This is a genomic window from Acinetobacter sp. Swhac1, assembly GCF_013390985.1.
Lineage (GTDB): Bacteria > Pseudomonadota > Gammaproteobacteria > Pseudomonadales > Moraxellaceae > Acinetobacter > Acinetobacter towneri.
In genome coordinates this window covers 1-57,671 of the sequence record NZ_JACASN010000017.1, presented here as the reverse complement: position 1 = coordinate 57,671, position 57,671 = coordinate 1, and the positions used below count along the sequence as shown (strand labels likewise).

The window sequence follows — 57,671 nt, the reverse complement described above, 5'->3', positions numbered from 1 at the left end:
ACTCTTAAATTTTTTTAAATCCTGTGCAAGTTCTATTTGTTTTTCTTCATAGCTAAGAATATAAGGAAATACAATTTCCTTATAAAAATTAACCCATTCATATTTTTGAACGTCTGTAGCCACTTATATATCCCTCAACCGTTAAATTAATTTCTCAATGTATTTCGCTATTCATTTTGCATATGCCATTAATTGACAAAACACATTTACTAACTTCTGCTGTTTAATATTACTTGTATTACAATTTATTAAGTTTGGATTACCTACCACGATTGCTAAAGCCTGTGCTCTCGAATTTGCTACATTTAATCGGTTTTTATCAAATAAAAAATCCATTCCACGTGGTGAATCGTTCGCATCACTTGCGCATAAACTGAAAAATACAATAGGTGCTTCCTGGCCTTGGAACTTATCTACACTTCCCAATTTCGCATTTTCACCTAAAGCAGATTTAAGTTTAGTCACCTGGAAATTATACGGCGCTACAAACAACATATCCTCTAAAGTAATGGACTTTTTATTGCCTTCCTTGTCGGTATAAACTCGTCCAACAAGCTCATTCACAGCATGTTGAATAGCTTGGACCTCTTCATCACTCGCCTGAGTATTTCCGTCATGTTCAACGGGAATAAATACAACACCTGCTTCCTTGTTTAATACCCCCTTATAACCATCAGGGACTTGAATAACTTGCAGATCGTTAGACTTGTGTGAATTTAGCTTACCCTCATAAATGGCCTGACTGATAAACTCATTTACTTTTGAATGCATTCTGTAGGTAGTGTCGAGAAAGATGCCTCGATTAGGCTCAATTGTTGGATGATCTTTTAGCAAATAATCTAAAATAGACAAACCACTATCGCCAGGGTGCGTACCTTGTGCTGGTTGTCCTAGCTGCATTTGGTCACCCATTAAAACCAAGTTATGAGCTGATTGACTCATTGCAATTAAGTTTGCTACCGATACTTGCCCTGCTTCATCAATAAACAAATAATCAAACTGCTTACTTAATTCCTCACGAGAAAACCCCCATGCTGTGGTACCAATGACACATGCTCCATCAAGATATTCAACTATTTTGTCATTCTTAATTTCTGAAATTCCAAAGTTTTCAATCTCAGCATCTGTGTTTTTTGTACAACAGAAATGAGCTGGTATATTTTCATTTTGGCAATACTGTGCCACGCCAATCAAAAGATTATTAATCGCCTTGTGGGAATTTGAGCTAATGCCTACTTTTTTTCCTTGCTTAAGTAGTTCTGCAATAACATGCTTACCTGTAAAGGTTTTTCCTGCCCCAGGAGGTCCTTGAATCACAATATATGAGTTATCCAAATTACAAATTGCCAATTTTATTTGATCTAACTTTTCTAATTTTTTATGGCTCGAAACAATTATTTCTCCCTTTTCTATACCCTTGATGCGTGGATAATCCCGTCTTAAAAAATGGAGAATAGCATCATCATTGAGCTGGTTTTCATAATAGCTTCGGACTACTGTTTCTATTGCTTTTGGAATAGGCTTTGGATTCACATAATCATCTGGAATTAAGTGCACAACAGAAAGCGGTTCTTTAAGCTGTAAGCAAATTCTGCCTTTTAAAACTGATGAATGCTCTTTTAATAATGTTGCTTTAAGATTGTTCCCCTTTTCATCTTCCTCCCCAAGAATATAAAAGCTAGTGGTATTTGCCATTTTAAATTCTTGATGAGGATCAAATGAATACTCATATGCTAAGCTTCTTGCTTTAGGGGTTGGTTTAAATGGCTCTTTATCTGTACGAATACAATTTACTAGACAATCAAGGTCATCATAAAGTTCTTCAACTGTTAAGCCCATTCTTTCAAAAAGTCGCCAAAAAACTGGCTTAGCTTCTCTACGATGGAATTCCAGAGCCCAAGCCATGTTTTCACAAATTTGTGACTCAATTATATCTTGAGACTTAAGAGATTCTGCTTTACTCAATAATTGATCTCTTAAGTGAGTTATTGCCGTTATTTCCTCACTTACCTCTTTTTCTACAATGTCTTTTTTACCTACATACTGGATGCCAAATTCTTGCTGTTTCTGATGCAACCAAGCCACCAACTCTTGCGTACTATTACAATCATCAATATTGTAGTCTCGGATACTTTTCAGGACTTGTGATGTTTGCCAGGTTAAGCCATCTGGATTAACTCGCCAATTTTCATACACGACAACAGAGTCCCCCCCCGAACCCACTTCTGTCTCACGTTTACCACGGTATAGGTGTTCTACATTTTTAATAGAATATTTAGGTTCACCAATCAGTAATCCATTTTTAACGATCTTGTATAAATCAACAAAAACTTCATTTCTTAGTAATTGATCTACTTCAAATTCGCAAACACCATAGCGACACATAAGCTTCTTACACGCAGCAATTTCATAGTTTGCGTAATGGTAAATATGCATAGTAGGATCTTGTTGCCATCGTGCATAAACCCATTCGATAAATGATTTAAATACTATTTTTTCTTCATCTTCATTATGAGCCCAAAAGTCTATAAATTTACGGTCACCTTTTTCATCGAAATATGTACATCCCCACAAGTACTCAAGTCCCCCTTCAATTAAAGGAAACCCCTCGATATCAAAGTACACATCATTTTCAGAGTGCTGAGGTAATAGTGCCAATCCTAGTTTTTCATGAGTGTTAATGATTTCAAATAAAGGCGTTGTAAGCCCTTCACTTTGTCGCTGAATTTGGGCCTGTGCTTTTAATCTTTTGTATACATCTGTATTCAAGCTCTTAATGCTTGGTTTATCACTATCAATCAAGTCTTGCATCGTTTGAATACTATCAGCATTCAGCTTCTTGATTTGCGAGCGTGTAATTGTGGCGACTTGTGAAAGGTGATCTGCCTCTTTGAGCAATTGCTTCGCATAATTACTCCACCCTCCCCATGACTTAGAATCAGAAGGATTGGGGCGATTTTCCAAATCGAATTTTTCGTGCAATTTCAAAAAGGCATTTTTTACTGATTGATAGTAATAGTAAAATTCTTGTGTTCTCAATCGCTGTTGAGTTTGATCACCTAAAATAATGACAAAATCATCCGAATAACGACCTTGAATATCTGCAATCATTTCCTGATAGCAACACAATTGGATGGTGTAATATGGTTGTAGTGATTTTGAGAGCTTGGTGTCCCAAATTTCATAATGATAGTCCCCAAGTTGACTAGAACCTGGAACCTTAACTAAAAAATCAGCAAAGCCAGTAAATTTACCTTTACTCAAACAAGCCTGAAAAATAACATCTGCACCTTCTTTCATGGCCTGTATCGTTGCAGCCTTCTTATCTGAACTTAATCCTATATCTGTAATTGTTAAGCCTTGTCGCTTCAATCCTTCCAATACAGATGATTCGTGCTCTGCACCTTTATCCTGAAGCATGAGCATCATTGCATCATCTTGATCTTTTAAATCTAAAGCTTCAGGAGCAATAAGACTGAAATGTTCCATCCAAGAAGCAAAAGGACTTTCTAAAAACAGGATTAAGTCTGAGGGAGAAAAAATTAAATTATCATTGTGTAGTTTCATATTTACCCCAAATATTTTTATAAAGTACTAAAAAAACAAATACTACTATAAACATATGATAATTATTACTATTATTTAGTCTTATGAATTAGCCCCAGTACTTTTGTATTTTCCAGCATCTCTTATTTTCAGATGCAAAAGTGCGTCATTGATGATGCAAAAGTGTGCCATTACTGATGCAAAAGTGCGTCATTGATGATGCAAAAGTGTGCCATTACTGATGCAAAAGTGCGTCATTGATGATGCAAAAGTGTGCCATTTTCCATTAAAAAAAACTCAACACAAAATATTAAAATACAAGCAATATAATACCCAACCCCCAAAAATTATTTACAGGATCTTAGCTTATGATAATAAAATACTAAACATATCGTCTTAAAAATTAATATATAAACCACTTATATTTTTAAGCATCATTCTAATGACTTTAAAATACCTAAACTAATTACATTTTAATTTACAAATCAAGTTTAAAAAATTTTACTTTCAACAATAAAACTAAAAAAATCTAAATTCCATAAGATAGTCAGCTTAATTTTTACACTCTTTATGACGTAACACCGCTTATTTTTTAAACTATAAATTCTTTTTATGACGTAACACCGCTTATTTTTTAAACTACAAATGCTTTTTATGACGTAACACCGCTTAATTTTTATACTGCTTATGACGTAACACCGCCTATTTTTTATACTGCTTATGACGTAACAAAATTTTATGACTAGAAATCTACGGTGAGTAACAGTAGTCTTGAGTGAAATTTGATCAAATCTTTTTTTAAACTAATTTTTGTACCACTATGATCATGCAATGTAGGTTTTCCTTCCAGTTCTTAAATTTTTTTTAGAAAAAATAAACGGTAATTAAATAAATCCAAACTCAAATTTATAATTCAAAAATCATAAAAAACAAATAAACCACAATTAATAAGTATTTTCACAAAACATAATAAAACATCTCCCCACCAATTATTTAAAACAAATAGATAAAAAACCTATCAAAACCCATAAACATTCCAAAACTAAAATGTTAAAAATTTAATTTTATATTCATATTTATTCACTAGTATATTTTTTAAATTTGGTTAAATTAAGAACAATGGTGCGACACCATGACGCATATTAAAGCTAAAAAATAATGAACAATAACTAGGGCGTGTCATCAATTAACTTGAGAAAACTGCTTTAGTCCCATTATACTTTTATGACTAAACGCTATGCATTAAGAGATGATAAGTGGGAAAAGATTAAAAATCTGTTACCTGGACGAAAGGGTACTGTTGGAGTAACAACCAAAGACAACCGGCTATTTATTGAAGCGGTATTGTATCGGTATCGTTCAGGTATCCCGAGGCGAGACTTACCAGAACGCTTTGGTGATTTTAGAGTCGTGCATACTCGTTTCAGGCCGTTGGGCTAAAATAGGTGTGTGGCAGCGGGTCTTTGCGGCGCTGTCACATGATAGTGACAATGAATACACCATGTTAGGCTCTGAACCGTACCGGGTTTGTCGGAGACCAACTTTCTTTAGAGAATGTCCCAATGACAAAACCAAAATATACCCCTGAAATCAAAGAAAGAGCGGTTCGCTTAGTTCTTGAATCCGAAAAAGACTACCCTCTACTTGGGCTGCAATCACAGCAATTGCTTCTAAGATCGGCTGTACTCCTGAAACACTGCGTGCCTGGCATCAGAAGCATTTGAAGCAACAGAATCCAGTTAAACTCCAATCAGATCAGCAGCGCATCAAACAGCTGGAACGTGAGAATAAAGAGCTACAACGGGCCAATGAAATTCTACGTAAGGCAGCCGCTTTTTTCGCCCAGGCGTAGCTGGACCGCCCAGGCAAACAATGGTTGATTTCATTCAGAGCAACAAAGCGCTTTATGGTGTTGAAGCCATCTGTAAAATTTTACCGATTACACTATCGACCTATTACTGACAGCTCGATCTGACCGAGAATCCAGAAAAGCGTTCAAAACGTGATTTACATGATCAGCATTATACAATGGTGACCGGCGCTTGATCGGCATGCAGCACCTGCTGTTGCAGAACCACCTCTTTTAAAGCATTGGCCAAAGGTTCCAGTTCCACACCGCAGCGACCAATCCAGTCAGATAAGGTCTTTCTCTTGTTTCTAGAAAGACCATGCTATCAGACCATATTAGAACTTTACTAAGTCACCTTTTAATGCCACCCCTGCTAATGCCGTACCTTTCGCACATTGGTAAGTCGTGGTGCTACGTGTTTCATTGGACTTATAGAAACTCACCAGATTGGTCACCGCATTGGCGCCTTTGGCTTTGGCTGTATTTTGAAATTGAATCAATGCCGAACGAAGTACATGATCACATGAACTTTCCGCAGATTTGGCAAAACCATTGGTCTTTTTATTGGTCACTAAGCCTTTTTCAATCACCTTACCGCCCGACTTGGTTCCCGCCAAATAAAATTTTACTGAACCATCCAAAACCCCATCAGCAACAGCACGGCTTACAGCTTCTTGGAAATTGAAATCATGCATTTGGTCAGCTGCATGTGCTGATGTAAATGCAGCTAGCCCCAGAATAGCTGTGAAGCCAAATTGCTTAATATTCATAGTAATTGCTCTCTTATTTAATTTAACGTTTTTGAAAGTTGTGTAAATACCGAATTATCTAAACGTGCCTTCCATGCCATCGCATTTTTATGAATTTTATTACCACGTTGATCGAGATTACGGCTACCTGTAATTTGTGAACTGACTTGATTACCTGAGATGAGATAGGTTACTTGTAAATAATGGCTACGACGGGTTAAACCCGCAACTACCTTTGTCTGATCTGCCTGTTCAACTACCCAACCAGTGCGCGCATTTTGCCCAACACCAAGTCGAATATTGTTCACAATATCAGCCGCAGTCGCATATTTTGCTGTCATTAATTGCCGCTGCGGATAATCAGAAATTTTTACAGTACTACAAGCTGTTAATCCCAGCATACTCACTGCTGATAAGATATATAGTGTTTTTTTAAACCCCATTTTTTACCCTCTGTTTCAGTTATGGTCTATATTATTTTTGAAAATTAATGATGTATTAATGCCACCAAAGGCAAAATTATTCGTCATAATAATTTTTGCTGACATCGGGCGAATATCACCACAAATATAATCTAATTCCGCACACGCAGGGTCAATGTTATCTAAGTTTAAAGTTGGCACGAATTGATTACGTTGCATCATTTCAATGCTGAGCCATGCTTCAATTGCACCACATGCACCTAAAGTATGACCAAAATAGCTTTTTAATGAACTGATTGGCTTTTGACCCAATATACGCACAGTTGCTTGTGATTCAGCAATATCACCCTGATCAGTCGAAGTGCCATGTGCATTAACATAATCAATATCCGCAGCAGTAAGCTGTGCATCTTTCAGTGCCAATTGCATACAGCGTCCCATCATCTCAGAATCAGGTCGCGTCACATGCTGACCATCAGTATTGCTACCATAACCGATGATCTCAGCATAAATAGTCGCTCCACGTGCTTGAGCATGTTCATATTCTTCTAAAATCAAACAGCCTGCACCTTCACCAACAACCAAACCATCCCGATTTGCATCAAAGGGACGCGGAGTTTTCTCTGGATGATCATTTTGAACGCTGGTCGCTAACAGTACATCAAACACAGCTGAACCCGCAGCGCTGAGCTCTTCTGCTCCACCTGCAATCATCACAGTTTGCTTGCCGTATTTAATCGCTTCATAAGCTTGTCCAATGGCCATCGAACCGGAAGTACACGCACTTGAGGTCGGCAGCGTTAAACCTTTTAGCCCAAAATACACCGTCATATTGACCGCGCTGGTATGTGACATCATACGAATGTAGGTCGTGGCATTGAGTTGACTCATATTATGCTCAAGCAACATGGTACCAAACTCACGCACAGCATCCACACTGCCCGCAGAAGAACCAAAAGCCACGCCTGCATCGCCACTTCTTAAGATATCAGCATGGAGTAAACCTGCGTCTTCCAATGCTTTTTCAGCACATACCGTGGACATTAAGGCAACACGCCCCATACCACGAGTAACTTTACGGTTAAAATGCTTCGGTACAGTAAATGACTCAACTGGACCAGCTAATTTACTACGTAAATCAGGATAGATCTCCCAATCGGGCATATAGCGAATGCCACTTTTACCGAGTGTAAACTGCTCAAAAATTTGCTCTGCGGTTTCACCCAAAGAAGTAATCCCAGACATGCCTGTTACAACAACACGTTTCATTAGATCAGGCCTCCATTAATTGAAAGCACTTGGCGGGTGATATAACTGGCATCATCACTACATAAAAACTTTACCGCTTTAGCGACTTCTTCCACCTGCCCCATACGTTGCATCGGAATCATTTTCAAGGCATGTTCTTTGACTTCCTCTGTGACCATTTCGGTTTCTATCAAGCCCGGAGCCACACAGTTCACCGTAATTTTGCGTTTTGCCAACTCTAGTGCCAATGCTTTGGTCGCACCAATTAAGCCTGCTTTGGCAGCACTATAATTGACCTGACCACGGTTCCCCATAATTCCAGACACTGAAGATAATGTCACAATACGTCCACCCTTTTTCAAGCGGATCATTGGCATCATCAATGGTTTCAACACATTATAAAAACCGTTCAGAGAGGTCGAGACCACGTCATCCCAGTCTTCATCAGTCAGTGCGGGGAAAGCACCATCACGGGTTAATCCTGCATTCAGCACTGCACCGTAAAAAGGGCCATGCTGTGCTATATCTTGCTCTAAAATAGCGGCAATTTTTTCACGCTCATTCACATCGAACATCAGTACATGACTGGCCTGTCCAAGCGCTTGAATTTCCTGAGCCACCGCTTCGGCCTCAGACTGTCTTGAACGGGCATGGACCGTGACATCAAAGCCTGCCTTTGCCAACTCCAAAGCAATCGCTTTACCTATCCCACGACTCGAACCCGTGACTAAAATTCTTCTGTTCACACTAATTTTCCGATGATTTCATTCATATTTTCAGGCTCAAATACGCTCAACATGGCGCTGAACCGATGTTCTTGATATTCAATTTCACAATGAAACTGCCCCAAACCCTCGTGCAGATAACTTTGTTCTACTCGAATCCGCACGGTTGTGCCCAAACTAAAATAGGCACAAGGCAACTGCATTTTACGCGTTCCCAATAAAAAGCCAATTTTCGGTGGCAAGCCCTGAGTTTTTCCTTTATAACCGGCATAGACGCTAATGGTCTGCGCCATCAACTCAATGCTGCTCCAGGTGGGCAAGCCTTCTGGCTCACAAAACATCAAATCAGGTGTGATGTGAAGTTCTGCAATAGCAAATTCATCATTGGCTTCAATCAAATGGCTCACGAAAACCATCGGTTTTGCATGTGGAATAAACTGTACTGCATCCATCATGGTAAAGCCTTCCCAAAAATTAAACTGATATTACTGCCACCAAAAGCAAAAGAATTACTCATCGCATAGCGAATCGGTGCAGCTAAATGCGGTGTAAGCACATAGTTTTGCCCAGCCAAAGCATCGTCCAATTCACCTGCATGATGTAGCGGTAACCAGGATTGATCTAATAAAACCTGTTGGCAAATAAAAGCTTCGATTGCACCCGCGGCCCCTAGACAATGTCCTGTTTTATGTTTGGTGCTGCTTACGGCCACAACTGTATCTGAGAAAACGGTCTGTACCGCTTTAATTTCCATCGCATCATTTTGCGGTGTAGAAGTCCCATGTAAGTTCAAATATCCAATATCGCCTGCTTCAAGCTGTGCTGCGTCTAAAGCTTTTTGCATCGCCTCCGCAGCCCCTATTCCTTCTGGATGCGGTGCTGAAATATGCCATGCATCCATTGACTCGCCACTCGACAACAACATCACGGGGGCAGGCGCATTGGACAGTAAAAACAATCCTGCCGCTTCACCAATATTAATGCCGTCACGGTTGGCTCCACAGGGCTGACAAATTCCGTTCGATAAGCTTTCTAAACTATCAAAACCATTTAAGGTTAGCTTGCATAAGGTGTCAACTCCACCTACTAAGACAGCATCAGCCAGATCTGCATTCAGCAGACGTTGCCCCGCCGCCAGTGCTTTAGCTGCCGAGGAGCAAGCGGTAGATATGGTATAGGCTGGCCCTTCCCAGCCCAAATACTGTTGTAAGGCTTCCGCTAAACTGCCCATTTCTTGTTTTTGGTGCTGTACAGACTGCGGTACAGACTGTTGAAACTGGACTTTTAAGACAGACTCATTATCCGCGATGCCTGAGGTTGAAGTACCGACAATCACAGCAAGACGTTGTTTAGCAAACTGTGCTGTATAAGCATGAATTTCAGTTTCAATTTGCGCCAGAGCCGTCAGCGCAAAGCGTAGATTCCGTGAGTCTACACCGTTCAAGCTTTCAGGCACTGTTTGAACTAAGGTTTGATCACATGCGCCGACCCAGACCGAACGCCCCGCAATCAGATCTCCTCGTTGCGATAGGGTATTTTCAGGGTTGGTCAAGGCATGTTGAAGCTCAGCGGCATTTTGTCCCAAAGCCGACAGCGCCGCACTGAACTGAATACCCACGGCTGAAACATGCTGTAGATTTTTAGTCATGATGGTCACCTTGATCATCTTCTAAAGTATTGCTCACCGTGCTGATCATCATTTGATAAGGCACTTGCAAATTATCCAGTTTAATTGCTCCTTCATTTTGCTGAATTTTCAACACGGGTTGCTGCTGTATATAAATGGTATCGTCTTTCTGCACGACCGCATTTTGAGCTGTATGTAAGGCAGCAAAATTTGGATATGTGGCATAGAGAATATCACGCACTACATAATCAAAAGGTAATCTTTTCATTGGATCAATGCGCTGTTCAGCTTCGACCTTTTGACCATCAAAACTGAGCTTAAACAACTGCTGTCCTGTGAGGCTAAGCGCTAACATATCAAGCGACTGCCCCCGTTGTTGCTGATACAGTAAAAAGCTGAAACTCTGGGTTTTCCACTGTACTTCGATTTGATCTTGACGTTGATAATTTTGCGCAACCCACTGTGGGGTCGCGAGCCCCTGCGCCTTGGGAATCAAGCTTTGGCAGGCATTACAAAGCAGAGCACTGGCTAAAACCCAACTGACAGTTTTAAAACGCAGCTCAAGTTTCATCAGTTAGCGACTCTTTTTGCGGTTGTTCTTCTCGGCAATATTCGGCCAAAGTGCTCAAGCGTTGCTTGGCATTACGATGGATCGGGTTGCTTGCATCCCACGCATAACCTGCTAGCAAGGAAGCAATCATACGGCGGATTTTTTCATCCTGTTGAGTCGAAAATACCACATCCTGAAACTCACCTGAATACCATGATTCGACATAGGCACGGAACACTTGAATGCCTTTACGTAGCGGTTTTTCATATTGCTCCATCCAGTCTACCTTCTGACCTTGCAACACTTGCTCGACCAATGGCACAGCTAGACTAGACGATTTTAAGGCAATAGTTACCCCTGAAGAAAAGACAGGATCGAGGAACTCACCGGCATTGCCCAGTAACGCGTAGTTTTCAGATGCCAAATGTTTAACATCGGCAGAGTAGCCCACCAAAGTACGTACAGGAGTATCATGCTTAGCGTGGCGCAATAAATGCGACAAACTGACATCATCGGCCAAAATACGTTTTTGCAAGGCTTCTAAATCATAATCTGCGCTGCCGTCATATCCATATCTTTCAAAGAAATCTTGCTCCGCAACGACGCCAAATGAAGACCGCCCGTCGGCAAAAGGAATTAGCCAATACCACGCACGATGGTCTTTTTCATGCACGGTAATTAAGATTTTCTCACGGTCAAACTCAGGGTCATCCAACAAACCATCTTCAATATGGGTAAAGACCGCACGGCGTACTGGAAAGTCCGATGGACTTTCTAAGTCGAGAAACTTCGGCAAAATTCGGCCAAAACCACTGGCATCCAATAGAAATTTGCCTTGAATTTGGTAGTTGTTGCCTTGCTCACCTTTCACCGTCAAAATCGGTTGTGTAGATGCCACATCGACCGCCAAAACTTCATGACCAAAACGGATATCTGCGCCCATTTTTTCGGCTTGCTGTGCCAAAAGCTGGTCAAAGTTGGCACGTCTTACCTGCCATGTAGTGCCTGGACCTTCGCTAAACTTTTGAGTAAAGTCATAAAAACTGCGCTGCGTACCTCTTAAAAAAGCCGCGCCATTTTTAAACTGAAAGGCATATTCATCGGCATGTGCGCGAACGGTCTCCAACAAACCCGCTTCTTCCAAAAACACCATACACTGCGGCAATAAAGATTCACCAATGGAAAACCTCGGAAAATATTGCTTTTCGATGACCGTGACGTGGTAACCTTTTTGACGCAGCAAAGCTGCAGCCGAGCTGCCTGATGGTCCCGCCCCAATAATTAAAACATCTGTCTGTTGCATGGTGCTCATTGCACTGTACCCTTTGACTCAGCTCTTTGGCTGATATTGTTGAACCACCACATGTTTCGCATCGGAGGATGTAAAAATTGTGGCATAAATAAATGAAAAAATAACGCCCAGCAACACTGTTAGGCCAAAACTGTGAATGGCATAAGTATGACTAAAGGACAGCAAACCAAAACCAAAGAACGTCGACATCATGCACAGAAACAAAGCCATACCCACCACTTGTGGATGATCATGTCCATGGCGGTAGAAAATAGCATAATCCACCCCAATTCCAATGATCAGGAAGGTACCCATAATGCTGAATAAATTAATCTCGACACCCAGCCATGCTTGAATCGCAAACGTGGTCATTAAGGCCATGCTGACAGGCAACACCAAAGGCAGAATGGATTTTTTGCCATACAGTGCCCCTAAGCCAATGGCTAAAATCAGCAAAGCGCTGAGTAATAGCCACTGTGCCTGCTCACGGTGTTGTTTAAACAATTCAGACAGTTGATGAACGGGGCGTAACAGTTGTACATCCGCATTTTCAAGCTGTTGCACGGCTTTGACGTCATGCACATTTTGCAGCATCACCAAACGTTGTGTCGGACTCATCTGCAAAAAATGCAGAGGATGATCTTTAAAGACCGCTTCGGTCAATAACGGTTGGTCTTTTAAATGCGCTTGCCAGTTTAAAATATCCGCTGCGTTGAGCTGCAACGCTTGCGCATATTCCACTAAAGCCGGCTGAGGAATCGCCTGTAACATTTCAACATTCTTTTTTTGCTGCTCAAGCGATGGAATCCACTGCCCTAAAGCTTGAACAGCATCCAACTTGCCAGCCTGTTGCAAGGACGCAAGCTCTGCCAGTAGTTGCTGTTCGCGCTGCTCCAACTCTGCTGAGCTTCTGCCCCGTACCACAAAGTATTCGCTGCTTTGCTGCTGCATAAAACGAGAACGAATATATTGATCTTCCTGCTTTAAAGTGGCATCCATACTTTGTAAATTACGGATGTCATCATTGCTTTTCAGCAAGGTGAGACTACTACCCGTCACCAGTACAATCAATGCAATCATGCCATAACGTAGCTTGTTGTGGCTCTGCACATAACTACGCGCTTTGCCAATAAAGCCCAGTGCACGTATCGCAGGTTCCGCATTCAGCGCAGGCAAACGTGGCAGCAATAAAATACTGGTCACCCATGCGGCACTCAGTCCAACCATAGAAAAGACTGCAATCTGTTTAAAGCCCGGAAATGGGGTAAAACTAAGCACCACATAGGCCAATAGCGTGGTCATTAACCCCACAAATAGACTCGGCAATAACGGCTTTAGAACAGTAAATCCATCGATCTGTCGGTGCTGAGACTGCATGGCCATGAAGTAAAATGAAAAATCGACACAGACCCCAATCAGACTGGCCCCAAAGACCAGTGTCATCAGGTGAATTTCGCCAAAAACCCAATAGGTCACAGCAAAGGCCACCAAGCTGCCTGTGCCGACTGCAACCATTTCCGTCAGCATGGGTCGTATCGAACGGAAGCCAAACCAGACTAGAAGCAAAATCCCGATGGTCGAACCCACTCCAATGGTGGAAATTTCCTCTTTGGCAGAGTTAGTGCCGAACTGTGCAAACAGCAGCGTACCTGTCCAGTGCGGTTTGACCTGCAACTGGTTGAGTTGCTGATTGATATTTTGGATAAATGCAGCGGTCTGCTCTTGGTAGGCAATGTTATAGGGGCTATTATTGAGCTGAAGTACCATCAGGCGCGAGATGCCCTGCTCATCACGAATCGTGGCAAAGCCCTGCTCTAAATTGATATCGGCATTGCTTTGTAAAGCACCTAACCCCACTGCATAGCGCGGAAACAACAGCAAAGGATCTTGCTTGAGCATTTCAGCCGTGATTGGCATGCCCGGACTCATCAGTTGTAATAAGCCCTGCTCTGTCAGTGCGGTATGATCCTGCCCTTGCAAAATCTGCTGATCTGACTTGGATAATAGCCCTGCTTTGTGCTGATACAGTGCTTGGGCAAATTGATCGGGGTCAAGCTGTGGACGAACAGGTAAAAACAGTTGACTTTGATTAGCTTGGGTTTTAAGTGCTCGTGTTGCCTGTTCTAATTGCTGATCCGTTTTGGCATCCAACACCACAAAAATTTTATCATTTAACTGCTGACTCACATATTGCTGTGCTTGTTCCAGATGAGCATCTTGATGAGCCTCAGGCAGCAAAGCAAAGATATTGGTTTCAATCTTAATGCCTTTATTCAGCCAAGCCGCGCCCAGTGCCAAAGCAATGACACACAGCACCAACAACCACAGAGCGCTAAATTTATTTTGCCAATTGGAAAAGCGCATTTTCCGCAGCCGTTAAAGTTTGAGGTTGAGCCGTTTGCTGGCTAAAACGAATGATGGTGCGGTTATTGGCTTGTTCCAAAATGGTAATACGGTCCACATAACGCTGACCTTGCGCATCGACTTGGACAAAAAGCTTTTTAAATAGACTGCTTTTCGGCGTTAAGCTGACATTCCACTGCGTTGGGCTATAGTTGGCGGACACCACATTAAAGTTCTTAGCGAGTGCTGCTTCGTTACCCGACATAAATTGTAAAAACATCGTTGCAACAGAGCCATATGGAGTTTTGTCGACTTCAATTTGACTGGAAGTACGCTGCGTCTTTTGTATCAACTTACGCGGTGTCACCACCAAATCGGCTTTGACTGGACTTTGAATTTGCCACAGCACGCCTTGGTTTTTGCTGAACAGCACCGTGCCTTTAGACACATAAGTTTTATTCAGAGCTGCCAGTTTTTTCTGCTGCTCAAATTGGGCACGCACCACAGGCGTTACGCCAAGCTGAGCAAATACCTGCTTCAATTCAGTATTTTGTGCATTCGCTGTGGGAGCAAGCAAAGTCATCACACTGGCTGTACACGCAACTAAAATCATCTTAGAGAATTTGTATCGAATCATGCTTGCATTACTCCGCCTTAAACTCAGGCCATGCATTTAAACAATCCAACAACACCTGTGGGGATTGAAAACACATTTCACGTTTTTCAATATGAACTGCCACTTGCGAAGTAAAGCCCTTGGTCAACTTTCTACCCGAGACCGCATCAAAAATCAGATATTCAATTTTCAAGCGATTTTCCCACTCTTTTAAAACAGCGCGCACACGAATTTTCTGTTCAAATTCGATGCCTTGCACATAGCGCACATAGCTTTCAATGACAGGCCATGCATAGCCCGAGTCGCGCATTTGGTTATAGTTATAGTGAAATTGATCTAACAGTTTGCAACGTGCAATTTCAAAATATTTTAAATAATGCCCATGCCACACCACATGCATGGTGTCGACGTCATGAAAAGGCACTTCAATAATTACATCAGCATACATGCTCATTTCCTATAAATATTGAACAGCAATGCTGTCTAACAGTTCTAAATGATCAAAACGATTGACCAGCGTTTGAAGCTCTTGTTGCAAAGGACGATCTTCCGCTACGTAGGTGAAGCTCTGAAGCACCCAGTGTTGAAATGCTCTTAAAACAGGGCTGAGTTCTGTATCTACACCTTTAAGTTTAACTGCTTGAACTGCTGCACAACTGAGTGCTGCAATCACTTGTTCGGTCAGAGTAATGACACGGCTAGCATCACGTGCGGCAATGGTGCCCATACTGACTTTGTCTTGATTATGACATTCGGTTGAACGTGAGAAAATCGACGCAGCGAGTGTCTGTTTCAAGGCTTCTGCCGTCCATGCCGAAACCCCGATTTGCACTGCTTTAAAGCCATGATTCAACGGTAACCGCTCAGGACTTGAACCAGTTAAATTACGCGGTAAACCATTGTTCATTTTATAGTCCACCAACTGCGCCAACTGACGATCCATCAAGTCAGCAATATTCGCGATCATAATTTTCAGGCTGTCCATGGCTTGGGCAATATGTCCGCCATAGAAATGTCCACCATGCAGTACCCGCAGGTTCACTGGGTCAATCAAAGGGTTGTCGTTACTTGAATTCAGCTCATTTTCAATAAACTGACGCAGCCAGACTTTAGAATCTTCAAATACCCCAATCACATGCGGCGCACAGCGCAATGAATAACGGTCTTGCAGACGTGAACTTTGGTGTTCGGTTTGTACTTCACTGTTTAACCAGTCGCGTAACTGCGCTGCAATATGTTGCTGTCCTGGATGTGGTTTCTGCGCAAATAGGACTTCATCAAAATGGCTTGGATTCCCTTCTAAAGCCAAGACATTCAGGGCAGTAATCAAAGTACTGGCAAAAGAAATCTGTTCGGCCTTTTTATAATTCAGGCAGGCAATCGCGGTCATAACCGCTGTACCATTCATCAGGGCTAAGCCTTCTTTAGGACGCATCACCAAAGGCTGTATACCTTTTTCGGCATACACTTGTGCAATCGGCACAATCTGGTCTTGATAGTACACATCACGCTCACCGACCAAGGCCCCAGCGATATAAGACAAAGGGGTCAAGTCACCACTGGCACCGACCGAACCCTCCGATGGAATCACCGGAATCACATCTTCATTCAGCATCCAGACCAACCGCTGCAACAAGGTATGCGAGACACCCGAATAGCCGCGTGCCAAAGAACATAAACGGACCACCACGACAGCACGTGCGGTAATTAAGTCTAAGTTTTGCCCCATGCCGCAGCCATGGAAACGCGACAAATGCAGCGGCAGCTCATGCACTTGGTGGGCTGGAATTTCAATCAAGCACGAGTCTCCATAACCCGTGGTCACGCCATAAATGACGCCTTCGTCTTGCAACAGCTGATCGAGGAAATCTGCACCGCGTTGAATTAATGCTGTCCATTCAGCAGAGTTAGGCAATACCACCTGTTTTTCTTTACGCGCTACAGCCAAAACATCTTCAATACTGAGCGGAGTTTCCCCAACAATTAACACAAGACTTATCCTTTATTCCAAAAATTATAAAAATTAAACCATTGATAGGGCGCTCGTATGCAATGCTGTTCCAACAGTTGCACATACTGTCTTGTGGTCTGTTGCATGGCCTGTAAACGCTCTTTACGCGGCCAGTTCAACTGCTCCGCCACTTGATGAATATGCACTTCAAAATGTGTATCAACCCGATAGCAAAACACTGCCAACACAGGAGCTTTCAATAAGCTAGCCAAGATCCAAGCGCCTTGCGGCCACAGCGCTTGCTCTCCTAAAAAAGCAACCGATTGTACACGATCTGACTGCACGGGTACGCGGTCTGCTGCCACAATCACCCATTCACCTTGATCCAACTTATCCTGTAAAATCATTGCTGTTTCAATTCCCAACTCATCCACCGAAACCAAATTAACATCGGCATGTTCATTCAGTTTTTTTAAAAATGCATTGAACTTGGTAGCATGTTTTTGATAAACCAACACATTAATTTTCTGCGGATGCTCTGCTTTGACGGCGCGCAGCAATTCAATATTGCCAAAGTGTGACACCACTATCACCACACCTTTTTGATAGTGCGAACGAAAGTGCGCATGACCATGCAGCTTTAAGTTCTGCTCAGGAATGTGCCCGAGCCAGCCCTCAATTTTATCTAAAATACATTCACCAAATTGCATCAAATGCGTATAGCTGTGCCAAAGCTGCGGCTCAGCCTGAAACGGCGACTGCGCACCTGCAAAATGATGCAATTTTTTTAAGTACAACAGTGAAGCCTGACGCGCAGTATTGGAAAAGAGCCAGTACCATAAAATCACAAAGTATAAGATGACTCGGCACAGCCAACGCCCACCCAAACGGTAGAAACCCAGCATCAGCATTAGCGGTAACATCCCGCCCCGTTCTTTCACGGCGCTCCATTTCTGCATATATTTCTCTGACCGCCTTAACCTTTGACTTTCTGATAAATCAGTTTGGGGAACCGCAGCAGCATGCCACCCAACAAGCGGCTGTGCGCGCGCGCCATGCCCAAATTGTCACGCCACACATCAAAATGTGAAATACCACCTTCAGGATAAATCACATGCGTGGGCAGATTAATAAACGGCACATTGTCCCATTTCAAACGCACTAAAATTTCCGAGTCAAAGCCCATCCGCGGTTGAAACTTGGCAGTGTTTAGAATGTTCACTGTCTGCGCTAGAGGATAGACACGAAAGCCACACATGCTGTCTTTAATCTCAAAAGACAGACTGTTAATCCACACCCAAATATGCGTTGCATAACGGCCATAGAGACGTTTTTTGGGAACAGTCGCATCAAAGATCGGCTGACCAATAATCATGGCTTCGGGGTGCTGGATAGAGGTGTCTAAAAAGCGTTGCACATCCTGCCAGTCATGTTGTCCATCGGCATCGAGTTGCAAGGCATGGCTATAACCGCATTGAAAGGCATGCTTGAGCCCCGTGATCACCGCCTGCCCTTTCCCTTGATTGTGGGTATGTTCAACCAAATCGACCCTTGGATAGTCCTGCGTAAGCTGATGTAATACCGCCGTACAATCGGCATCACTGCCATCATTCACCATAATGATGGGTAACTCAAAAGCGCTTAAATGTGACAGTAACGCAGCCAAATAATGTGGATGGTTATACACAGGAATCACAAAGCAGTGTTTCATTTTTTCTCTCGGCTTAAACGTCTGAAGGGATAGCAAACAGCAAACGTCCTGATGCCAATATTTTGTGATGATTTTTCAGCTCAAAACTGACCTTATGCGCTTTACGGCTGAGCACCAGTTCCACCGTATGATAGGGTTGGATCAGTCCTTGAAATTTTAATTGCTCAAAACCATTGCACCACAGTAAATCCACCCAATTTTGTTTGGCAAAATGCTGGATAAAACCAATTTGCCCTACGCCCGGATAAATCGGAAAGTTCGGAAAATGCCCTTTAAAGCATTCCAGCTCAGGCACAAACTCCAAAGCATAACTGATCTGCATATCCTGAGACTGCTGTGTCAATACCACAGGCAAGGTCATCGGCAGAAAGAGTGATTTTAAATACTGTTTATTCAGCTTCGATTGTGCATTTTGTGGCATTTGCGTTAAGAACCGCCACTGCCGCGGAATCGCGATACTTTCCAGCTTCTGTTGTAATTGTTTTTTCAGCTGTGCGGTAAAGGCAGCTTTGCCCTTTTCGATAAGCAGCACCCTTGCATCCACTGTCAGCACCGCTACCACCGCCAAAATCTGACGCTGTTCTTTTTCATGAATTAAAACATGGCACTGCTGTATTTCTGCCAACTCAGCGATTTTCACTTCAATCGCATCGAGACTTAACCGCTTTTCTTCGAGTTTGACAATACGGTCCAAACGCCCCAATAGTTGGAATGGACTTTTGGGATTATTTGCATCCACGACCTGCACTTTATCTCCAGTCAAAATCCAATCCATGCTAAAGGCATGATTGGTTTTAACGGCTAACTCTTGTTGCTCGGCGCAGTTAATTTCGACATTGGCAAAGGGAGTCCATAGCGCATCATCTGCCTGACGGTGAGCAATCCCGCCTGTTTCAGAACTACCAAACACTTCGGTAATGGGACGGTTCAGCAAAGGACGCACGCCTGCATCCAACTTTCCACCAGAGGAATAGACCCGATGGCAGTCTTGCAACACTACATCTGTGGTCCAGCGCTTCAACAATGCAGGACTTGAAATGAGGTAATTGGGCAGTTGCAAATGGGCAATTTTCTTTTGAAGATCAACCACATCTTCAGGGAAAGCCAATTGTTTCTGATAGAAACTGCGTCCACTGGCTAAAGGCCACAACAACTTAAACAGCAAACCATAAATATGTTGATGGCTCACCGTAGCAATCGCGATCGCCTGCTCAGGCAAATCAAAACTGGCTTCTAAACCACAGACTTCATTGAACAATTGTTGCAAGGTGCGCGGAATCTTTTTCGGCTGCCCTGTTGAGCCCGAAGTATAAAAATACAGCTGTGCCTGATTGAGAAAGGTAGCATCAAATTGAAGCTCAAAAGTTGGCGTGGCTGTCGACGGCAAACGTTGTAAAAAATAAATCTGCTGTTCAGCCAATTCTTTTTCTAAGTCACTGACCCGATGCGGCGGCAACAGCACTTGCTTACCTGCTTGTAAGGCTGCAAACAACAATACTAAAAACTCATAACTGTCTTCTTGCCAAAGCGCCCATACTGGCTGTTCCAACTGCTGAATTTGCGTAGCCTGTAAAGCTACATCCAACCAAAAAGTGTGAAAGGAAACAAAACTTGAGTCCGCATGAATACACAAGGGACGCGATGAATGGAGATGGTGTTGAAAATGACAAGACATAAAATTTGTTTTTAAAAACCGTATTTCTAATCGCTATAGTTCGAGACCACTGTTTCAGCTGCCCTGACGGAAATGCTGTTATTTCTGTGCCTGATGCAGTCGTTGCTGGCGTTTACGCAACACAAATTCACCCAGCAATAATCCACCCATCAAGACATAAGAGATCAAGCCGTTATACATCACCCAAATTTTCATCGGTGCAAAGAAAACAGTGATCAGGGCAATGACCGCATTGATGCAAAAAAAACCACACCAAACTTTGGTCACTTGACGGGTCCATTCGACTCCTTCTTCTGGCAGATTAGGCTCTGCCAAACGTGCAAAACGCTCAATCATTGAAGGCGGTCGAATCAAGGTGCTGGCAAAAATAAACAGCGCCCCAAGACTCATAAAGACAGGATAGAGTTTAAGCCACGCATGATCTTTTAAAATCAAACTCAGCCCGCCACATAAAATGGCAAAACCTGTCAATGGCCACAGCAGGGCATTGCCCTTACTCAAGAGACGTAAAATGCCCAGTACAATCAATACCGCACTGACCCAGACATACTGTCCATGTGCCAAAGCATAAGCGACAAAAAAAGGATAGAGGATCAAACCGATCCCTGCTACCCCTTTTAAGATGTTGTTCATGCAACTGACATATTCTGAATCACGACCACCACATCTTGAATGGTGCGCACATTTTTAAAATCTTCAGGGTTGACTTGTTTGCCTGTCAACTCTTTAATTTTTACCACCAAATCAATGGCATCAATACTGTCAACATCGAGGTCTGAAGCTAGGTTTGACTCTAATTGCACATCTTCAGGCGCAATTTCAAACAACTCTTCCATCCATTCACGTAATTTTTCTAACACGGTTTCTTGTGCAAGCATAGCAACCTCTTATGCTGTTTTCTGTGCTTCAACCAAAGCCACTAAGCTTTGAATTGATTTAAAATGTTCTTTGGTTTCTGCAGACTCTGCATTCAAATGAATGCCATAACGTTTTTTCAATGCCAAGCCTAATTCAAGGGCATCAATCGAGTCCAAACCTAGACCATCGCCAAACAAAGGCGCGTCTGTATCAATGTCTTCAATACTGATGTCTTCAAGGGCAAGGACATCAATAATCATTTGCTTTAATTCATCAGCAAGATTAGTCATTTAGGGATAACTCTTGGTTAAAAAACCATTGTAATTGTTGATTTAATTGACGTACATTTTTTGGATTAACCGTTACGTCATCCAATACGTCTTCCACTTGGATCGCATCCAAGACTTTTACATGGATATGAAAAGGCTGTTCTGGAATGTGATACCATTTTTCGTTTTTGGTGAGTGTCGAGGGCGTACAGCTAATTAGCACAGGCCGAATCGGTACCCCTGCCCTTAGTGCAATATTGGCTGCGCCGCGCTGAAACACGTTCAACTGCTCACCTTTTGCTGTTCTTGTTCCCTCAGGAAAGATCAACAAGGACGCGGCATGATCCTGCTGCAATTTGTGTACACAGTCCTGAATAAATTGTTCAGAACCCGCATTTAAAATATATCCCGCACTTTGCACAGGACCTTTGGTAAATGGATTTGACCACAGTGCCTGCTTAACAACACAGTTTGCTTCCTCCATTAAACCAATTAAAACCACCACGTCAATCAGTGTCGGATGGTTAGCAATCACCAGCTCTTGTTGGCTGTGCTGTAGCTTATCTAGACCTTCAACCGTATAGGTCATAATGCCCAGTTTTACCATCATCTCCGTAAAACCTTTGAAACTGTGCTTAATGACTTTTTGAGTGCGCTGTTTGCGAACTTCTGGGTCTTGTGAACTCAACTTGACGATTGGTGCAATCAAACCACCAATCGCCACGCCGCCTAAGCCAAAGCTGGCAAAGCTAAACCCTGTCGCTCCAACGCGCCATGCATAGTTTGCTTTTTGCTTGATGCGATTTAATTTCAGCATTTCATCCACGCTTCAGATTCAGTTTGCTCAGGATTAGTCCAAAACGTGTTAAATGCTAAAGCTTGCTGATAGGCTGGCGTTGCATTCGTATGCTTTGGCGTCAGTATCAAATTTGCAGGCGCTAATGAAATCATCGCTGCCATCGCAAAAGCAGAAAATGGTTGATGCTCGATATACATTTCTGGCAAGGCTTCATCGTAATACACCAGCAAAACATGACCGGCTTCAGGTATTGTTTTTAGCCACGCATAGGCTTCAATCAACCCATCATTCCACGAACCCGCCAAACTGGTCGCAGGGGTCGCATCCTGACATAAAATGGAATAAAGCCCGGAAATTGCATTATGCACCGAGGTTGAAAACTGCGTTGGTGAAGGCGTTTGCTCGCTTAATACATCTTCTAAGATATTTAGTGTTTTTGATTCATCGCCATATTGCGACACCCACACAATATAATCGACTTTGTGTGTATTTAAAGTCTGTATTGCACTATTCATAGCCAGCTTTGCTAGGCGCGATAAGCGCCGGCGTTGCATCGCAGGAATGTGTTGTATAGCTGATAACACTTGATCAATCGAACTTAGATTTAAGTGGGACACGTGGAGTTGCATCATCATGATCAGTAATTAAAAAATTGACAATTATCAGGTGTGTAATTATAACACCGAGTTAAATTTTTCACAAAAAATAACAAAACCATGTTGTTTTCAAAAATAAAACTGTGAAATCCATTCAATTATCAATTGCTGTATGCTGAAAAAACAGGAGGTTTTAACTTGGTAAACTATACATACTCATCAGGAGTTTACCATGAGCTAGAAACACAAGACGTATACGGTAGAACTTAAATCTGAAGCCATCAAAGCATTAGAAGCCAATCAAGGCAATGTACCCGAAACAGTTAGAGAACTCGGCATTTCCATGCAGACCCTTTCGCATTGGAACAATAAGGCAAAGGCAGGGACTTTAGCTGGTACTAAACAGTATTCACCTGACCTAAACGCTTTGCTCGAAGAAAATAAGCAACTTAAACAAACAGCTTAAATCCGCTGAAATGGAACGTAAATTTCTAAAAAAGGCAGCAGCGTACTTTGCCAAAGTACGTCAGTAAGGTACGCCTATATGAAATCGCAAAAACACTGATTGCCGATTATTTTGATGGCACGATTACTTCATGTATTAGTTTCACACTTTTATAATTGGCTAAAACGAGGTGTGAATAAACGATTAGTTCAGCGAAATCAACAAACAAATTTGGTCAAAATAGCGCACAAATAAACGAAACAGAGCTATGACTATATTCGCTTAACCAAGCATTTACAGGCTCAGGTCGTAAAAATTAGTACATATGCAGTATGTCAGATAAAAAAGTTAAATCAGCTGCATTGTAAGTACCACAAACGTTTCAAAAGAACGACGAACAGTGACCATAACTGAGCGATCTATCCAAATTTGCTTGAGCAACAATTCTCAATGATTAAACCAAACCAAGCGTGATTGAGTGATATTACGTATATATGGACGACTGAAGGCTTGTTGTACTTAATAGTTGTAAAAGACGTTTACACGAAACAAGTGGTTGGCTACAGCTTAAATGAGCGTATGACAGCCAAGCTTGTTTGTGATGCATCGAATATGGCTATTCACAATCAAAAACCAGCTAAGGACCTCATTGTACATTCACAAACTTCATGCCTGTAGAGTCTACGAGTAGATGAAGCCCATCACTGTTTTTCTGATAACTAATTGCAATATCAATATGCTTTTGTCTTCTACAAAGCATACTGTAATCTGGTGCTGTCCAATCCAATCCGCAAAGTTTAATTAAGTTTTGAACAAAGCCAGTAACCCTGTGTAAAGTGAGTCTAAATAGAGATTTGATCATCAAATACATTGAATCGCTATGTCGGAGTAAGTTTTACTTAGACCTTATTTGCCTTGCGGTTCTGCATGCCATTGTGTTTTTGGATCGAACCAAATGTCAATATTCCCACGATTAAAGAGTGCTTGGTTATATGCTGACCAATTGGTTGTGCGGTAGTGATTTTGTATGTAAGCTTCTTCATTTGAAAATTATATTGCTGAAAAAGCCTTTACAGATAGGTTTGTGCAACAAAGCCTATGTGAAGTTGAATGTAGACTGGGAAATCTAACAGATAGATAAAATGATAAAGCTCTTCTAAAAGAGCTTTATTCTAAGAGTCTATAATTTGGATCTAAAATGATTTATTAGGGGGTAACTTTAGGCAAAGATAAAATTAATTTAGCTTCATAGTCATTCAAAACATTATCAATATTTTCAATCCATTTTGTACCATTGGCTACCTGTGCTGATCTAACAACTTTGCTGTAAACGTGAATAGGTTCAGCTGGCGATTTCTTCGTATTGAAGATATCGGTATCAATTTCAGAATGGATTTTAATAGATGCAAATCCTGGCTGGAACCAAGACCAGAATTTATTAATTTTAATATTCAAAACTAGGTCTGCATTCGCCCGATTGGCAGCATTATCTTCAAGAACTTCATAGCCTGATTTCTTAAGTGCTAGAGTTGTACGTTTCTTTAATAATTCAGAAACCGTTTCTTTCTCTAAAAGAATATCACCTAAAGCTTTTCCATAACCGTTACGCTTTCGAGCTACAGCTTTTGCTTTTTCTTCAGCCGTAGCCTTTGCTAAACCACCTTTTAAAGATGGGATATCAGCAGTTGGTGGTTTATCTTGAAAAGACCTTTCATCTTCAACAAGTGCAATAATCACTTTTTTAGAATTACTGGCCTCTTGTGTAGAAACTTGATTAGAGGTTGGAACTTGGATAAGTCCACGAGATGTTGCACATCCTGAAAGTGTAGTGATTAACAACCCAAAAGTTAGTATAAGAAAAAAATGTTTCACAAAAATCCCTCAATATTTATATAGTTAGGTAAAACTTCATAAATATAAAGAAATAGCGCAAAGATTGAAAGATAATTATTCGTATTAGTGGGAAAGTGTTTAAGTTTTGAACCGTACCGGGTTTTTCGGAGACTTTTTTATTTAAGTTAGGCCACCTGACCTAACGGGTTAATCTTATCATAGTACATCGAGCACCATATCTGTATTCATCCGTGTAGATACTTTCCATCCAATAATTGCTCGTAAGAACACATCAAGCTAACAAAGGAAAGCCACCTCTAATGGCTGCTTAACCTCTACTTTTAACTTCGGTTATTTATGGGAGGATTACCGAAGCAGCAAATTTACGAGCATCAGTCGGTACGACCGGTGATTCATACGATAATGCTTTGGCTGAAACAGTGAATGGCTTATACAAAACAGAGGTGATTGAATATTTAAAAGCAGATTGGCAAGGTTTAGCGGATGTACAACTTGCGACATTAAATTGGGTAGATTGGTTCAATAAAGAGCGTGTACATAGTGCACTAGGTTATGTGCCACCTTTTGATTTTGAAGCAATGTACTATGATAAAATTAATCCGTTAGGTCAGGTGGCCTAACTTAAATAAAAAGTCTCCGACAAACCCGGTACGGTTCACTTGCACAGACTAAAAGTCTTAGGTCTATTACAAACTCTACAATTTGCATATAGTGGAAGCTAATCACTACAACCTCCAAGATACAAGGTCTATTATTTGTGAACGATGATCTATAAGCTAATTAAAGGGTAAATTAATTACACATAATTAAGCAGCGGCAGTCATCAGAATAATGAAATGGGCAATTGTTTTGATCGCTAGCCAAATCATATTACCCTTGAGTTACAACTTTTCCATTCCTTAGCCAATTTAACCCAAGCTTTATTTTCTTTTGACCAGATACGTCTACATAATTCGGTAAGATCATCAAATTGCCGATCTACAGCTCTTGAAACCCCATATTCCCAATGTCCTTCATAAACCCGTGCTTTGGCTAACTCGAATATTCGATCTGCCAAAGCAACATGTTCTTCCACAAATTGTTGTTCTATGATTTCATCATGTGCAAATTTTTGCAAACACGCTTCAGATTGTATGATTAAATCTTCTGTTTCCCCAATCCATAAGGCAAAGCATCGATCTGCGCTTAAACAATCAATAAGTTGTTTAAAGTTTTCAAGTTTCGTCTTAAATGCAAGATTCGCTTTTATTAATGATTCGAGGTATATGAATCGCTCTTCAAATGCATAAGGGTCAATATTTAATGTATCTAAGTAATCTTTAGATTTACGGTGTAGGCCAATTGGTCTCATTTTCCCTCTCATTTTCTGTATATACGACACAGTTAATTGAAATTATTTATTTCACATCTATGGAAATGCTATTCAATTTGAATAGCCAATCTAAAGTAATAAACCATCACTTGTATTTTTAATCGTAAACTTTTCACACATTATTATATTGAAACAGCTACAACTAAATCACCTTCTCTCTTTTTGACATAAATGTTCGTTGGATTCTGCTCACCATTTTTAACAACTAAAAACTTCTGTAAATCTGTAAGTCCATTCGCAACACTTATAAAGTCCTTTTGGGCATTAAAATAGACATTTCGTTGTGACAATTTATGACTCTCAAATAATCTCCAATAGCCAAGCCCCTGATCGAGCTGAATATCAAATATAGTCCCCGACTCAAAAGTTATAGTTAAATTTCGCTTGTGATACAGAGCCTTACCATTATCATAGGTCATTAAATCTATTTCTTTTTGGGATATATCTAAATTATCAGTTAATAGTTTTTCAAAAACCTTCTCAAATTGTTTCACACTATGGTAATCATGATGAAGGATCGTTGGTAAATCTTTTGTCTCATCATCAGAAATAACTGTCTTAATCTTCAACTGACCAATATTTCCAACTTGATCCTCAAGCCCCTTTAACCAACTAACAATTAACAACATATTGCTAGCTGACTTGATATAACGATCTGAATACTCAATACTTTTTATAGTTTCATTCTGGCAAATTTCTCCGAACTCACTAGTACTTTCAGCAACCAAATTCCAGAACTTACGACCAAAGCTACATAAATCAACATTCAATTGATCAAGAAGATCTAATCCCACAATCGAGCTTTGATTTTTTTCCACTAAAGTTGGTAATGTTATGACTTTCTCACTCAGTAACTTATAAGTTTCACTAACTCCAACTATGGCATTTGTATTCAACCACTCTTCATTTGGTATACGACTATTCATATCAGGACTAACAACTGTAACAATACGATCTGTCAAATATAGTTGTGCCACAATAGATTGATGAATATTGTCACCTTCAACAAATTGTACATTAAAGTGTGTTTGTAAAAATTTCAGCTCAGCCAAATATGCTTTAGAATCTATGATAGTTTGTGGTACAGAAATATCGATTTCTAAACTTGTATCCTCTGCCCATCTAGCAATTGTTTTTTTAACACTAGGAGATAACAACTCCCAACTATCAGATTCTCCACCCCAATTCAAAATTAGTTTCTTAGCACCTAATGATACATGGTGTTCAATGCATTCTTTCAAGCTATATGGCCAATATTGTGCACCAGAGAAGAATGACAATTCTTCAGTAGAAATAAAGTTTTTATAGTTTGCACCTAACCACTTTTTAGCATCATGACGATTTAACAAACTGTAATGATGTCGTGACTGTGAATCCAAAAGACAATGAGCACAAACAGACTCACAATATTTCGGACATTCAAGCTCATCGACCATACTAGATAATAACGACTCAATGTGACGAGGGGCTGAACTCGCAAATCCTGCTCCACCACTAATGACGTCATACACCTGAATAGCTGTAATCTGATGATTACCATCTAATAATATTGGACGCTTACCATATCCCAATTCATTAGCTGATATACCTAACTTTTTCGCTAATGCTTTTCTGAAAGCCACAGCCAAAGTAAATGCTATACTTTCATTTTCTTTACTATCTGTAAGATATTCATTACGTTCAGGGTGATGTAACACCAATTCAAAGATATCTGTAGTCATATAGCTACCTAGATGTAAATCTTTGATTAAACGCTCACTGCCTTCACAGAACTTTCTTTGCCCATTTTCTCGATCATGTTTAGATGGTTTTAATGGATAATGTTTCTGCTCTGGTGAAAGAGACAATGGAAATTTTTCCTTTTCCTTTTGGGATTCTGCTCGACCACATTCAAGGCACACAGCATAACCATGCCCATATAAACCTGAACTATAATTAAATACATGCCCCGATGTATCGGCAACCATAAATCCTAAGGCACTATTCGGCAAACTTAATCTTGCCCCCTTACCAGCAATCCAAGGGGTTTGGACAGGTATGAAGGTTTGTGTTGTTACATCGTTACTAGGTTCTTCATAAAAATCATGAACGAAACCAGTTGGCTGCAGAACTTTACGTTGCTCATTTATGCGAATTTTTTCACCGCAACTTGGATTATCACAGTAAACATTATTAATATCGACTGCACTATCTGTATTAAATCCATTTTGACCGCAATGTACACAGCGCCATGCCAAATCAAATTTCTGTGCTTCTTTTGCATCAGAACTATGAATATTATGCCAAGCTAATGATATCCCTTTGGATTTAAAAACCCTTCCGTCCAATACAATTTCTGAACCCGGCGCATATTCTCGAATAGCGACAGCTAAATTTCGACTTGGCATATCACGTAATAAAGACACATTATCTTCTCTAGACTTTCGTTGCTTTTCAGCATCTCTATCTTGCTTTTGACGTATGTAGTCAATGACATTGGTCGTTTCAAATGATGCAATATCAGTTGGGAAGCCATACCCTGGTAGAAAGCATTTAGCAGCAAGTTCTCTTAATAAATATTCATCACAGAGTCTACGCATTTCAATATTTAATCTATAAGCGTAAGCACTACCTTTCACTGCTTCACTTATCTGTATTTCAAGACGCTTGTATTCCTTTAACCATTGATCACGCATTTCAGATATTTTTTGGACAGTGTTACCTAAAATGCTTTCAATCGAATCAAAAGACAAATCAGTACCTTTAATTAATTTTTCTAGCGCATAAGAACATGTATAAATATTGGCTTTTAACCAATTAATGAATCGATTGCAAACAGAAATATCTTCGTCACCATTTGCTAAATAAAACCACTTCAAATTTAATTTAGTTTTTTCAGCATCTGTATTTCCAATCTCATTTTTTAAAAAGAATGAGAGATACATGGAATTGACATGCCTTTGGATCAATCTCTTGGAGTTTAAAGCGACATAAGGTGCTGGGATACTAGTTTCAAAAGCCCATTTAGGGTTATGAAATACTTGTTGATCATGTGGATTCGACTTACAGATTGTGTAAGAAAGTGCTCTTGATTCTTTACTACGACCCGCACGACCCGCACGTTGTAGATAATTTGCAGGATGCGGTGGTACGTTATTCATCACCACTGCTGAAATACCGCCGATATCAACCCCCATTTCCATGGTGGTTGAACAGTTCATTACATTAACTTCACCTGTTTTAAATCGCTTTTCGTAGTCTTGTAATCGGTCACTTGCTTGCTGTGCTGAATGTTCTGCAACTCGATAGTACATACCACCTTCAACAATTCGATCACAAAGATCATTCCACAAATTTAAAGAGCGTAGCTCCTTAATTGTCTCATCATTAGTAATTAAGTCACGGATGTATTGAACGTTGTCATGATGGTCTTTATTGGAACTAAACACTTTCAAATTCGGCATTTTAATCTTTTGACAAATGAAAGCCTCTTTACTTTTTGGAATACCCATCGGTAGATATGGGGTAATATCTTTGAATGTAGTATCCATTAATCTATGTGTAACTGGGCAAATGAACGCTTGCTCATTCAAAGAAAATTTGAACTTTTGTGGTCTAATGAAAAATTGACCATTATCATTTTCTAAAATAGCCGTATCTTGAGTTAAAACTTTCCAAGCACATTTTAACCATTCATCGGCGATATCTATATCTATTGGAGCATTTAAATCTAATTGTGCGCCTAAAGCTAATAACTTCACCAAACGATTATTCTTTCGCTTAGATGCCAAAGGCCATTGTTTACTAAATTTATCTTCTGTAAATTTTGAATCGGGTCCAAACAATCGTTTAGTAACAATTTTCCTCCCCATCCAATTTGAAATACTTCTATCTATATGAATGTAGTAATACTCTCGCACATAGAAATCTAGAACGACTTTTAAAAAGTCCTTCCAATCTTGTAAGTTAAGGCCTTTTGATTCCCAATATAAAGGAACACTTGTAACTTTTTCTAATCCACTATAACCAACTTTTACCAACCCCAACGTTTCAGTACTATTTCGATTACGTGGACGTCGACTAAATTCACTCAACAATAACATTGAGATCAATCTATGTGGTCCTTCAGTTTGATCTCCAAATACTTCCGGAGAGTAATACTTCATCGCATTCAGTATTGAAAAGTTAAAATCGGATAAAGCTGTAAGCTTCTCGATCATCTCTTTCCATGAAATCGAACTTTCGTCTGAGCTGTCTAATTTCAATAGCTCCTGTTGAAGCAATGTCAAAATCATCTTCTTCTTTGGATCATGTTTTATTTGTTCAATTTCCCCCTCAATTTCCTCTCGAGACATCTCTCCACCCGATAAATCAGGTAGGTTTTTTAACATTTCCACCACAGCCCCCCTTAATCTTGAACGCTGTGCTTCCTGTTGCATCTGTACAGACATTCTTGCGGTGCCTTGGCGACTATCCGTAAATGTAATTAAACGACGTCCAAATGAAGGTAAGCTTTGAGGCGAAATGTTCGTAACACCATTTTCTTCTAACTCTTTAATCGTAATATCTGGACAAAACTCTAAAATTGTCGGCACTGCTTTAGTAACATAGAACGGAGCGCCAAGAATACTTCTATTTACAGGTAAATAACCCTCTTGTGTTACTGATCCACAGTTATGGCATTCATTTGATGTGGCAAATAGATTAAAGTCTTCTTCCCCTGGAAATTTTTCAATGCCCTTTTTATCAAGGCTCAGCATCTCCCCATGACCGTTAACAGTGAGCAATAATGAACTGTAATCGAGTAATTTATTCGAGTTAGCCTTAAGATCGCCCTCATCAAGCTCATCCTCATCTGTTAGAAGAGAAAATTCATCAATTTTAGCCTCTCCAACTTGTTTCAATTGGCGCCCATGCATGGAATCAACCAATTGTCCCAATAAATGTGGCGAATTGCATTCTTTACAAAAAGTAAGTTCTAGTATTGGTGATTTACATTTGCATTCTTGTTCACACGTTGCATATACATTACCGTATGGCCATTTTTTTAATGCTGTACCCTCTTTTTGATCACAATGAGGATTAATACAACTCCACAAGCCATGCGTAATTCTTTGCAAGAAGTGAGCTCGTACTTTTAGGAAAGCCTCTTCTTTTTCTTGCGCTTTTGTATTTGTTAGTAAGTCAATCCAAGCAATAATTTCGACTTGATCCACTGAAATAGCATAGTCGGCATTTAATTTTTCTTTAATTTCCAAAGATGTTAATGGCTTATAACTTTCTGTACCTTGTTGAACAATGATTTCCCGAATTGCTCGTGCTGTTTGATTCGATTCTAATGCTTCAAAACGTTTAGCACTAACTTCTAAATCACTCTCAATTTCAGATAATTCTTTTAAACTGAGTTTATTGTGATTCGTTTCAAGTTTTAATTGTGGGACTGCACGCCGGCCACCTATCACTTCGATTTGACTTTCCTCAATACCAGCCAACTGAGATAAATAGGTCTTTAATTGTTGTTCTGCATTACTGTCAGCAATGGTTGCAGAAGTTGCGACAAATCTTACATCTTTGGCCTCAACACCAAAGGCCTCTAAAACACGTCGTAACTGCAAGGCAAGCTCTGCTGCCTGTGATCCAACATAGCTATGAGCTTCATCTAAAACAATCCAACGCAGGCTTTTCTTTGCTCTAGATTTTTCAATAATCGGTGCATCAATTTGACGCACCATGATATATTCCAACATCGTCCCGTTGGTCACCAAAATTGGTGCAGGGCTTTTCCTCATCAATTCTCGTGTTAAGACTTGATAAGGACGCTCCTTTTGCAATGTTCTTTTTGAACTCTCTGATTCAGGTGTATTACCGTTATACAAACAGTATCGTAACTTCCCACCGAAGTGCTGAGTCCAAGCACTTAAGCGCTCCTCCTGAGAATTAATCAACGCATTAAGCGGATATAAGAATAGAGCATGCACACCTTCCAACGGCGCATTGATATTTTCGCTTAATTCAAATAAATCATTCAGAATTGGTACCATAAAACATTCTGTTTTACCTGAACCTGTACCAGATGTGACAACAATTGATTTTTTATCCGCTAATAAGTTTTTCCAACTTTTTAGTTGATGTTCAAAAGGCTTAAATTCTGCCCCAAAGCGATAGCGACCATTACTCTGCGAATCCAAAGCACTTACAACTGACTTCGCTAATAATTTTCCACTCAACTCTGACATCGTCACCGGTGATTGTTTCCAAGCAAAAGTATGCTCAAAAACAGGTGGAGCTAAAAATGAAAATTTTCTTCCCGGAAGCTGAGACATTTGTTCAGCAAGGTGTTCTCTTAACTCAGGATCGTTGATCCCTAATACGCTTAACGTTGATTCTTTTGTACGCTGACATGCTTGCTCTAATAAATCGGAATAATAAGGTTGCATATTAGTGAGCCTTTAAATTTAATAAATAAGATGTTGTTATTTCAAAAATTGAGTTAAACCAAGACTGGTCAAAATCACGGATCTGACGAATCTTATGATGAGTTAAACTATTTGATTTATCTTCAAGCACAAAACTGGTTAGACCTACATTTTTTAGCGCAAGATAAATTGGCAAAAGAATAACTGATGCATGCTGTGGCAAACTGACCATAGGTTTTAATGGAAGATTTAGATTATCTTTTTCAAACCACGCTGTGAGTTGTTGCTGGAACCACATTGGCCACAATTCGCCTTCAGGCTGGTATCTCAATAAATTCTGAAGATAATGACCGTTAACAATATTATTCAACTGATTCTGCGTTAATCCATTTAGAACTGGCTCATCAAAATAATAAGCTTCTAAACTTTGATTTAGCGTTGAAATGTCTTGAGATAACTTTGCATATCTCACTTTCAGCGTTTTTTTAACAATTGCCTCAGGGATACCTTGACTCACATAAAGTTCAAAAGTTTTAGAGATTGCATTTTTCCAAGCTTTAGCGGGGATTAATTCCCATACTAAATCGAATTCTCGTTCGAAGCGTTGATAAATATCATGTTCAAAATCAAGTAACCATATCGCCAGTGCCAAACATGATGGATTTCTTACCAAATCCTTCCACACTTGAAATGTGACCAACGGTAAATGGTTGTACTTCGAATATAAGTGGTAAAGATACAGCCATCCAGAGTTTTGCAAATCACTCGCCATAAGTTCTAAGAAATCTACAATACTATTTGGGTTAAATGTTGGATGATAATCACGTACGGCAGTATGTAGCGTATCCGCAGATTCAAAAGATAATGAATCTTCACTTATCTGCTGCGCTATGAATTTCGGTCTAAATTTAATCGATCTTTCATCTCTAGGAATAATTAAACATGGACCCACATTACTCAATCTTGGTAATTTATACTTACCTGTTTCAACCCCTTCAGTTGTAACTGGTTCGAGTGGTAAAACGGCCTGTTCAGGTTGGTTTAAAACCATGATGACTGGATCAATCACTTGTGAACCTGAAAGATTCAAACCACTTAAAAAATAATGACCTTGTTCATCTATTTCAAACTCGGTTTGATAATGTTTAATCTGATAATTTAAAGCTTGTTTCCCACCAGTGACTTCGAGAATAATCCGTGCATCTAAATCTTTTGTTAATGCCAATAATTCTTCTATTTCAGCTCGATAATGAATAAGTGATTCTTGATGTGGTTTTCCACTCACCAAAAACTTCCAGTTGTAGTAAGGGGCATCAATATCACGGATATGACTACTTTTTAGCCTGATTGTCATCCGAAAATTGGTCGGCTTATTTTCTGGTGCATATAGACATAATCTTGAACCGAGCAAATCATCTACAGTTAATATTTTTTGTTTAATCGGCTGGTGATTCCCGTTATAGAGCGTTGCACCATGTGACGGAAATGGTAGTAATAAATCTACTTGATCTCCCAAATTCAGCATCAAATTAAGTTTGATATTTTCAGGTGGATGCTCATTGCATTTTAGATGATATTCATAACCATATTGCCCATGTATATCATCATTCAGTTTACGCGCCTTAAAGCTCACTGCTTGATGATCAGCAGTGATTCCTAAACAAATGATATTACTTTTGGTTAGAAGACGAATATCTGCTTCATTAGGGGTATCTCCTGCCAACAATTCAATTTTTAGGTCTTCAGGAAAAATTACAACCTTACGCCGCAATACCACATTTTGTGCGGTATTTTTAATAGTTAAAGTCTTTACACCATATCCACTAGAACCTACATGATGAGTTAAAAGCTTTTGTTCTGCATAAATAGCTAAACTATCATTTTTTGACTGCAAACCAGTTTCTGTATAACGTGCCTTAGGTCTTCCTAAAAAAGCCAACGCAGGTACCGTAGGCCAAGTAAACTTCGTACCAAAAAGATCTACAAGTTCTGATTTTTCGTGATATTTAGAGCATTGAATCTGATATTGCTCTTGATTATCACCAATAATTTCAATATCACCTTTTACCTTGTAAACATGCTGGCCAAAAGCATTCGACAAATGCCCAGTGACACAGTCCTGAGAAGTAAATTGATATGATGGCGGTAAGAGTAAAATAATTTCCGATTCTGCTGTTTTGAATGAAGCCTGCCCAATAAATGGACAAAGCTCTCCTTCATCCTGTGCAAATGCAACAGGAACACTACCGATTTCTAAACAAGTTTGAGGTAATTCTTTTTGATAAAGAATCTGATCTTTATTTTGTAGCGACAAAATCAATCCATGTTGATAATTCTTTCTCGTAATAATGCGCGTTTGTGCACCTATACGTATATTCACTGGCTTATTAGCCTCAGGCCTTGCCATAAACGTTGCTGTGCCAAGTTTAGCTAACGGTTCATGTGCTTCATACAACACAATTTCTACACGAGGAGGAATTCCTTTAACATCCTCCAAAGTAATTTCTAGTGAGTTGGGCAGGAAAACTTCAGTTAATATTTGATTAGAATTACGGTTAAAGAAACTCGTACAGGATAAAGCATCCTGTTTTGTTTTCATTTGCTTCAATTCAGTACTAGAGGTAACGAGCAACTGATTTAAAAACTGTTCCGCAACACTACTTTCTAATGGTAGAGGAAATGCCTCCCTCCACTTGGGGAAATTTACGGATAAATAAGCTGCTGGATTATCGGTATTGTCTAATTCATGCGTTTCAACTAAATGAACCAGATGTTCTGCCATATCTGAAATAAGCACTCGTGTTTCATGTTCCTTGAATGCTTGAGGCAGATATTGAGTATACGCTTGAATCAATTGGTCATTTATTTCTGGGTTATAATGTCTGTAGTGACTAAACTGCGCCACAATTCTTTTAAATACAGTCTGATAATGATTACCTTTCTCCATTAAAAGGTTTGAAGGGAATCCACCCTCTTTAAATGCAGAACCTAAATAATTGGTATGATTTGAACCTTCAAATTTAAGGATTGGACGTTTCCAAAAACATTCTAAGCCTTGCTGAACCACATAGCGAATATCATCCAAAGGTTGAAAGCCCAGTGCATCATATACAGGCCCCCAACTCCACCCACTTTTATACTCTCGACGAAACCATTCCGAAACAAATAGTGTAAAAACTGCACACCATTCACGACCAGGTTTATGGCTTTTTTGATCTTGTTGGCTATATCTCAGCGTACGCTTTAGGTCTTGATATTCTTCTAGGGTAATATGATAGCTATACAGGGGATGACTTGTTGGCTCAGTAAGTTTACGCGACTCAAAAATTCGCTTAAGAATATGTCTAGCACTCAATTGCTCCCCTAATATATCAGATGCTAACAACTCCATAATGCCCCCATTATTATTCCCTACTTCAAATTAAATAATATAATCTATTCAATGACCTATATAAACCTAATGGCGTCATAAATTGTCGCTTAGATGGGTTAATTTTCATTATTTAACCCATATTTTAAGAATTACCTCATAACACCCTGTTGCAGACTATATTTCCATGACATTCTAAATGCAGTATCTTTTGAATAATGCTTATACATATCCATATCGATTTTTCTTTGACGAAGCATGATTTCATTCATAATCTTGTCAAAAGCTAGATCTTTAGTATGCGGATCAGGATTATTCAGATACTTACTTTCGAAATCAGCATGTTCTTTTATCTGTTTTAAGATATTCACAAATTTTACTTTTTGCTCTTCAGGCGTTGCAGCCCAACCTCCAAACCAGCGTTCATTAAACGTTTTAATGATTTCATCTAATGGGTCTTCTTCAGTTTCACCGCCATGAGCACCACGAGGATTCGAATTTGTCGGATCTAGAACTGTCTCTTCAGCATCTAACTCAATTTGCTCATTCAGTTTTTTACGCTGTAATCCATATGAGTTTAAATCAACTGAGTTTAACAACTCATCCAAGGCATCCGCTTCGGGATCTTCAATTTTGAGTTTCGGAATCAAGAACTTTAAGAACCAATACAGCTTTTCCCATGCTGGAACTTCATATGGCAAAATTGAAGCCATCTGTCCATAAATCTTCACGTATTGCTTTGCCTTGATCTTGAAGTCAGCTTTATCTTCAGGAGTGAGTTCTAATTCAGCATCAAAACGTGCCACGGCGATATCAATCATCGGGCTTAATTTTTCTGCATCGACTGAATCGAAATACTTCGTAGCGAAATCTTCCACTTCAGTAGATTCATATACTCCAACAGTATCCAACTCATCTTTTAGTTCGTTGAGTACATTAATATCAGTCGCTTGTGACAACGTAGTCGACGTGTAGAAACGATCAAATGATTGTTTGATATCTTCTATCTCATTGAAGAAATCGAGCACAAAGAGATCTTCAGTTCTCTTACCTAATTTAGGTGCAGAACGATTTAAGCGAGACAGCGCTTGTACGCAGAGTACATCGGCCAACTTTTTATCAACGTACATCGTACATAGCTTAGGCTGATCAAAACCAGTCAGGTATTTGTTCGCAACAATAAGCAATCGATACTGATCTTCATTCACGCCTACAGGCTTCTTGTCACCCACATAACCACGATCAAACATATCTTTGGTATCGTTGTCAGAGAATCCATTGAGAATCGCTTCTGAATATTCAATACCATCTACTTTCTTCTCACCAGAGAAAGCAATAATGGCTTTAAATGGATACCCTGCTTGCTCAAGCAAACGGTCAATCGCTTTGTAATAACGGATTGCAGACTCAATATTTTGAGTCACTATCATCCCTTTGGCCTTGCCTTTTAATTTCTTGGTATTTACCACATGCTGAATAAAATGATCCAGCATCACTTCAGCTTTGATATCAATGGTCTGTTGAGTTTTCTCCACATAGCTTCGTAAGGTTTTCTGCGCTTTTTTAGTATCGAATAACGGATTGTCTAGAATAGACTTCTCAATTTCATAGAAGCTCTTATATGTCGTGTAATTTGACAAGACATCTAAAATAAACCCTTCTTCGATTGCCTGTTTCATCGAATACAGATCAAAAGGTTTAAAGGAACCATCTGCTTGCTTTTCACCAAACTTTTCTAAAGTCGTGTTTTTTGGCGTTGCAGTAAAAGCAAAATAGGATGCATTGCCTTTCATCTTACGTGCCAACATCGCACTTAAGATTTTATCTTGAGCATCTACACCATCACTGTCTTCATTGGCTTTACCCATGACTTCATTCATTTTGTCATGTGCAACACCCGATTGAGAGCTATGCGCCTCATCAATGATCACAGCAAAACGCTTTTCACTTAAGTCTGCAATTCCATCAATAATAAAAGGGAATTTTTGAATCGTAGTAATAATAATCTTTTTGCCATTTTCTAAAGCAGATTTCAGCTCTGAAGACTTATGGGCATGTACCATAATATTCTTAACTTCTGAGAATTCCTTGATGTTCTCTTTAAGCTGTTTATCCAGAATACGGCGATCCGTCACCACAATCACTGAATCAAATAAGGGATGTTCTAGCCCTCGGCTTCCTGCAATGTCTTTTTCTACTGGGTAGGCTTCAATCAACTGAAATGCTGCCCATGTAATCGAGTTTGACTTACCTGAACCTGCGGAATGTTGAATAAGATATGTCTGCCCTACGCCACGTGTTGAAACATCATGAATGAGACGGCGTACTACACTGAGTTGATGATAACGTGGGAAATACAGATTCCTTTTATCTAATAAGGTTTTCTCATCACCATCTAGTCGTACGAAGTGCTGAACGATATTTGCCAAACTTTCTTTTGAAAGTAGCTCTTTCCAGAGGTATGCTGTTTTATGCCCCTCTGCATTTGGCGGATTTCCTGCACCTGCGTTATGGCCCTTGTTGAAAGGTAAGAAAAAGGTATTCGCTCCAGCCAACTTCGTAGTCATATAGACTTCATCGGTATCGACAGCCATATGTACAATACAACGAGCAAAGCTCAATAAGGGCTGTGTGATATCACGATCTTGTTTATATTGCTTTTGACCATGATGACGCGCATTCTGCCCTGTCCATTCATTCTTTAGTTCAAAAGTAATAATCGGAATACCATTTACAAATACCACCATGTCAATTTCTTGTAATGGATTGGCTTTTGAGTAACGTAATTGGCGAGTCACACTGAAAATGTTCTGCTTGAATCGGTCTTTAATCTTCTGAGAACTACTTGCCAACGGCGCTGGGTACATCAACTGAAAATGCGCTTGATCTACGGCGAGACCTTTTTTCAGTAGATGAATCACCCCATGCTTACGGATCATTCGATCAAAGCGTTCATAGATTTTACGTTGCCAATCGTGTGGATTAAATTTTTGAATCTTTGCCAGTTCATCAGCTTGTGTTTGTTCTAAGAACTGCCAGAAATATTGGGTATCTAAGGCATACAACATGTCAAAATTTGCAGGTGAACCCGATACAAAGCCATGATGAGGTAGAGAAATATCGGTTAAACCTGCTTTAACATTTTCGAGGCATGTTCCAGTCAGCGCTTTTTCAATTGCCATTTCCAAAGCACGTTCGTTAGTTAAACTGACCATGTCATACCCTCACCCTTATAATGTTGTTCCAATATATTCAGCATATCTTGCTGATGTTCAATAATCGTATGGATATCTAGCTCTTTACTCTCGCTGTCTAAACGGTCAAATAAGTTCTTTAATTTCAATGAATCATAAATAGGCTTCTCATAGAAATCTGCTCTTTTGACACGAATAGGTTTATTGCTATATTCTGAATTCTGACTCGGGCTAAGCAATGCCAAATTGCCAAAAGCATGCAAATATTGGTCGTCTAACCCTAAGCTATATTTTTCATTCTGTGGATGTATATGTTCAATCGAATTCTTGGAGCTAATACGATAGCCTTTAAACTGTTTTTGATCACGACATTGCATCAAATTATCGAACTTGATCGCTTTCCATAATGTGTATTCAAGTTTCTGAAACCAATAATGTTTAAATCCAGTGCCTTGAGGAGTATTTAAATTTGCTTGGATATTATCAAAAGAGTCCTTTGCAACTTCTACCCCTTGGGCCAACAAATAACTCGCTTGTTTCTGAGTCTGCGTTGTTAAAGAAAGTGTATTGTCAATTTTCTCAAGAATGCTCAATGCTTCCTCATCACAAGCCTTTTCACCACGCTGTTCAAAGACTTTTACTAGTTCCATTAAATATGGCGTCAGCCAATAATGTGCATTACGGTCAGTTGTGAAAATACAAACGCTTTGCAATTGCTGTAGTGCCGAATACTCCTGTTTTGATCTTGGATAGGAGTCATTTTTATCAAGTGCTGATATATAGGTTAATACTAGCTCCTCTGATCGACTCTCTTCATCTTCTATCCATCTTACCGCAAAGCGATCAAACAAATAACGAACTTGCCATAAGGTCTGTATAAATGCCTTAATATGAACTTCATCTGCTTCTTCTAAAAAATCATCAAAGATTTCTTGAAGTTTTGCACCTGTCATTCGTTGCTGAATATCTGTACCTAAGTTTGCTTTAATTTTATAAATTCTTAAGGCATGAATCAGCAATAAGTCAAAACTTAAAAAAGAACGAAAAGTATAATTAATTTCTTCATTTCCTAAGCTTTTTACTACCGGCTGAATCTCTTTTTGAAAGCTGATATTTTCATTATTGATGTCTGATTTAAAATCATCAAATATCTTAGAAATTGAAAGATCTAGCTGTTCTACTTCAGATGAAATTCGCAAGCAGAGGAAAGCCATTTTTGATGGCTGATATTTAACTAAATCAGCAAAGCTCAATTTTCGCCAACTTTCTATGCTGATTTTCCCTTTGAGTAATCGTTCAAAATATTGATTCATATTTTGGCAGATATCCCATATTTCACTATAAAGGACTTTATCTGTATTTATCTTTTTAAAGATTTTTGCTTTTACCAAGTCTACAGGCTCTAACTGAACACCTGCTGTATTCATACTGGTAAATATCTTATTCAAATCTGTATCAGTAGGGACGATGTTGTTTACCCAAGTCACATGGTGGTAAACATAATCTAGATATCCAATTAAAACACCTTGATTTTTCAGTGATTCTAAATACTGACGAATAACAACTAAGCCTTGTTCAATTTTTTCAAGATATTCATCTTCTTGGGCATTGAATACATGCTTTGCCATAACCTTGGCCAATCCAGAATGTTCTTGCAAAAAAGCTTGTACATTTTCTCTAATTTCAAAATGTAATCTTGGTTGTTTTTGAATACTCGCGACACCTAGTATTGGATGCGTTATTTTTTCTGTTAAGCTCATACAAGCTAGAGAAAATAGCATCAGAGTCGTCGTTCGTTGTTGTCCATCAATCAACTCGAGTACATCAACATTTTCATTTCCTAATACGATGTTTCTTCGAGCCGTCAGAATGCTTCCCACATAATAATGAGGTTCTTCAAGTATATATGCTGAATGAATATCTTCTAATAGTCGTTTTATTTCATCGCTTGTCCAAACATAAGGGCGTTGGTAACTCGGGATAATGAATTGATATTTTTGCTCTACGACACGTTGAAGCGTCAATAATTCTGTATCTACACACTGATTCATTTCTTACCCCAAATTCTTTATTTTCTGCGTTAGCTGTTCGAAAAAGCCCTGTTGTATTTCTTCGTTTTTCAAATTCAGTTCAAAGTGCTTTATAGTTTCTTGAATAAAGGTTTTTTTGAGGGACTTTTTAGTCTCATCCAGATCATACTCCGTAACCACAAAATTCAAACTATCTAAATGTTTAAAAGAATCTTCGGGTCGATAAGCCATCACCAAATGATCTAATAGTTGATTATCTTTGAGCAGTTTAGGTACGCTCTCCGCTTGTACTCTAGTCTTATTCGTTGCTCTTGGTGAATAGGCCACACGGAAAAACTTTTTCGCAAAAATATCTAATTTGTATTCACCAAATTTGCTTACATATAGCATGATGCCAATGGCATATAACTCTGCTAAAAAATGACATCCTTTTAGCTGTTTTAACCACTTTGTAAATTGGTAATACTCTGCTAGATACGCTACATCCAAGTTTTGGTAATACTTTAAATACAACTGATTGTAGTATTCTAAGTATGAAATGGTATTAATCCCTGCATTTAATGGTTGTCTGAAATGGTAACTGTTGGGCGTGCTGATCTGTGAGGAGCGATTGACAGGGTTATACTCTGTGCTGATTTGGCTATAAGCAATATCTTCTGTACCTTTTTGGGTATTCTTTGAAAATTCTTCAATAATGGCATTTTTAATTGCGACTTTGTTTTTATAGTAAGGGATGTCTCTGAAGTTGAGAACATTCCAATATCGCCCTAATAATAATCTCCATACCGTCTCAGAAAACTCCCCCAAGCTTTCCCATTTTTTGGCATAAAACGTTTGGTGTTTCTTTTGTTGTTCTGAATTAATCGCACGAAGATGATATGCCTTAATAATATCGATACCAGATAAGCGAACACCGCCTGTATTTTGCGTTTCAAAGAATTTATAAGCATCGTCTTCTGATGTTGTAACCACCAATGAAACAACGACCTTTTCAAGATCAATAGTTTTTTCCCATTTATCTTTAATCGAGTGTAGATAGGCTAAATTGCGTCGGATATGCTCAACACTCACACTCGAGTGATAGCTTAAAGTGACATCTTGCAGTTGTTCATTCAAGTAGCCAAATAACGTTAAACTGGTCAACCTTTGCTGACCATCAATAATATTCAACTCTGTATCTTTGGCATGTAAGATAATACTGCCTAAGTAGTAAGCACTGCGTTTCGATTTTTTCTGATGCTCTTCAATATCAGTAATGAGTTGATCCAGTTGTTCTGCATTCCAAATATATGGTCGCTGATATTCAGGTATCTTCAATTTACCTTGTATATCTGCTTGGTCTTGAACCTGAATATTTCCACCACGAAGCAACTGTGCCACATTGCACACTGCTACTTTAATCAACGCTTGTGATTCTGACACAACCTACCCTCAATTTTAAATTTTTAGATCTATGTTTTCTTACTTAATCACTTGATACGCTTCATTCATATATGGCTTAAAGGCTTGCTCAAGCTTTTGTATATGTTCCAAATGCCATGCAATATGACTTTGCCATAAGTCCTGATTATGACCATCGGTATTCAAAATAAACTCAATCCGAGATGATTTCTTAGCATCTAATCTTAACCACTCTAAAGGCTGACCAAATTTGCGCTCAATTTCGTCTTTACGTTCATAGAAGAAATCAAAGAGCTGTTTATTCTCCACGGCGTCCTTTCTCGCAAACTCAATATCTACCCGTATCGCTTTCTGTAATAAAATCAAATGGTAGTTACATTGAGAAATACCCGTTGCTGAACTCAACCAATGATCAGTCTTCGGGCTAATATTGTTATAAAGCGAATTTTCGCTTTGTGAAAAATAAGCAAGCAATTGCTCCCAATATTGGTAGCGTATATCGGTATGATCGGCTTGTTTTACTTTGGCAATGGTTTCTTCATCTTCCTTACGCGTGAGTCGAACCATATATTCCGATGCTTCAGGGACAGGGATAATTTGCTGAATGTCCACCAACAATTGTTCGTCTAGTTTATATGGCGAAACTTTGACGCATTTCAGATCAATTTTACGGTCAAGCAACCACAGTGCTGTGTTAGTTACTTCTTTACGAAACTCCCCCGCCACCAAGATAATACGCTGGCTATTACGTGGATTAAGTGTCGTAATCGATACACCCATTTCCTGATGTTCTTCTAAAAAGCGTTCAATCAGTATTTTAGCTGTGTTTTTGACTTGGTCGGCATCAAATGCATGATCATCCAAATCTGCATATACAGGTTTATTTTTAATTAAATATTTTGCAAAGACGTCTTCGATGTCATCTGAAGTAAATGGCGCTACATAAGAGGCATACTTGAGTGCCTGCCACACGGCGTCACGTCCACTGTCATCTCGTTTGTTTTCAATCAGTACAAGCTGTCCTTTCGTGTCTAATGCCAAAAGGTCTAGGCGTTCGCCTGTTCCATCAAAGCCATCAAATTCTTTTTGGATAATCAGTAGTTCCTCACCTAATGCTTCAGGGTGGCTCACCAACCATTCTTGTAAGTCATAACGCTCAGTAAGCTGTTGTTCGCTGAGTTTTGTACCATTTAATGGTTTCAGTTTTTTATTGGTTGTGTCTACTGTATATAAGCTCATATTCCCCCCCGAAATATTAAAAAACCTAGCCAACCGAAGTTCGCTAGGTTTCATTTTTTATGCCACTTTAATTTTGCCTGTCACAGCATCGTTAATGAGCGTGGTTTTATATTCTTTTAGCTTTTCTATTTGATTCGCTAAATTTTCGACTGCAAGCTCAATTTTTGAAATCTGACTTTTAATGCTCGCAATAATTTCATTTTGTTCATCTAAATTTGGAAAACCAAGTTTCATATTAAAGAACATATGCCCGTAAAAACGTAATCTTGATGAATGAAGCCCCGTGGAGACACGATTATAATGTTCAAGATATTTTGTCGTCTTCAGTAGATACTCTAGATATTCTGGATTAAAGGTATTATCTATTTTTTGTCTATATACACCATATGAGGGACTTACAATACCATCATAATCAGATACACCTAATGCCCCCATCCATGCCCACATGATATTCATGACTAAATCATGTCTTTTACATACCTTAGAGCCTGAATAATCTTCTGCCATAAACATCGATACATTTTTTTCAGATCGAGGTGTCACACCTGTTAAATGAGAAACAGATAACAACTCCTCATTCCCAAAAACAGATCGTTCTTCCACCTCTTTAAATAAATACTTTGCTCTAACGACATTCCAATGCTCAGGAATTTGACCAATCCATTCCACACCTGAATCTTTCATCGGTACACTTGGATCTAAACCTTGAGTCACTGCTTTTTGAATCACAATTTGCTTACGTTCATTGAGTAAAGCAATTTGTTGTTCTTTAATCGCAATGGCTTCATCAATTGTAAAAAGCTTTTCATGCAGAAATTTTTTAATACTGTCTATTTCTCTTTCAGGTGGAAGAGGAATAGAAATACTATTTAGATTTGATATCGTGAGCTGATTAATCGTTGAAGTTAAGAATGTTCCAGACAGCCTTTTAAAAATATCGCTATTTAAAATATAAAATAAATAGTGATTGAAATGTCCTCTAAAAACTGTCGTAAAGGCACCAAATGAATAATTTGAATCATCTTTAATATACGCGCATTTACCAATCAAATCTCTACTGCCATTTCTAGAGCAAATAAGAATATCATCTGCTTTTAGAAACAGTTTTGAGGGAACTTTTGACTTGACATAAACGTTATCACTTTTATCAAGTACAAATTTCCCTTCAAAAATATTTGAAGATCGAGCAACTAAGGTGCCTTCCTCAACCGAACATAAATCATTAGGACTATACGTTAATCCAATAATCGAGCTACCAATATATTTTAATTTCTTTACTTCCCAGTGATTAGGAATTTCCCCAATCCACTCCACACCCGAATCTTTATAAGCATCATATTTTTCAAACATCATACTTCCCCTTAAAGACCCAAAATCTGTGCAATCAAACCATCGGCTTGCTTCTCAAGACTTAAAATATCCTGAGCCACCTCTTCTAAAGAACGCAATGGCTTATGCTGATAGAAGTATTTATTAAAGCTAATTTCATAACCAATCTTCACAGAATCAAGATTAATCCATGCTTCAGCCACATGCGGTTTTACTTCATCTAAGAAATACTGATGAATCTGCTGTTTTAACGGTACAGATTCACTATCACGCAAATCGCTATTGCTTTCATAGGTGGTGAACTCGCCTTTTTTCGCCGTTGCATAATAGCCAAAATCAGCCAAATCTGCTTCTGTACAACCCAAGTGTTCAAGTAAATCAGCAAGCTCAGCGTCATTCAGCTTCACAACTTTTTTCACCACTTTTTCTGCATTTTCGTCATACCAACTCACCGCATTTGAAATGTTGTTCTTTTCAGAATTTGACAGCTTAATCTTTAACGCTTTAATCGCTTCATCGACTTTTTTCTTAAACAGATTAAAGTCTGAAAACTCATCTGTGCCGACCTGTTGCATAATGCTAAACGCATTGTCCAAGACTGTTTTTAATGCATTCCAATGCTTCACATCAAACAGCTTGGCTTGGGCTTTGTTGTTGAGGCTAATCTCTTGATCTTCACACCAAGCCAAGACTTCTTTTTTTACAGCATCAAGCTTGGCTTCGGTATAGATGTCATCACCATAAGTGCTATACATATATTCCATTGGCTCAGACAAAGACTTATCAAAACGTAAGCCTTGCAAACGCTCTGCACTAAACTGTGCACTACGGCGGTCTGGGCGCTCAATATTGACCTTGTAATAACCAAAATCTTGGTTATCAAACACCTTACTTGCGATACCAATAGGATCATTTTGCGCATCAAGCTGACGCTCTACATCTTGACTTGCAAGGTAAGTCTGCATAATTTCCGTAATATGTTCAGGGGCAAATTCACAGTTTTTATTGCCTAAGTTTTTACGCAACTTGCGGAACATCAAACTTGCGTCAATCAGTTGTACTTTGCCTTGACGATGCTTAGGTTTGTTATTCGATAACAACCAAATATAGGTGGTAATGCCTGTGTTATAGAACAGGTTATTTGGCAACTGTACAATCGCATTCAATAAGTCATTTTCGATGATATAACGACGAATATTACTTTCACCGCCACCCGCATCACCCGTAAATAAGCTAGAACCGTTATGAACTGAAGCAATACGACCTCCAATGCCGTTATGCTCAGGCGATTTCATCTTATTGACCATTTCCATGAGGAATAAAAGCTGACCATCACTTGAACGTGGTGTGGCATCACAGCTTTCTTCATTGCCCCAATAATCTTTTAATTTCACAATGAAGCGTGGATCAATCACATCTGAACCATCTTTAATATGCTTTTGCTCAGATGCCCAGCTCTTACCATACGGTGGGTTAGACAGCATAAAGTCAAACTTGGTGCCAACAAATTCATCTGTTGTCAGTGTTGAACCAACACGAATATTTTCAGGGTTATTACCCTTAATCATCATGTCTGACTTACAGATTGCATACGTCTCGTCATTGATCTCTTTACCATACAAAAGCACATCACGGTTGCCATTTTCAACGCTATAACGCTCTTCAATAAAGTTTTGTGCTTCGGTCAACATCCCACCTGAACCGCATGCAGGGTCATAGACAGTGATGGTTAAAGGTAATTTTTCCTGAATTGGGTCAAAGACAAAATGTGTCATTAACTCAATCACTTCACGTGGAGTAAAGTGCTCACCCGCCTCTTCGTTATTTTCTTCGTTAAATTTACGAATTAATTCTTCAAAGACATAACCCATACCTAAGTTAGTCAATGCAGGTAAACGGTAGCCGTCTGGATCAACTACATCTTCAGGGGTTAAGTTAATGTACGGCGATAAGAATTTCTCGACCACATCTAACAGCACATTTTTATGTGACATGTGGCGGATTTGAGCGTACAGGTTAAAGCATTGAATGATTTCTTTAACGTTGTCGCTAAAACCTTCCAAATATTCTTCAAAGTTCGCCAGTAAAATTTCAGGGTTATTTGATGCCGCGGTATACAGTGAACGTAATGTCCATTTAGAAGTATTATAGAACACATAGCCTGATGCTTCTTTAAGTGGCTCATCATCAAACTCGGTGAGTTCCATTTCGACTTGTTGGTAGCGGACTTCTTCGAGTACTGCATCTTTGGTCGGCTCTAATAAAGTATCCAGACGGCGTAATACCACCATCGGCAAAATCACATCACGATATTTACCACGTACATAGACGTCTCGAAGACAATCATCAGCGATAGACCAGATAAATGAAACCAATTTGTTATGAACTGAATGATCCATATTTCAACCTAAAAATACATATTTTGTAATACCTTACATTTACTCAAACTTATTTTACTTTTGAATAAGCTTTAGTAAATGGCCGGTTTTTTCGCTTAACGACATAAATTGTCGCCAATTATTAATTCAAAAAACTTTCTTATGCTCGAGACTTTTGAACCGCACCTTAATACGCCATATTTCGGCTATCGTAATCATAAGTCGTGAGCAAAGCTTCTCCCTCTGCGACTACAACTACACCACCTTTATCTCTGAGTCGCTTAGCAACTTTCAATTGAGCTTCAAGTTCATGAATTTTCTCATTCAATAATTTACGATTCAGGAACCATCGATCGCCTTGGATGACACCATGATCTAAAGTAAAGTTGATCATGTCTTTGGTAATGCCACGCTGTTGTGATCGTTTTTGAACATGCTTGGTATCGTACATGACAGCTCTCCTTTAAATTTGGCTCAACAACTGATTAAGCTTAACTTTCGCTGCTTGATATTCCTGTTCAAGCATTTCTAATTTCGCTTTCTCTTTCGCTAAATCAAACCTTGTGACTTCAATTTCATTGATAAAATATTTATTGAAACTCAAATTCATGTCTTTTGAACGAATTTCATCTACCGTCACAATCTTACAAATATCAGGATCATCTTGCCCATGGAATACTGACGCAATATGTTTAATCGATTCCTCTGATAGGATAGGACGTAAAACGGTTCGCTGTTTTACATGGTCACTAATATCGATCATTTTGATCCCATCATGCTGTTTTGCTCCCTTATTCAACACCAACAAAACTGTTTCAATTTTGGTATGTTGCATAAAGCCTTTAGGTAACAAAATAATCGTATCAATCCAATCATTTTCTAAAAGCTCAGTTCTCAAAGCGAGATCATAGCCCCCTCGAAACAACCACCCAGATGGAACTTGGATAAACGCTCTCCCTGTATCATTTAACTGATATAAGGCTTGCTGAATCCATGCACTATCTGAGGCATTGGTTGGCATGGCTTTAAATAGTTGTCTTAAATACGGCGTTGTTTTTATTGCATTTGGATTAATTCGTTCTCCAAATGGCGGTGTAGTGACAACTAAATCAACTTCGTTGGACAATTCGTTTTCAGTTAAGGAATCTTGAAGTTGGCAATTCAGTTTTTTACCTGCTAATTTAAAAATTACTTCTGCAATAGCAATCGGTAACTGATTAATATCTCGTAGATAATACTCTTCAGCATTTAACTGCGATGCAACTAAGCCTATACCACATGCCCCATCATAAAAACGCTTAATAGGTTGGCTATCAATAATCGCTAAAACAAGGTTTGCTAAATTTTCATTACTCGTAAAAAACTCATAATAAAATTCATTAGACAATAAGGTTGGCAGCTCATGGGCAAGTGCCTTGCCATATGCTTGTTGGTTATCATAAGCTGAAGAGGCTTCAATAAATGTTCGAGTTAAGATAGAAAATTCAACCTCTTCAACTTTATCAGAGAGTAAGTGATGAACAAACTTTAAGTCAGAATGGTGTAAGAATTTCTGCAATTCTTCTTTTACTTTTGCCTTACTCAACTTCTCGAAGGATGCAGCAAATTCGATATCAACAAAAGAAACATAAGCTGCTAACGTCAGTAATTCAGGAGCATGTTCTGCTTTTTGGAACAGATGCAACGCATCTAAGCTTTGTTTAATACGTGCTTTTAAATCAAATTGATTCGTTTTCATGTTTAACCCCTCACACCATCAATTGCTGTAAACTAGCTTCAACGGCAATAAGCTGTTGCACTTTGAGCTTATCTAGAAGAGTTAAAGCCTCAATATTTGCATAAAAAATAGAAGTGATTAATTTTTGATGTCCTATCTCAGGAATAGAGATTTCTAAATTTTTAAGACCTGCAATAGATAAACTGCGTACAGTCGATCCAATTGCAATCTCGTCCATCAATGCCTGCCCATGACCACTATTAATAAAACTCACTAGTACTTCAGCTAATATCTTCTCTCCACAACGAATCACAAATACATTCGGGGATGCAATACTAGGAATATTCAAGTGATATTCTTTCAATAGGGCTGCACGAAAGTTCGTTCCTCGTGCCATCAGTAGAATGTCTTGATCCTGCAATATATGACCTTCCAAACGGCTTTGCTCGACATAAACCTTTTTCAGCTCACTGTCTTTCAATTTCACTAGCCCATTTTCCGATAGGTTATTTCCAGTTAAGCAAACAACTTCTACAAAGCCTGGTTTTGCCTCTGACATCTCTCGCTGATTTGCAGCACTCAATCCTGATTGAATAGATGCTATATCTATTAATTTCTTCTTATCACCCATATATACCTCCAAGTACGTTTTCAGTCGTATTTTGATTACGATCAATATTTCATTATTCGAATTTAGATCTTTTTTAATACGATGTCAATCGTACTCAAGGTAATATTTTTAAAGAATTATTGGTTAAAATTTAAGAGATTGAAATTTATAATTTTATTTTTTAAAAAATATATAATTATTTTCTCTAGCCTGATTATATGCCCACTCAGCCACCTTATGCGACCGCTCTTTATCCGTCAAAAAACCGAGCACTGATATCCGGTCAACAATAATCAAATTCTGCTCTTCATTTCGCTCCTGCCATTTATGCAAAAACTCATCAGATGCGAGTAGATTACTTTTCTTAGAATTACAGCTTGAATCTGCCAACACGAAGTTATGACCTGTATCTGAGGGATACATAGACCATGGAATGAAATGATCAACGGCGTAATTGCCATTGCGCATCGGTTTATTGCAGTAGAAGCATTTACAGTCCTGTAGCTCGACCAACACATTAGCCACAGCATTTAATTGGTTCCGACTCGGCTCAAACATGAATTGTTCAAGATTCGGCAACTGATTCAAAATAGGTGCATTGCTGCTGTTCTTACGGATATAGTCAATCCAACGTTTCTGGCAAAGCTCTTCGATGATTTCACTGAACTGTCGTAAGCAAAACATGACTTGAGGCAAAAGGATGAGCTGCTTTCCACACCGATCAAGCTGATATAAAAACTCAAAATTTTGACCATTGATATTTTGCAAGTAGCGGACTGGCATGTCTTTTACAGTGCGAGCGACATCTTTAACTAGCTTCAACCACACCAATGAATCTCGTCTTAATAACCCCAAAGAAGAGTAGCTTTGCCGAAGCTGTATAATGCGATTCACAATGGCAGCTTGTTTACCATTGTTCTGATTTAAAATCAGCTGCCCTTCATCATTAAAGGTATAGGGTACCGCTTGCTTCCAATACAGCTCGATAAACTTCTCAGCGATATCCGTATATTCGAGTGATAGACTCTCACCTGAATCTTCACCTTTTTCAATAGCTAATCGGCCTAGGCTAATCAGCAATGCAAATTTATAGGTGCTACTAAAACTACCCGACTGTAAAATCAGCTGAATATTTTTTAGAAATTTAAGTTGTTCTTGTGCAGTAGGAATAAAGTCAGGCATGTTTTTTCCAAAGTACATTCAGCCATTTTTCTTGTCGATCAGGTCGCTGATCTACTGTAATCCACTGTTTTAATACCCTAACCCCATTCAACTGGTCTAACAATTCCTGAGCCTGCTCTTCATTTAAGTCAGTAAACGCCCTACCGCCTTTTACTCTATCTGCTGTTCCATATTTAAAAGACATATAGCACACACCGCCACGGCGTAATGCAGCATGAATACGTTTTAAAACATCAGGGAGTCTATTACGAGCACAATGTAGTAAAGAGGCACATGCCCATACCCCATCATAAACATCGTGCATATCAAGCTCATAAAAACTTTGCTGCTGTACAGCGATACCAGTCAGTTGGCTCGCTCGTTCGACCAATACTTCAGAATAGTCGATAGCATCAACTTGATAGCCTTTATTTTTAAAAGCCAAACTGTCACGCCCTGAGCCACAGCCTAAATCCAGGATGCGTGCTGAATCTGGCAACTCAGCTAAAAATGGTTGGTATAGGCTTTCCATATCCACATACAACGTGGCTTGTAAAAATTGATCTGCGTATTGGTTGTAATAGTTTATTGTTTTCATATTGGTTGCTTAGGCTAAATACTAACCCCAGTCTACTAAAAAACAAAAAAATAAGGGAGCATTTGCTCCCTTATCTTTTTAGTCAAATAAATCTGCTCTTACTTCTTCCAAAGCACGATCTGACTTAAAACGATTACATATCGGGTGAATAATTGCTCCATTTTCTAAGACACCGTAACCACCTTCTGCTTTCGATTCACGATGATCTACTTCAGTCGATTCAAGGTATAAAGCACTATCACATACTTCGCAATAGCTCCAAGTTTTCCTTTCCTCACGTTGATACAGGTTTCTTTTGGCCGCTAGTGAAAAATTTAGAGGTTTTTTCTTCTTTGATGATCTTACTGATTGCACAAAGCTCACAACATCATCAACAATACTCTCATCATAATCACCACCAAAACGGTCAAGGTAAAAATCATTAAAATTAATATAATCAAATGATTGACTCATCGAAAGAATGACGGTGTTCAAACAAACTTCATCTTCAAAATCTAAATCCATATTCAGTCCAATACAGATAAAGGCCTGATACACGTTCTTCAATCGCTCATGTGATTTGATCCCGCTACCAAACTTACCGACAGTTTCTTTAATCGCCACAGGAATTTTTTCAATTAAACTTTCAACACCACGGCGTGCTCGAGTAAATCCAATAAAATCTATCTTTTTATTCTGTATTTCAAAACAGTCTTTTTCAATTTCACAGACGATAGAGAACCAGGCCAAAAAGGATGTCACTTGAAAACGATTATCTTTATAAAAATATAGTTTTGGGTGTAAGCCCAAACTTGGAATCCGAATACTAATTGCTGGTGTAGCGATACGACACAGCACAACTCTAAGTTTTAGCATTAAATTTTCTACACGCTGACCTTGGTCTATATTCACAGTATTCTGACTAGTATCACCAAACATGATATTCAGGAGTTCATTGACCAAGCCGATTTTTTTACCGTGTGTTAAATCTGGCTCTAAAAGTATTATCTTAAAAAGATGATCATGAATTTGCTCACCCAAAGTGATCACTTCATTTATCCGCTCGTAATTCAGTTCAGCCAAGTTGGATTTATTATCGTTTATATAACAACATGCATAAATCACATAAAAAGCATCACTTCCCCTATTTTGTAAATGATATTCTTCATCTGGATCTAATCGTTTCGTATCCGAATTGATTGAACAAAAGGCTTTTCGAGCTTCCTCAGGTGTCCCAATCACTTCAATAAAATTAATTTTGGTTGATTTTAATTTTTGCTGAAACTCAGAATCGCTACATAACTCTTGAAAATCAGCTAATCCACCTAATCGATTACGAATCTGACGAATATCTCGTTTTTGTGGTGCCGTGAATTTTGGGGCTCCTATTACTTGCTCATCAATAAAGTATCTTTTGATCCAAGCATAGATAATTGAAATCCTGTGCCCACCATCGATGATATAAATATTACCAGCAGCATCTTTCCAATAGCGAACGCATAAATTGACATTACGATCATTCAAACAGTTTAGAATAAACTCCTGAATTTCAGCAGGGCTCCAGCACTCTGTGGAGCGTTGATTGTCTGCTTTATATAGTTTTTCTAGGATCTCATGGTTGGCGAAGTCATAAAGTGATAACTCAAAGTTGTTGTGTTGATTTGAGTGCGACATTTCGTCAAGCAACATCATTTTTCTTTGAATAATATTGGTTAATAGCTTAGTACGGGCCATTTTATTTTCTCTAGGCAATACTTCTCTATATCTCGTGTAATTACGAAATTATGAAGTCATTAATTTAAAATTTAAGTAGGTTGTTAGAATTAAAACAGGTGATTAATTCAAAAGTACTTTTTTGCTAGAGATAATAAAAATAGGGATGGGATAATTTTTCATTTGAAGCCTCGTTGATTAATTGTTGTTTGCCAACATCCTTTCCACGAGATGGAGGCAAACCAAATAGGGTGTGGAAATACCGCTCAACGAAACGGCCAGTCAAAGACTGCCCTACTTGGCTTACCATAAAAGCGCCATGTAGACACAAAAGAGCCACTAAAAGCGACTCTTTAGTTCGTTGAGTAACAGGTTTCCACGCCTGGTCACAGATTTTGCTGTAACATCTTTATCTTATTTGCATAAATTCAATTGGTCAAATTTTATGATTAATATTTGATCAATTGATTCAAAAAATTAACTATATTCTTTAAGGGTTATGAATACAGATGAGTATCTTATAATTTATACAACATTTCGTTGATGTAAACTGATTAGAATAAAACTCTATATATTTGAGCAGCGTGATTTAATAAAGGAAGTAGATTGAAACTGCAAATCTTATCAGACACCCACAATTCTCAATACGCTATACTAGATGAAGCTGACGTGATTATTCACGCTGGGGATTTTTCGAATCGCCTGAGTGGTGCTATTGAATTTGCAGAAAAATGTAAAAACCTGAATAAGAACTTTATTTTTGTTTTAGGTAATCATGATTATTACTGCTCAAACTACAATTTAGTCGTAGACTTTTTAAGAGAAAATTATCCTCAAAATGCTCTGCTTGATGACAACCATATCAAGATACAGGATAAAATATTTGTTGGCGGTACATTGTTTACGAACTTTCGTTCCAACTCAACTCGTACAACCACTAACGAACTGCAAAAATTTAAAGAAGATGCTGAACAATCTATTTATGATTTTGATCAAATCATGATAAGTAACGATAATCGAACTATAACAGCTGATGACTACATTGCACTATTTCAACGATATCATCAAAATATTATGCAGTTTAAAGGGCTAGACAATGTAATCGTCATTACCCATTTCCCTCCTCATTTAGCCTGTCTTGATCCGTATTGGGGTAAACATCCTGTTGCATTAGCCCTTAATCCTTATTTTATAAATGACTTGGATGTTAAAGGCTTTAAACTTTGGATTTCAGGGCATACGCATACATCAGTTGATGCTGTAGTCGACGGATGTAGATTAGTGATCAATCCTTTAGGCTATCCACAAGAGCAAGGAAAAAATGGGTTTAGAGAAAATTTGATCATCGAAGTTTAAATTGTCATACTCGTATTAAACAAATTCAAACCAACTCTAATGTCAAACTTCCTGTAGGAATGATAATTAAACTTCCACAGTATCTAAAACCAGGAAAAACTCATGTCAATTCATTTAGATTCAGAAGATGATAGAAGGAATAAACTTGCAGATCAAATACTTAAAGATCTACTCGAGATCAATAAACTTCAAGGTATTTCCATTAAAAAAATGAAAGTAGATCAAAATGGTGTTTTTTTACGTGGAACAAGAAATATCAACTGAGGACTTCCTCAAGATACTCTGAGCTTCTCTCATTAAAATAATATCATAACCTTTAAGGTATTAAAAACTGGTGGTGTTTCAAAATGTATGCTGATCATTTTAACACCACTATACAAACCCATGATTAATGTAAAAAAATCCAAGATTGAAAGCTTTTACATGATTCAATACCTTCTTTGAAAAACAACAGGTTTTTCTTACTGCTCGTTTAATTCTGTGCCTTAATCGGCAATTATTGCCTTCTATTCCTACCGTATGAAATTTACCTTGCTGATCGGGTTTAAATATTTTGATGAAACTTTCCCAGTGATCACTCGACATACAATCATAGGTAATGTTTAACTCTTCAATACGCTTTTTTAACCTTTGTGCTGTAATCGCATCTCTTCCACCCCATACAAATGCAACGATTTCTCCACTGTTTCGATCGTAAACATATTGCAACCAATGTTTACTCTTTTTATCGCCTACAAATGTCCAAAACTCGTCTACTTCTAAGCACTTATAGTGAGTTTGCTTTGGCTTAATTTCATAATTAGACTGTGTTAAAGTTTTAAGAATCTTACCTATACTAAAACTTGTGATTTTTGAAATATCACGGATTCCACAGCATCGAGCCAACATGAACAAAATTTGCTTTACAGCATTTGAATGACAGTCTAAATACGTCAAATTATGATCACCAATAAACTGCCTATTACATTCTTTGCAACAGTAGTTTTGCTTGCCATCGCGTTTAATGCCATTCTTCTTTATACTTGTACTCTGGCATCGAGGACAATGAAGTTCTATTTCGATTTTCACACATTTAAATATAACCGAATTGTGCCTCGTTGCCGCCTTTTTAAGTAAGCATACTTTTTAGAACACCACCAGGTAATTATCATGAATAATGAAACACAGAAGCAAATTTTATTAGAGACGATGATCAATAACCAAAAAAAATCTATCGCTATTGCATATATTCTATTAGTTTTATTCAATATTTTAGGAATTCATAGAATGTATCTAGGTAGATGGCTGTCTGGATTATTAATGTTGGGACTTACAATTTTTACATTTATTTTTCCATTTGTCTCATCTACATTTGATCCTACTATAAGTACTACTTTTATGGGTCTTTTAATTTTCTGGGTGATCCTCGATATTATTCTTATACCTATTATAGCTAAACATCATCAAAAAAAATTAAGAGAAAAATTAAAACGTGAAATTGATGCAAATCCAAGTCTAAATACATTAGATCAGGTACAGTCATCTTAATATCAATAACGGCTTTGTTGCATAAACCTCTGCTAAAAGCTTATTCAGCAATAATTGCTAGATGAATAAGCCCGCACCTAAAATTTATCGTACAACCAATTGGTCCTCCTACAATCAAGCTTTAATCAATCGAGGAAATATCTCGATCTGGTTTGACCCTGCGACCCAATGGTATGCACAATCAACAGGCAAACCAGGACGAAATCAAACCTATTCCGATTCAGCAATTCAATGCTGCCTCATGATGAAATCTCTATTTCGGCTCTCTTTGCGCATGGAGACAGGCTTTGTTCAAAGCCTTATTAAGCTCTGTGGCTTAAATTGGACCGCACCCGATTATTCCACGATCTGTAGACGACAAAAGCATATCGACATTTCAATTCGTTATCAAAAAAGCAGTGATGGACTTCATCTACTCATCGACTCTACGGGGTTAAAATTTTTAGGTGAAGGCGAATGGAAGCGTAAGAAACATCAGCCAGAATATCGTCGCCAATGGCGTAAATTACATATTGGGATTGATGCTGAAACCCTGCAAATACGTGCGGTTCAGCTGACGACAAATAATGTCAGCGATTCACAAGTGCTGGGGGATTTACTTGATCAGATCCCTGAAGATGAGCAAATTGATTCGGTCTATACGGATGGGGCTTATGACACGAAACACTGCCGGCAGGTAATTTCCGATCGGCATGCACATGCGGTTTGATCCTAGACAGTATCGTGGACAACCAGCCCCTCTAAACTTTTAATATATTTCTGTTCAAAGGCTTCTGGACTTAACCAGCCGTTTGCAGAATGTCTTCTGACTCGATTGTAATAAATTTCAATATAGTCAAACAAGACAGCATTCGCTTCTTTTCGAGTCGAAAACACACTGCCATGTACCACATGACCTTTTAATGTATGAAAGAAGCTTTCAGTCACTGCATTATCCCAACAGTTTCCACGTCTAGACATACTCTGAGTACAATCATTTTTCAGTAACAGCGCTCTAAAATCACGACTACAGTACTGTGAGCCTGAGAAGCACTGCTTCGCAAGTGAATGCACCATAACACCAGTTGGATAACCCTGACGAGCCATTGCATAGTTAAACGTATCACACACCAACTGGCGGTCTATTCGATGGCTGGTTTGCCACCCCACGATACGACGGCTAAATAAATCTAGCATCA

The 57,671-nt window shown here is 39.0% G+C and carries 43 protein-coding genes, 7 pseudogenes and 1 other annotated feature (1 of these 51 running past the window's edge); of the genes and pseudogenes, 8 read left to right on the top strand and 42 right to left on the bottom strand.

What is annotated here, in order from left to right; genetic code table 11:
* Positions 1 to 123, bottom strand: partial view of an McrB family protein gene (locus HX743_RS10055; RefSeq protein WP_214129015.1) — the beginning only. 1,758 nt of this gene lie to the left of the window's left edge; the window shows 123 of its 1,881 coding nt (coding positions 1–123); the start codon lies at positions 121 to 123; its stop codon lies beyond the left edge, outside the window.
* Between the two features lie 48 nt (positions 124 to 171).
* The gene (locus HX743_RS10050) at positions 172 to 3,567 is read right to left on the bottom strand and encodes a TM0106 family RecB-like putative nuclease (protein WP_178319152.1); all 3,396 of its coding nucleotides are present in this window, start codon (positions 3,565 to 3,567) and stop codon (positions 172 to 174) included.
* Positions 3,568 to 4,770: 1,203 nt separating this feature from the next.
* On the opposite strand from HX743_RS10050, the pseudogene HX743_RS10045 reads away from it, so the two are divergent.
* Positions 4,771 to 5,053 (top strand): annotated as a pseudogene (locus HX743_RS10045) (transposase); the annotation flags it as partial.
* A 55-nt stretch (positions 5,054 to 5,108) separates the two neighbouring features.
* Positions 5,109 to 5,571 (top strand): annotated as a pseudogene (locus HX743_RS10040) (transposase); the annotation flags it as partial.
* Positions 5,377 to 5,493: a sequence feature (AL1L pseudoknot), on the top strand. Its footprint overlaps the pseudogene before it by 117 nt.
* On the opposite strand, the pseudogene HX743_RS10035 reads toward HX743_RS10040, so the two are convergent.
* From HX743_RS10035 to HX743_RS09935, 21 genes and pseudogenes are all read right to left on the bottom strand, one after another.
* Positions 5,571 to 5,696: pseudogene (locus HX743_RS10035) on the bottom strand (transposase); the annotation flags it as partial. The pseudogenes HX743_RS10040 and HX743_RS10035 sit on opposite strands and share 1 nt — an antisense overlap.
* Positions 5,697 to 5,730: 34 nt before the next feature.
* A complete protein-coding gene (locus HX743_RS10030; RefSeq protein WP_005090826.1) occupies positions 5,731 to 6,165 on the bottom strand; it encodes a hypothetical protein in 435 nt (144 codons plus the stop codon).
* 17 nt (positions 6,166 to 6,182) lie between these two features.
* On the bottom strand, positions 6,183 to 6,545 hold the full coding sequence (locus HX743_RS10025; protein WP_227515218.1) for a hypothetical protein: 363 nt from the start codon (positions 6,543 to 6,545) through the stop codon (positions 6,183 to 6,185).
* A gap of 57 nt (positions 6,546 to 6,602) precedes the next feature.
* Complete coding sequence (locus HX743_RS10020; RefSeq protein WP_127799697.1) at positions 6,603 to 7,835, bottom strand: beta-ketoacyl-ACP synthase; 1,233 nt, start codon at positions 7,833 to 7,835, stop codon at positions 6,603 to 6,605.
* The gene (locus tag HX743_RS10015; protein ID WP_005090831.1) at positions 7,835 to 8,560 is read right to left on the bottom strand and encodes a 3-ketoacyl-ACP reductase FabG2; all 726 of its coding nucleotides are present in this window, start codon (positions 8,558 to 8,560) and stop codon (positions 7,835 to 7,837) included. The genes HX743_RS10020 and HX743_RS10015 overlap by 1 nt, the downstream gene beginning before the upstream one ends.
* Complete coding sequence (locus HX743_RS10010; RefSeq protein ID WP_005090833.1) at positions 8,557 to 8,994, bottom strand: hypothetical protein; 438 nt, start codon at positions 8,992 to 8,994, stop codon at positions 8,557 to 8,559. Before HX743_RS10010 ends, HX743_RS10015 begins: the two co-directional genes overlap by 4 nt.
* Positions 8,991 to 10,187, bottom strand: coding sequence for a beta-ketoacyl-[acyl-carrier-protein] synthase family protein (locus tag HX743_RS10005; protein ID WP_104221728.1), 1,197 nt, complete (start codon positions 10,185 to 10,187; stop codon positions 8,991 to 8,993). The genes HX743_RS10010 and HX743_RS10005 overlap by 4 nt, the downstream gene beginning before the upstream one ends.
* Positions 10,180 to 10,737: a DUF3261 domain-containing protein gene (locus HX743_RS10000; RefSeq protein WP_114392602.1), complete on the bottom strand. Its 558-nt coding sequence runs from the start codon at positions 10,735 to 10,737 to the stop codon at positions 10,180 to 10,182. The genes HX743_RS10005 and HX743_RS10000 overlap by 8 nt, the downstream gene beginning before the upstream one ends.
* A complete protein-coding gene (locus HX743_RS09995; protein WP_178319151.1) occupies positions 10,727 to 12,028 on the bottom strand; it encodes an NAD(P)/FAD-dependent oxidoreductase in 1,302 nt (433 codons plus the stop codon). Before HX743_RS09995 ends, HX743_RS10000 begins: the two co-directional genes overlap by 11 nt.
* An 18-nt stretch (positions 12,029 to 12,046) precedes the next feature.
* A complete protein-coding gene (locus HX743_RS09990) occupies positions 12,047 to 14,371 on the bottom strand; it encodes an MMPL family transporter (RefSeq protein WP_178319150.1) in 2,325 nt (774 codons plus the stop codon).
* On the bottom strand, positions 14,346 to 14,933 hold the full coding sequence (locus HX743_RS09985) for an outer membrane lipoprotein carrier protein LolA (RefSeq protein ID WP_234115011.1): 588 nt from the start codon (positions 14,931 to 14,933) through the stop codon (positions 14,346 to 14,348). The genes HX743_RS09990 and HX743_RS09985 overlap by 26 nt, the downstream gene beginning before the upstream one ends.
* Positions 14,934 to 14,994: 61 nt before the next feature.
* Positions 14,995 to 15,414: a thioesterase family protein gene (locus HX743_RS09980; RefSeq protein WP_005090845.1), complete on the bottom strand. Its 420-nt coding sequence runs from the start codon at positions 15,412 to 15,414 to the stop codon at positions 14,995 to 14,997.
* A gap of 9 nt (positions 15,415 to 15,423) precedes the next feature.
* Complete coding sequence (hutH, locus tag HX743_RS09975) at positions 15,424 to 16,956, bottom strand: histidine ammonia-lyase (protein WP_178319148.1); 1,533 nt, start codon at positions 16,954 to 16,956, stop codon at positions 15,424 to 15,426.
* Between the two features lie 5 nt (positions 16,957 to 16,961).
* The gene (locus tag HX743_RS09970) at positions 16,962 to 17,876 is read right to left on the bottom strand and encodes an acyltransferase (protein WP_127799709.1); all 915 of its coding nucleotides are present in this window, start codon (positions 17,874 to 17,876) and stop codon (positions 16,962 to 16,964) included.
* A 17-nt stretch (positions 17,877 to 17,893) separates the two neighbouring features.
* Entirely contained in the window at positions 17,894 to 18,628 is a 735-nt protein-coding gene (locus HX743_RS09965; protein ID WP_070153995.1) for a glycosyltransferase family 2 protein, read from the bottom strand.
* Between the two features lie 13 nt (positions 18,629 to 18,641).
* Positions 18,642 to 20,303, bottom strand: coding sequence for an AMP-binding protein (locus HX743_RS09960; protein WP_178319147.1), 1,662 nt, complete (start codon positions 20,301 to 20,303; stop codon positions 18,642 to 18,644).
* A gap of 78 nt (positions 20,304 to 20,381) precedes the next feature.
* Complete coding sequence (locus HX743_RS09955; RefSeq protein ID WP_005090850.1) at positions 20,382 to 20,936, bottom strand: septation protein IspZ; 555 nt, start codon at positions 20,934 to 20,936, stop codon at positions 20,382 to 20,384.
* A complete protein-coding gene (locus HX743_RS09950) occupies positions 20,933 to 21,181 on the bottom strand; it encodes an acyl carrier protein (RefSeq protein WP_005090852.1) in 249 nt (82 codons plus the stop codon). Before HX743_RS09950 ends, HX743_RS09955 begins: the two co-directional genes overlap by 4 nt.
* Positions 21,182 to 21,190: 9 nt before the next feature.
* A complete protein-coding gene (locus HX743_RS09945) occupies positions 21,191 to 21,451 on the bottom strand; it encodes a phosphopantetheine-binding protein (protein ID WP_005090854.1) in 261 nt (86 codons plus the stop codon).
* A complete protein-coding gene (locus HX743_RS09940) occupies positions 21,444 to 22,247 on the bottom strand; it encodes a 1-acyl-sn-glycerol-3-phosphate acyltransferase (RefSeq protein WP_151730684.1) in 804 nt (267 codons plus the stop codon). Before HX743_RS09940 ends, HX743_RS09945 begins: the two co-directional genes overlap by 8 nt.
* Positions 22,241 to 22,861 carry a beta-ketoacyl synthase chain length factor gene (locus HX743_RS09935; RefSeq protein WP_151730686.1) on the bottom strand — a complete coding sequence of 207 codons (621 nt, stop codon included), beginning with the start codon at positions 22,859 to 22,861 and terminating at the stop codon, positions 22,241 to 22,243. The genes HX743_RS09940 and HX743_RS09935 overlap by 7 nt, the downstream gene beginning before the upstream one ends.
* A 205-nt stretch (positions 22,862 to 23,066) precedes the next feature.
* On the opposite strand from HX743_RS09935, the pseudogene HX743_RS09930 reads away from it, so the two are divergent.
* Positions 23,067 to 23,930: pseudogene (locus HX743_RS09930) on the top strand (IS3 family transposase); the annotation flags it as partial.
* Here the strand turns inward: HX743_RS09930 and HX743_RS09925 are convergent.
* Both HX743_RS09925 and HX743_RS09920 read right to left on the bottom strand, forming a co-directional pair.
* Positions 23,929 to 24,313, bottom strand: a pseudogene (locus HX743_RS09925) (transposase); the annotation flags it as partial. The pseudogenes HX743_RS09930 and HX743_RS09925 overlap by 2 nt on opposite strands.
* Positions 24,314 to 24,476: 163 nt before the next feature.
* Positions 24,477 to 25,142, bottom strand: coding sequence for a flagellar biosynthesis protein (locus HX743_RS09920; RefSeq protein ID WP_070153988.1), 666 nt, complete (start codon positions 25,140 to 25,142; stop codon positions 24,477 to 24,479).
* A gap of 326 nt (positions 25,143 to 25,468) precedes the next feature.
* Here HX743_RS09920 and HX743_RS09915 point away from each other — a divergent pair.
* Positions 25,469 to 25,744, top strand: a pseudogene (locus HX743_RS09915) (integrase core domain-containing protein); the annotation flags it as partial.
* Between the two features lie 245 nt (positions 25,745 to 25,989).
* Here HX743_RS09915 and HX743_RS09910 read toward each other — a convergent pair.
* From HX743_RS09910 to HX743_RS09840, 15 genes are all read right to left on the bottom strand, one after another.
* Entirely contained in the window at positions 25,990 to 26,475 is a 486-nt protein-coding gene (locus tag HX743_RS09910; RefSeq protein WP_178319146.1) for a hypothetical protein, read from the bottom strand.
* 143 nt (positions 26,476 to 26,618) lie between these two features.
* Positions 26,619 to 32,912, bottom strand: a complete 6,294-nt coding sequence (locus tag HX743_RS09905; RefSeq protein WP_178319145.1) for a DEAD/DEAH box helicase — start codon at positions 32,910 to 32,912, stop codon at positions 26,619 to 26,621.
* A 1-nt stretch (position 32,913) separates the two neighbouring features.
* Complete coding sequence (locus tag HX743_RS09900) at positions 32,914 to 36,282, bottom strand: STY4851/ECs_5259 family protein (protein ID WP_178319144.1); 3,369 nt, start codon at positions 36,280 to 36,282, stop codon at positions 32,914 to 32,916.
* A 131-nt stretch (positions 36,283 to 36,413) separates the two neighbouring features.
* The gene (locus tag HX743_RS09895) at positions 36,414 to 39,476 is read right to left on the bottom strand and encodes a type I restriction endonuclease subunit R (protein WP_178319143.1); all 3,063 of its coding nucleotides are present in this window, start codon (positions 39,474 to 39,476) and stop codon (positions 36,414 to 36,416) included.
* Complete coding sequence (locus HX743_RS09890; RefSeq protein WP_178319142.1) at positions 39,464 to 41,506, bottom strand: DUF262 domain-containing protein; 2,043 nt, start codon at positions 41,504 to 41,506, stop codon at positions 39,464 to 39,466. The genes HX743_RS09895 and HX743_RS09890 overlap by 13 nt, the downstream gene beginning before the upstream one ends.
* A 3-nt stretch (positions 41,507 to 41,509) precedes the next feature.
* Entirely contained in the window at positions 41,510 to 42,907 is a 1,398-nt protein-coding gene (locus HX743_RS09885) for a DUF262 domain-containing protein (RefSeq protein WP_178319141.1), read from the bottom strand.
* 39 nt (positions 42,908 to 42,946) lie between these two features.
* Positions 42,947 to 44,125, bottom strand: coding sequence for a DUF4268 domain-containing protein (locus HX743_RS09880; protein WP_178319140.1), 1,179 nt, complete (start codon positions 44,123 to 44,125; stop codon positions 42,947 to 42,949).
* Positions 44,126 to 44,182: 57 nt separating this feature from the next.
* A complete protein-coding gene (locus HX743_RS09875) occupies positions 44,183 to 45,475 on the bottom strand; it encodes a restriction endonuclease subunit S (RefSeq protein ID WP_218618933.1) in 1,293 nt (430 codons plus the stop codon).
* Positions 45,476 to 45,486: 11 nt separating this feature from the next.
* Positions 45,487 to 47,853, bottom strand: a complete 2,367-nt coding sequence (locus tag HX743_RS09870; protein WP_178319138.1) for a class I SAM-dependent DNA methyltransferase — start codon at positions 47,851 to 47,853, stop codon at positions 45,487 to 45,489.
* Between the two features lie 166 nt (positions 47,854 to 48,019).
* Positions 48,020 to 48,283, bottom strand: a complete 264-nt coding sequence (locus tag HX743_RS09865) for a DUF4258 domain-containing protein (protein ID WP_178319137.1) — start codon at positions 48,281 to 48,283, stop codon at positions 48,020 to 48,022.
* A gap of 12 nt (positions 48,284 to 48,295) precedes the next feature.
* Complete coding sequence (locus tag HX743_RS09860; protein ID WP_168418602.1) at positions 48,296 to 49,570, bottom strand: N-6 DNA methylase; 1,275 nt, start codon at positions 49,568 to 49,570, stop codon at positions 48,296 to 48,298.
* A gap of 10 nt (positions 49,571 to 49,580) precedes the next feature.
* Positions 49,581 to 50,180, bottom strand: a complete 600-nt coding sequence (locus HX743_RS09855) for a restriction endonuclease subunit S (RefSeq protein WP_168418603.1) — start codon at positions 50,178 to 50,180, stop codon at positions 49,581 to 49,583.
* 153 nt (positions 50,181 to 50,333) lie between these two features.
* Entirely contained in the window at positions 50,334 to 51,341 is a 1,008-nt protein-coding gene (locus HX743_RS09850) for an HNH endonuclease domain-containing protein (RefSeq protein ID WP_178319136.1), read from the bottom strand.
* A complete protein-coding gene (locus HX743_RS09845; RefSeq protein ID WP_178319135.1) occupies positions 51,334 to 51,918 on the bottom strand; it encodes a class I SAM-dependent methyltransferase in 585 nt (194 codons plus the stop codon). Before HX743_RS09845 ends, HX743_RS09850 begins: the two co-directional genes overlap by 8 nt.
* Positions 51,919 to 51,996: 78 nt before the next feature.
* Positions 51,997 to 53,631: an HNH endonuclease gene (locus HX743_RS09840; protein ID WP_178319134.1), complete on the bottom strand. Its 1,635-nt coding sequence runs from the start codon at positions 53,629 to 53,631 to the stop codon at positions 51,997 to 51,999.
* A 585-nt stretch (positions 53,632 to 54,216) separates the two neighbouring features.
* Between HX743_RS09840 and HX743_RS09835 the strand changes: the two genes are divergently transcribed.
* Positions 54,217 to 54,966 (top strand): metallophosphoesterase, encoded by a 750-nt coding sequence (locus HX743_RS09835; RefSeq protein WP_178319133.1) that lies wholly within the window; start codon positions 54,217 to 54,219, stop codon positions 54,964 to 54,966.
* A gap of 102 nt (positions 54,967 to 55,068) precedes the next feature.
* Positions 55,069 to 55,230: a hypothetical protein gene (locus HX743_RS09830; RefSeq protein ID WP_234113698.1), complete on the top strand. Its 162-nt coding sequence runs from the start codon at positions 55,069 to 55,071 to the stop codon at positions 55,228 to 55,230.
* 108 nt (positions 55,231 to 55,338) lie between these two features.
* On the opposite strand, the gene HX743_RS09825 is transcribed toward HX743_RS09830, so the two are convergent.
* Entirely contained in the window at positions 55,339 to 56,034 is a 696-nt protein-coding gene (locus tag HX743_RS09825) for an IS1 family transposase (protein ID WP_178319132.1), read from the bottom strand.
* An 81-nt stretch (positions 56,035 to 56,115) separates the two neighbouring features.
* Between HX743_RS09825 and HX743_RS09820 the strand changes: the two genes are divergently transcribed.
* The gene (locus tag HX743_RS09820) at positions 56,116 to 56,493 is read left to right on the top strand and encodes a TM2 domain-containing protein (RefSeq protein WP_178319131.1); all 378 of its coding nucleotides are present in this window, start codon (positions 56,116 to 56,118) and stop codon (positions 56,491 to 56,493) included.
* Between the two features lie 61 nt (positions 56,494 to 56,554).
* A pseudogene (locus tag HX743_RS09815) lies at positions 56,555 to 57,199 on the top strand (IS5 family transposase); the annotation flags it as partial.
* A 5-nt stretch (positions 57,200 to 57,204) separates the two neighbouring features.
* Here the strand turns inward: HX743_RS09815 and HX743_RS09810 are convergent.
* Positions 57,205 to 57,671: DDE-type integrase/transposase/recombinase (locus HX743_RS09810; RefSeq protein WP_178319130.1), on the bottom strand; the 467-nt coding region annotated here is incomplete at its 5' end.

Excerpts from the sequence above, each read along its gene's own strand:
- HX743_RS09830 (WP_234113698.1), top strand. The coding sequence starts at position 55,069 with ATGTCAATTCATTTAGATTCAGAAGATGATAGAAGGAATAAACTTGCA.
- HX743_RS09985 (WP_234115011.1), bottom strand. The coding sequence starts at position 14,933 with ATGACTTTGCTTGCTCCCACAGCGAATGCACAAAATACTGAATTGAAG.
- HX743_RS09890 (WP_178319142.1), bottom strand. The coding sequence starts at position 41,506 with ATGAATCAGTGTGTAGATACAGAATTATTGACGCTTCAACGTGTCGTA.
- HX743_RS09960 (WP_178319147.1), bottom strand. The coding sequence starts at position 20,303 with ATGTCTTGTCATTTTCAACACCATCTCCATTCATCGCGTCCCTTGTGT.
- HX743_RS09995 (WP_178319151.1), bottom strand. The coding sequence starts at position 12,028 with ATGAGCACCATGCAACAGACAGATGTTTTAATTATTGGGGCGGGACCA.
- HX743_RS09980 (WP_005090845.1), bottom strand. The coding sequence starts at position 15,414 with ATGTATGCTGATGTAATTATTGAAGTGCCTTTTCATGACGTCGACACC.
- HX743_RS09870 (WP_178319138.1), bottom strand. The coding sequence starts at position 47,853 with ATGGATCATTCAGTTCATAACAAATTGGTTTCATTTATCTGGTCTATC.
- HX743_RS09840 (WP_178319134.1), bottom strand. The coding sequence starts at position 53,631 with ATGGCCCGTACTAAGCTATTAACCAATATTATTCAAAGAAAAATGATG.
- HX743_RS09955 (WP_005090850.1), bottom strand. The coding sequence starts at position 20,936 with ATGAACAACATCTTAAAAGGGGTAGCAGGGATCGGTTTGATCCTCTAT.
- HX743_RS09855 (WP_168418603.1), bottom strand. The coding sequence starts at position 50,180 with ATGGGTGATAAGAAGAAATTAATAGATATAGCATCTATTCAATCAGGA.
- HX743_RS09965 (WP_070153995.1), bottom strand. The coding sequence starts at position 18,628 with ATGAAACACTGCTTTGTGATTCCTGTGTATAACCATCCACATTATTTG.
- HX743_RS09900 (WP_178319144.1), bottom strand. The coding sequence starts at position 36,282 with ATGGAGTTGTTAGCATCTGATATATTAGGGGAGCAATTGAGTGCTAGA.
- HX743_RS09895 (WP_178319143.1), bottom strand. The coding sequence starts at position 39,476 with ATGGTCAGTTTAACTAACGAACGTGCTTTGGAAATGGCAATTGAAAAA.
- HX743_RS10050 (WP_178319152.1), bottom strand. The coding sequence starts at position 3,567 with ATGAAACTACACAATGATAATTTAATTTTTTCTCCCTCAGACTTAATC.
- HX743_RS10025 (WP_227515218.1), bottom strand. The coding sequence starts at position 6,545 with ATGCTGGGATTAACAGCTTGTAGTACTGTAAAAATTTCTGATTATCCG.
- HX743_RS09820 (WP_178319131.1), top strand. The coding sequence starts at position 56,116 with ATGAATAATGAAACACAGAAGCAAATTTTATTAGAGACGATGATCAAT.
- HX743_RS09850 (WP_178319136.1), bottom strand. The coding sequence starts at position 51,341 with ATGCCTGACTTTATTCCTACTGCACAAGAACAACTTAAATTTCTAAAA.
- HX743_RS10010 (WP_005090833.1), bottom strand. The coding sequence starts at position 8,994 with ATGATGGATGCAGTACAGTTTATTCCACATGCAAAACCGATGGTTTTC.
- HX743_RS09990 (WP_178319150.1), bottom strand. The coding sequence starts at position 14,371 with ATGCGCTTTTCCAATTGGCAAAATAAATTTAGCGCTCTGTGGTTGTTG.
- HX743_RS09945 (WP_005090854.1), bottom strand. The coding sequence starts at position 21,451 with ATGACTAATCTTGCTGATGAATTAAAGCAAATGATTATTGATGTCCTT.
- HX743_RS09935 (WP_151730686.1), bottom strand. The coding sequence starts at position 22,861 with ATGATGCAACTCCACGTGTCCCACTTAAATCTAAGTTCGATTGATCAA.
- HX743_RS09910 (WP_178319146.1), bottom strand. The coding sequence starts at position 26,475 with ATGAGACCAATTGGCCTACACCGTAAATCTAAAGATTACTTAGATACA.
- HX743_RS09845 (WP_178319135.1), bottom strand. The coding sequence starts at position 51,918 with ATGAAAACAATAAACTATTACAACCAATACGCAGATCAATTTTTACAA.
- HX743_RS09880 (WP_178319140.1), bottom strand. The coding sequence starts at position 44,125 with ATGAGCTTATATACAGTAGACACAACCAATAAAAAACTGAAACCATTA.
- HX743_RS10020 (WP_127799697.1), bottom strand. The coding sequence starts at position 7,835 with ATGAAACGTGTTGTTGTAACAGGCATGTCTGGGATTACTTCTTTGGGT.
- HX743_RS09970 (WP_127799709.1), bottom strand. The coding sequence starts at position 17,876 with ATGCAGAAATGGAGCGCCGTGAAAGAACGGGGCGGGATGTTACCGCTA.
- HX743_RS09950 (WP_005090852.1), bottom strand. The coding sequence starts at position 21,181 with ATGCTTGCACAAGAAACCGTGTTAGAAAAATTACGTGAATGGATGGAA.
- HX743_RS10005 (WP_104221728.1), bottom strand. The coding sequence starts at position 10,187 with ATGACTAAAAATCTACAGCATGTTTCAGCCGTGGGTATTCAGTTCAGT.
- HX743_RS10030 (WP_005090826.1), bottom strand. The coding sequence starts at position 6,165 with ATGAATATTAAGCAATTTGGCTTCACAGCTATTCTGGGGCTAGCTGCA.
- HX743_RS09905 (WP_178319145.1), bottom strand. The coding sequence starts at position 32,912 with ATGCAACCTTATTATTCCGATTTATTAGAGCAAGCATGTCAGCGTACA.
- HX743_RS09875 (WP_218618933.1), bottom strand. The coding sequence starts at position 45,475 with ATGTTTGAAAAATATGATGCTTATAAAGATTCGGGTGTGGAGTGGATT.
- HX743_RS09865 (WP_178319137.1), bottom strand. The coding sequence starts at position 48,283 with ATGTACGATACCAAGCATGTTCAAAAACGATCACAACAGCGTGGCATT.
- HX743_RS09940 (WP_151730684.1), bottom strand. The coding sequence starts at position 22,247 with ATGCTGAAATTAAATCGCATCAAGCAAAAAGCAAACTATGCATGGCGC.
- HX743_RS10000 (WP_114392602.1), bottom strand. The coding sequence starts at position 10,737 with ATGAAACTTGAGCTGCGTTTTAAAACTGTCAGTTGGGTTTTAGCCAGT.
- HX743_RS09860 (WP_168418602.1), bottom strand. The coding sequence starts at position 49,570 with ATGAAAACGAATCAATTTGATTTAAAAGCACGTATTAAACAAAGCTTA.